Source organism: Cytobacillus firmus, assembly GCF_023657595.1.
Lineage (GTDB): Bacteria > Bacillota > Bacilli > Bacillales > Cytobacillaceae > Cytobacillus > Cytobacillus firmus_B.
Genome location: NZ_CP098323.1, coordinates 1,433,946 through 1,491,616, shown reverse-complemented (window position 1 = coordinate 1,491,616; position 57,671 = coordinate 1,433,946). Strand labels below are relative to the sequence as shown.

At 41.1% G+C, this 57,671-nt stretch carries 54 protein-coding genes, 1 pseudogene and 1 riboswitch (2 of these 56 cut by a window edge); of the genes and pseudogenes, 21 read left to right on the top strand and 34 right to left on the bottom strand.

Annotation, left to right across the window (positions count from 1 at the left end; genetic code table 11):
- Window positions 1-1,181, top strand: the 3' portion of a protein-coding gene (locus tag NAF01_RS07770) for a (Fe-S)-binding protein (protein WP_250802072.1). It extends 145 nt beyond the left edge of the window; 1,181 of the gene's 1,326 nt are visible here — the last part of the coding sequence; the start codon falls outside the window, past its left edge; its stop codon occupies window positions 1,179-1,181.
- Window positions 1,182-1,292: 111 nt separating this feature from the next.
- Window positions 1,293-1,493 carry an alpha/beta-type small acid-soluble spore protein gene (locus NAF01_RS07765; protein WP_048011658.1) on the top strand — a complete coding sequence of 67 codons (201 nt, stop codon included), beginning with the start codon at window positions 1,293-1,295 and terminating at the stop codon, window positions 1,491-1,493.
- A 52-nt stretch (window positions 1,494-1,545) separates the two neighbouring features.
- Here the strand turns inward: NAF01_RS07765 and NAF01_RS07760 are convergent, their stop codons facing one another.
- The 7 genes from NAF01_RS07760 to NAF01_RS07730 form a co-directional block, all read right to left on the bottom strand.
- Window positions 1,546-2,697: an anti-sigma-I factor RsgI family protein gene (locus NAF01_RS07760; protein ID WP_250802071.1), complete on the bottom strand. Its 1,152-nt coding sequence runs from the start codon at window positions 2,695-2,697 to the stop codon at window positions 1,546-1,548.
- Window positions 2,694-3,440 carry an RNA polymerase sigma factor SigI gene (gene sigI / locus NAF01_RS07755; RefSeq protein WP_048011656.1) on the bottom strand — a complete coding sequence of 249 codons (747 nt, stop codon included), beginning with the start codon at window positions 3,438-3,440 and terminating at the stop codon, window positions 2,694-2,696. Before sigI ends, NAF01_RS07760 begins: the two co-directional genes overlap by 4 nt.
- A 117-nt stretch (window positions 3,441-3,557) precedes the next feature.
- Complete coding sequence (locus tag NAF01_RS07750; protein ID WP_250802070.1) at window positions 3,558-4,850, bottom strand: DUF5667 domain-containing protein; 1,293 nt, start codon at window positions 4,848-4,850, stop codon at window positions 3,558-3,560.
- Between the two features lie 196 nt (window positions 4,851-5,046).
- Window positions 5,047-5,523, bottom strand: coding sequence for a hypothetical protein (locus NAF01_RS07745; RefSeq protein ID WP_250802069.1), 477 nt, complete (start codon window positions 5,521-5,523; stop codon window positions 5,047-5,049).
- Between the two features lie 155 nt (window positions 5,524-5,678).
- Window positions 5,679-8,963: an efflux RND transporter permease subunit gene (locus NAF01_RS07740; RefSeq protein WP_250802068.1), complete on the bottom strand. Its 3,285-nt coding sequence runs from the start codon at window positions 8,961-8,963 to the stop codon at window positions 5,679-5,681.
- A 186-nt stretch (window positions 8,964-9,149) separates the two neighbouring features.
- Window positions 9,150-10,529 (bottom strand): Na+/H+ antiporter NhaC, encoded by a 1,380-nt coding sequence (gene nhaC / locus NAF01_RS07735; RefSeq protein WP_250802067.1) that lies wholly within the window; start codon window positions 10,527-10,529, stop codon window positions 9,150-9,152.
- Between the two features lie 394 nt (window positions 10,530-10,923).
- Window positions 10,924-12,501, bottom strand: a complete 1,578-nt coding sequence (locus NAF01_RS07730; protein ID WP_250802066.1) for a peptide chain release factor 3 — start codon at window positions 12,499-12,501, stop codon at window positions 10,924-10,926.
- Between the two features lie 189 nt (window positions 12,502-12,690).
- Between NAF01_RS07730 and NAF01_RS07725 the strand changes: the two genes are divergently transcribed.
- Both NAF01_RS07725 and NAF01_RS07720 read left to right on the top strand, forming a co-directional pair.
- Complete coding sequence (locus NAF01_RS07725) at window positions 12,691-13,566, top strand: metal-dependent hydrolase (protein ID WP_250802065.1); 876 nt, start codon at window positions 12,691-12,693, stop codon at window positions 13,564-13,566.
- A 181-nt stretch (window positions 13,567-13,747) separates the two neighbouring features.
- Window positions 13,748-14,965 carry a NupC/NupG family nucleoside CNT transporter gene (locus tag NAF01_RS07720; protein ID WP_250802064.1) on the top strand — a complete coding sequence of 406 codons (1,218 nt, stop codon included), beginning with the start codon at window positions 13,748-13,750 and terminating at the stop codon, window positions 14,963-14,965.
- A gap of 144 nt (window positions 14,966-15,109) precedes the next feature.
- Here NAF01_RS07720 and NAF01_RS07715 read toward each other — a convergent pair whose 3' ends face one another.
- The 6 genes and pseudogenes from NAF01_RS07715 to NAF01_RS07690 form a co-directional block, all read right to left on the bottom strand.
- Entirely contained in the window at window positions 15,110-15,247 is a 138-nt protein-coding gene (locus tag NAF01_RS07715; protein ID WP_250802063.1) for a transposase, read from the bottom strand.
- Between the two features lie 303 nt (window positions 15,248-15,550).
- Window positions 15,551-17,240, bottom strand: a pseudogene (gene treC, locus NAF01_RS07710) (alpha,alpha-phosphotrehalase).
- A 323-nt stretch (window positions 17,241-17,563) separates the two neighbouring features.
- A complete protein-coding gene (locus tag NAF01_RS07705; protein WP_250802062.1) occupies window positions 17,564-19,240 on the bottom strand; it encodes a glycoside hydrolase family 13 protein in 1,677 nt (558 codons plus the stop codon).
- 90 nt (window positions 19,241-19,330) lie between these two features.
- Window positions 19,331-20,734 carry a PTS system trehalose-specific EIIBC component gene (gene treP, locus NAF01_RS07700; RefSeq protein ID WP_048011647.1) on the bottom strand — a complete coding sequence of 468 codons (1,404 nt, stop codon included), beginning with the start codon at window positions 20,732-20,734 and terminating at the stop codon, window positions 19,331-19,333.
- Between the two features lie 541 nt (window positions 20,735-21,275).
- Window positions 21,276-21,449: a twin-arginine translocase TatA/TatE family subunit gene (gene tatA, locus NAF01_RS07695; protein ID WP_035327434.1), complete on the bottom strand. Its 174-nt coding sequence runs from the start codon at window positions 21,447-21,449 to the stop codon at window positions 21,276-21,278.
- A gap of 91 nt (window positions 21,450-21,540) precedes the next feature.
- The gene (locus NAF01_RS07690) at window positions 21,541-22,275 is read right to left on the bottom strand and encodes an NAD-dependent deacylase (RefSeq protein WP_250802061.1); all 735 of its coding nucleotides are present in this window, start codon (window positions 22,273-22,275) and stop codon (window positions 21,541-21,543) included.
- Between the two features lie 147 nt (window positions 22,276-22,422).
- On the opposite strand from NAF01_RS07690, the gene NAF01_RS07685 reads away from it, so the two are divergent.
- From NAF01_RS07685 to NAF01_RS07655, 7 genes are all read left to right on the top strand, one after another.
- Window positions 22,423-22,836, top strand: a complete 414-nt coding sequence (locus tag NAF01_RS07685) for a YkvA family protein (protein ID WP_163142747.1) — start codon at window positions 22,423-22,425, stop codon at window positions 22,834-22,836.
- A 79-nt stretch (window positions 22,837-22,915) separates the two neighbouring features.
- Window positions 22,916-23,024: riboswitch (TPP riboswitch) on the top strand.
- A 111-nt stretch (window positions 23,025-23,135) separates the two neighbouring features.
- Entirely contained in the window at window positions 23,136-24,140 is a 1,005-nt protein-coding gene (locus tag NAF01_RS07680) for an ABC transporter substrate-binding protein (RefSeq protein ID WP_250802060.1), read from the top strand.
- A gap of 14 nt (window positions 24,141-24,154) precedes the next feature.
- Complete coding sequence (locus tag NAF01_RS07675) at window positions 24,155-24,448, top strand: thiamine-binding protein (protein WP_048009122.1); 294 nt, start codon at window positions 24,155-24,157, stop codon at window positions 24,446-24,448.
- A complete protein-coding gene (locus NAF01_RS07670) occupies window positions 24,445-25,212 on the top strand; it encodes an ABC transporter permease (RefSeq protein WP_048009121.1) in 768 nt (255 codons plus the stop codon). The genes NAF01_RS07675 and NAF01_RS07670 overlap by 4 nt, the downstream gene beginning before the upstream one ends.
- Complete coding sequence (locus NAF01_RS07665; protein ID WP_250802059.1) at window positions 25,209-25,943, top strand: ABC transporter ATP-binding protein; 735 nt, start codon at window positions 25,209-25,211, stop codon at window positions 25,941-25,943. The genes NAF01_RS07670 and NAF01_RS07665 overlap by 4 nt, the downstream gene beginning before the upstream one ends.
- A gap of 11 nt (window positions 25,944-25,954) precedes the next feature.
- A complete protein-coding gene (locus tag NAF01_RS07660) occupies window positions 25,955-26,719 on the top strand; it encodes a TatD family hydrolase (RefSeq protein ID WP_048009119.1) in 765 nt (254 codons plus the stop codon).
- 150 nt (window positions 26,720-26,869) lie between these two features.
- On the top strand, window positions 26,870-27,610 hold the full coding sequence (locus tag NAF01_RS07655; protein ID WP_048009118.1) for a hypothetical protein: 741 nt from the start codon (window positions 26,870-26,872) through the stop codon (window positions 27,608-27,610).
- A gap of 35 nt (window positions 27,611-27,645) precedes the next feature.
- On the opposite strand, the gene NAF01_RS07650 is transcribed toward NAF01_RS07655, so the two are convergent.
- The 6 genes from NAF01_RS07650 to NAF01_RS07625 form a co-directional block, all read right to left on the bottom strand.
- Window positions 27,646-28,515, bottom strand: coding sequence for a carbohydrate ABC transporter permease (locus NAF01_RS07650; protein WP_048009117.1), 870 nt, complete (start codon window positions 28,513-28,515; stop codon window positions 27,646-27,648).
- Window positions 28,512-29,492: a carbohydrate ABC transporter permease gene (locus NAF01_RS07645; protein WP_283914206.1), complete on the bottom strand. Its 981-nt coding sequence runs from the start codon at window positions 29,490-29,492 to the stop codon at window positions 28,512-28,514. The genes NAF01_RS07650 and NAF01_RS07645 overlap by 4 nt, the downstream gene beginning before the upstream one ends.
- Window positions 29,493-29,553: 61 nt before the next feature.
- Entirely contained in the window at window positions 29,554-30,846 is a 1,293-nt protein-coding gene (locus tag NAF01_RS07640; RefSeq protein ID WP_250802058.1) for an ABC transporter substrate-binding protein, read from the bottom strand.
- Window positions 30,847-31,051: 205 nt separating this feature from the next.
- The gene (locus tag NAF01_RS07635) at window positions 31,052-31,660 is read right to left on the bottom strand and encodes a hypothetical protein (protein ID WP_250802057.1); all 609 of its coding nucleotides are present in this window, start codon (window positions 31,658-31,660) and stop codon (window positions 31,052-31,054) included.
- Complete coding sequence (locus NAF01_RS07630; RefSeq protein ID WP_250802056.1) at window positions 31,635-32,171, bottom strand: RNA polymerase sigma factor; 537 nt, start codon at window positions 32,169-32,171, stop codon at window positions 31,635-31,637. Before NAF01_RS07630 ends, NAF01_RS07635 begins: the two co-directional genes overlap by 26 nt.
- 112 nt (window positions 32,172-32,283) lie before the next feature.
- On the bottom strand, window positions 32,284-32,649 hold the full coding sequence (locus NAF01_RS07625; RefSeq protein ID WP_250802055.1) for a hypothetical protein: 366 nt from the start codon (window positions 32,647-32,649) through the stop codon (window positions 32,284-32,286).
- Window positions 32,650-32,858: 209 nt separating this feature from the next.
- Between NAF01_RS07625 and NAF01_RS07620 the strand changes: the two genes are divergently transcribed.
- Window positions 32,859-37,157 carry a S8 family peptidase gene (locus tag NAF01_RS07620; protein WP_250802433.1) on the top strand — a complete coding sequence of 1,433 codons (4,299 nt, stop codon included), beginning with the start codon at window positions 32,859-32,861 and terminating at the stop codon, window positions 37,155-37,157.
- A gap of 51 nt (window positions 37,158-37,208) precedes the next feature.
- Here the strand turns inward: NAF01_RS07620 and abc-f are convergent, their stop codons facing one another.
- The 6 genes from abc-f to NAF01_RS07590 form a co-directional block, all read right to left on the bottom strand.
- Complete coding sequence (abc-f, locus tag NAF01_RS07615; protein ID WP_250802054.1) at window positions 37,209-38,981, bottom strand: ribosomal protection-like ABC-F family protein; 1,773 nt, start codon at window positions 38,979-38,981, stop codon at window positions 37,209-37,211.
- A gap of 336 nt (window positions 38,982-39,317) precedes the next feature.
- Entirely contained in the window at window positions 39,318-39,518 is a 201-nt protein-coding gene (locus NAF01_RS07610; protein WP_197207574.1) for a hypothetical protein, read from the bottom strand.
- 118 nt (window positions 39,519-39,636) lie between these two features.
- Complete coding sequence (locus NAF01_RS07605) at window positions 39,637-39,774, bottom strand: YjcZ family sporulation protein (RefSeq protein ID WP_082138950.1); 138 nt, start codon at window positions 39,772-39,774, stop codon at window positions 39,637-39,639.
- Between the two features lie 45 nt (window positions 39,775-39,819).
- Window positions 39,820-39,924, bottom strand: coding sequence for a YjcZ family sporulation protein (locus NAF01_RS07600; protein WP_082138949.1), 105 nt, complete (start codon window positions 39,922-39,924; stop codon window positions 39,820-39,822).
- 176 nt (window positions 39,925-40,100) lie between these two features.
- Window positions 40,101-41,657, bottom strand: coding sequence for a flotillin lipid rafts scaffold protein FloT (locus NAF01_RS07595; protein ID WP_250802053.1), 1,557 nt, complete (start codon window positions 41,655-41,657; stop codon window positions 40,101-40,103).
- Between the two features lie 15 nt (window positions 41,658-41,672).
- A complete protein-coding gene (locus tag NAF01_RS07590; protein WP_250802052.1) occupies window positions 41,673-42,194 on the bottom strand; it encodes an NfeD family protein in 522 nt (173 codons plus the stop codon).
- A gap of 292 nt (window positions 42,195-42,486) precedes the next feature.
- On the opposite strand from NAF01_RS07590, the gene NAF01_RS07585 reads away from it, so the two are divergent.
- Both NAF01_RS07585 and NAF01_RS07580 read left to right on the top strand, forming a co-directional pair.
- The gene (locus NAF01_RS07585; RefSeq protein WP_048009108.1) at window positions 42,487-42,789 is read left to right on the top strand and encodes a hypothetical protein; all 303 of its coding nucleotides are present in this window, start codon (window positions 42,487-42,489) and stop codon (window positions 42,787-42,789) included.
- An 82-nt stretch (window positions 42,790-42,871) separates the two neighbouring features.
- The gene (locus NAF01_RS07580) at window positions 42,872-43,678 is read left to right on the top strand and encodes a glycerophosphodiester phosphodiesterase (protein WP_250802051.1); all 807 of its coding nucleotides are present in this window, start codon (window positions 42,872-42,874) and stop codon (window positions 43,676-43,678) included.
- A 40-nt stretch (window positions 43,679-43,718) separates the two neighbouring features.
- Here the strand turns inward: NAF01_RS07580 and NAF01_RS07575 are convergent, their stop codons facing one another.
- Window positions 43,719-45,179, bottom strand: a complete 1,461-nt coding sequence (locus tag NAF01_RS07575; RefSeq protein WP_250802050.1) for a UDP-N-acetylmuramoyl-L-alanyl-D-glutamate--2,6-diaminopimelate ligase — start codon at window positions 45,177-45,179, stop codon at window positions 43,719-43,721.
- Window positions 45,180-45,403: 224 nt separating this feature from the next.
- The gene (locus NAF01_RS07570) at window positions 45,404-46,144 is read right to left on the bottom strand and encodes a protein-glutamine gamma-glutamyltransferase (RefSeq protein WP_163142700.1); all 741 of its coding nucleotides are present in this window, start codon (window positions 46,142-46,144) and stop codon (window positions 45,404-45,406) included.
- A 228-nt stretch (window positions 46,145-46,372) separates the two neighbouring features.
- On the opposite strand from NAF01_RS07570, the gene NAF01_RS07565 reads away from it, so the two are divergent.
- From NAF01_RS07565 to NAF01_RS07555, 3 genes are all read left to right on the top strand, one after another.
- Window positions 46,373-47,809: a carbon starvation CstA family protein gene (locus NAF01_RS07565; protein WP_250802049.1), complete on the top strand. Its 1,437-nt coding sequence runs from the start codon at window positions 46,373-46,375 to the stop codon at window positions 47,807-47,809.
- A gap of 169 nt (window positions 47,810-47,978) precedes the next feature.
- Window positions 47,979-48,101 carry a hypothetical protein gene (locus tag NAF01_RS07560; RefSeq protein ID WP_048009103.1) on the top strand — a complete coding sequence of 41 codons (123 nt, stop codon included), beginning with the start codon at window positions 47,979-47,981 and terminating at the stop codon, window positions 48,099-48,101.
- 15 nt (window positions 48,102-48,116) lie between these two features.
- Entirely contained in the window at window positions 48,117-48,383 is a 267-nt protein-coding gene (locus NAF01_RS07555) for a hypothetical protein (RefSeq protein WP_350457428.1), read from the top strand.
- Between the two features lie 90 nt (window positions 48,384-48,473).
- On the opposite strand, the gene NAF01_RS07550 is transcribed toward NAF01_RS07555, so the two are convergent.
- A complete protein-coding gene (locus NAF01_RS07550) occupies window positions 48,474-49,043 on the bottom strand; it encodes an HAD-IA family hydrolase (protein WP_250802048.1) in 570 nt (189 codons plus the stop codon).
- Window positions 49,044-49,233: 190 nt separating this feature from the next.
- Here NAF01_RS07550 and NAF01_RS07545 point away from each other — a divergent pair, with 190 nt between their 5' ends.
- Both NAF01_RS07545 and NAF01_RS07540 read left to right on the top strand, forming a co-directional pair.
- Complete coding sequence (locus tag NAF01_RS07545) at window positions 49,234-49,467, top strand: helix-turn-helix domain-containing protein (protein WP_076256850.1); 234 nt, start codon at window positions 49,234-49,236, stop codon at window positions 49,465-49,467.
- Between the two features lie 153 nt (window positions 49,468-49,620).
- Window positions 49,621-49,953: a hypothetical protein gene (locus NAF01_RS07540; RefSeq protein WP_048009100.1), complete on the top strand. Its 333-nt coding sequence runs from the start codon at window positions 49,621-49,623 to the stop codon at window positions 49,951-49,953.
- A 105-nt stretch (window positions 49,954-50,058) separates the two neighbouring features.
- Here NAF01_RS07540 and NAF01_RS07535 read toward each other — a convergent pair.
- From NAF01_RS07535 to NAF01_RS07520, 4 genes are all read right to left on the bottom strand, one after another.
- Window positions 50,059-51,602, bottom strand: a protein-coding gene (locus NAF01_RS07535) for an IS3 family transposase (RefSeq protein ID WP_250802047.1) whose coding sequence is annotated in 2 segments (ribosomal slippage) — window positions 50,059-50,963 and window positions 50,963-51,602 — 1,545 coding nt in all. Because the reading frame shifts where the segments join, the coding sequence is not laid out codon by codon here.
- Window positions 51,603-51,857: 255 nt separating this feature from the next.
- Window positions 51,858-52,586: an exonuclease domain-containing protein gene (locus tag NAF01_RS07530; protein ID WP_250802046.1), complete on the bottom strand. Its 729-nt coding sequence runs from the start codon at window positions 52,584-52,586 to the stop codon at window positions 51,858-51,860.
- Window positions 52,586-53,569: a DUF294 nucleotidyltransferase-like domain-containing protein gene (locus tag NAF01_RS07525; RefSeq protein WP_250802045.1), complete on the bottom strand. Its 984-nt coding sequence runs from the start codon at window positions 53,567-53,569 to the stop codon at window positions 52,586-52,588. The genes NAF01_RS07530 and NAF01_RS07525 overlap by 1 nt, the downstream gene beginning before the upstream one ends.
- A 35-nt stretch (window positions 53,570-53,604) precedes the next feature.
- Window positions 53,605-54,873: an ammonium transporter gene (locus tag NAF01_RS07520; protein ID WP_250802044.1), complete on the bottom strand. Its 1,269-nt coding sequence runs from the start codon at window positions 54,871-54,873 to the stop codon at window positions 53,605-53,607.
- 268 nt (window positions 54,874-55,141) lie between these two features.
- Between NAF01_RS07520 and NAF01_RS07515 the strand changes: the two genes are divergently transcribed.
- Both NAF01_RS07515 and NAF01_RS24955 read left to right on the top strand, forming a co-directional pair.
- Window positions 55,142-55,336 (top strand): alpha/beta-type small acid-soluble spore protein, encoded by a 195-nt coding sequence (locus NAF01_RS07515; RefSeq protein WP_250802043.1) that lies wholly within the window; start codon window positions 55,142-55,144, stop codon window positions 55,334-55,336.
- A gap of 81 nt (window positions 55,337-55,417) precedes the next feature.
- Window positions 55,418-55,543 (top strand): hypothetical protein, encoded by a 126-nt coding sequence (locus tag NAF01_RS24955; RefSeq protein ID WP_268891682.1) that lies wholly within the window; start codon window positions 55,418-55,420, stop codon window positions 55,541-55,543.
- A gap of 50 nt (window positions 55,544-55,593) precedes the next feature.
- Here NAF01_RS24955 and NAF01_RS07510 read toward each other — a convergent pair whose 3' ends face one another.
- Together NAF01_RS07510 and menC are read right to left on the bottom strand one after the other, a co-directional pair.
- Complete coding sequence (locus NAF01_RS07510; protein WP_434964681.1) at window positions 55,594-56,511, bottom strand: COX15/CtaA family protein; 918 nt, start codon at window positions 56,509-56,511, stop codon at window positions 55,594-55,596.
- Window positions 56,512-56,715: 204 nt separating this feature from the next.
- On the bottom strand, window positions 56,716-57,671 hold the 3' portion of the coding sequence (gene menC / locus NAF01_RS07505; protein ID WP_250802041.1) for an o-succinylbenzoate synthase. It continues 154 nt past the right edge of the window; only the last 956 of its 1,110 coding nucleotides appear in the window; its start codon lies beyond the right edge, outside the window — the gene reads right to left on this strand; it ends in the stop codon at window positions 56,716-56,718.

Below are 57,671 nucleotides of genomic sequence, written 5' to 3'. Positions count from 1 at the left end.
CTCCAAGGGGACGGATTGCATTAATGAAAGCTGTTGCTGACGGATTGATTGAACCGGATGAAGATGTTGAGAGATCTCTTGATCTTTGCCTGGGCTGCCGGGCATGCGAACCTGTATGTCCTTCTGGGGTAAAATATGGACACTTGCTGGAAGAAGCGAGGGATATTATTAACCAGAATAAGAAACACTCACTTCCGGTCAGAGCGGTTCGCAATTTGGTCTTTAATGGGCTTTTCCCCCATCAGAACAGAATGAGGGCAGCTGCAGGGCTATTGGGCTTTTATCAGCGTTCAGGCCTGCAATCGGCCGCCAGAAAAACAGGGATGCTGAATTGGCTTCCAAAAAACTTCGGTGCAATGGAAAAGGTACTTCCTCAAGTACCAAAATTAAAAGAAATGAAAAATAGACCATCCTATTTCCCAGCAGAAAAGCCAGTAAAGAAAGCCGCTTTTTTTACCGGGTGTTTAATGGACACGATGTTCCTTGAAACCAATAATGCAACAATAAAGCTTCTCCAGCTTGCCGGATGTGAAATTCATATTCCTCAAAATCAGGCTTGCTGCGGTGCTCTTCACGGTCATAGCGGTGAAAAGCAGACAGCTAAAGATCTGGCAAAGCGGAACATAGAAGCTTTTGAAAAACTGGACGCAGACTATATCATCACAAATGCAGGAGGATGCGGTGCATTCCTTATTGACTATGGCCACCTGCTTAAAGATGACCGGGAATGGCATGAAAGAGCTGTAAAGTTTTCGGAAAAACTCAAAGATATCAGCCAAATTCTATATGAACTTGAATTTCATAAAAAAGTTCACCTTAAGCTTCCTGGGCAGGTCGTAACCTATCAGGATTCCTGCCATTTGCGCAATGTCATGAAAACCTCCATAGCACCTCGTACGCTTCTGAATTCAATCAGGGGAATTGAATTCAGGGAAATGAAAGATGCGGACAGATGCTGCGGTTCTGCCGGTATTTATAATATTGTTGAATCTGAAATGTCTATGCAAATACTTGATCATAAAATGATTCAGGCCAAGTCAGCAAATGCTGCAGTGATCGTGACCTCTAATCCAGGCTGTCTTCTGCAGATGAAGCTGGGGATCGAACGGGAAGGTTTGCAGCATAAGATTAAAGCAGTTCACATCGCAGACATCCTATTAGAGGCTGCCTGTGCAAAATAGCCATACTGCTTATGCCGAAATATTACCACTTATGAAAACTCCTTTTTAATTCATACTACAAATACAGAGGGATGGTAACTCTGTAAGACCAATAAAAAGGAGTTGAATACAATGGCAAGAAGCAGCAATAAGCTTTTAGTTCCTGGCATTGAACAATACATGGACCAGGTTAAATATGAAATTGCCCAGGAATTTGGTGTTCAATTAGGCTCTGATACAGTATCCCGGGCTAACGGATCTGTAGGCGGAGAAATTACTAAGCGGCTTGTCCAGCAAGCTCAAGCCCAAATGTCCGGCCAGAATAAACAATAACAACTTCATATAAATGGAAAAAGTCCGGAGCCTGCTCCGGACTTTGATTTTATCATTTTCCTCTATCATCATGCTTCCCTTGATTGTTTCCGCTGCCTTTATTGGAATTGCCACTATTCTTCTGGTTTTTCTCATGACCTTTCCAGCCTCTGTTATTCCCATTATCATGTTCTTTGGAACTTCGCTCAGGATTATTTTTATTTTCAATACCCTTGTTATTTTTTTTTTCGCTTGGATGATTCGGATGTTCTTGGACTTTTATCTTATTTCCCTGATCTTTCTTTCCATCATGATCGTGTCTTTTTTCATGATTATTTCCATTGTATTTCCCGCTGTTATTCTGCTGTTTTTGCTGGTTCTCAGATTTCTTTAATTGCCCCGGAACAGCAGGTTCTTCTTTATTAACTCCTTTATTCCCCTGCTTTTTTAATTGGCTTTGGGTATTTTCTGCAGGTTTTGGAGGAGATTGTGTTTCTTTATCTGCCTGTTTATTGGGATTTACAGGTTCAGAATATTCCTTCCTGTCATCGTCAGCCTTTAATTTACTTTCTTTATATATCCCGGCTGACAGTCCTTTTTCAATAGCGGCTTCTCTTTCCTCTTCACTTGCTTCCAGTAAAGTTACTTCAAGCTGCTCTTTTTGTGCAGCTTGTTTTATATCTGCTAACTCTTTCTGAATGTGCTCATCCGCTTCTTTAATCTGTTCTGTATAAACGGCTGCAATGACTATTTCGTTATTTTCCTTTAAATAGCCCTGCTTCTTTATCTGAAGGAGAATTTTGTCAGCCACTTCATGAATGCTGTTCTTTTTCCAGTTCTTGATGTTCTGGATAATAAGTTTTCCTTCTTCATTATAAGGAATGAGTTCTACTACCTGATATTCCTGATTGACCCCTAATTCAATACTCGGATTGACGTCTATTGACATATAAGCGTACACTTCGTCGTTTTGCAAAAACGGCAGAAAAGACACGATTGCGAGCATCAACGCAAATGCTGCTGCCATTAATCCTTTTCCTCTGGACAATCTAAAAATTAATAGAGGACGCGACAACTTTCCGTCTTTCAGTTCTATTGGGAAGAAGGCAATTTCCTGGCCTATTGCGTATGCCCGATCTTGTTTTCGAGCACGCAGAAATTCTCCTTCCGGGGTTAATAGTGTTAAAAAACGTTCGTTTATTTCCATGATTATACCTGTTTTCACGTTTCCAACACCCCTTTGATATAATCCTTTAAAAAGACATAATCGCCAGTTAATATCAGTGATATGGCAATTATATATTTTCTATTTCTCTCTATTGTTTTTCTGCTTAAAGATACATAACCCTCCAGCTGCTTTATTGGCAGCTTTTTTTTGTCAAAAAGAATACTTTTGAGTTCTTCATTTTCAACCAGAATTTTGGCTACAGTCATCGCATTTTTTCGTGCATCCGCATGTTTTGGGGATTGTTCGATCAGATCGCTGAAGGTAAGGCCGAATTCCTGAAGAATCTGTGTAAACTGGAAAATTTCTTCTTTCCTCAGTTCTTCATCTGTTTTTTTTCTGTAGTCTTCAATGGACAATTCGTCTTCTATTGCCGAGCTGGCCGTATCATCATCTTCCAGTTTAGAGACTCCATTAAAGCTGAGATTCTGAAATTTGGATTGCTTACGGATATAATCAATAACCCGCCTTTTAATAAGTACTTCCGAAAAACTGATCAATGAACTACCCTTATCAGGACTGTACTTTTGAATAGCTTCATTAAAGGCTATGAGGCCAATGCTAAATTCATCATCAGATTCATGAATATATCTCTTGCAGACTGATGATACTGTTTTAGCAATAAACGGCTTATATGACTCTATTAGCTCATTATTTAATGCTGTATCTCCCTGCTGTATTAACTCTACCGTTTCTTCGAGCGATTTCTTCCGCTTCTTCGCCATAAACAATAAGCTTAGCAATAGCCCCACCTCTTTTCAAAACACATTATACCATACGGTGTCCAGATTATTTTTTTTTGGGTGGTTTTATTGGCTAAGGAAAAGAAAGCCTTGCAGTGCTTTCCTTTCCAGATAAAATTAGTTGCCTTTATTCTCTTTCCCTTGACCTTTTGCCTGTTCAGCTCTCTCTTTTCCCTTGCTGGCATGGCTTTTTGCCTCAGTCTGCTTTTCTTCAACTTTCTTTGCCTGCTGTTCTTTTGCTGCTTTTCTAGCTGCCTCGCGTGCTTCTCTTTCAGCTTCTTTAGCTGCTTCGCGTGCTTCTTTTGCTGCTTTTCTAGCTTCTTCACGTGCAGCCTTTGCTTCCGCTCTCTTATTGGCTTCTAAAACTTTTGCTTCTTCATGTGCCTTTTTCTTCTCAGCCTTGGCTGCATTTTTTGATTCTTTAGACACCTTCACGGGAGCTGCACGTGTCACAGCTTCTTCTTCAGAAGCTGATTCATCAATTTCTTTCGCTGAATCGTCTGCTGATTCCATTTCTGAAAAAGCTTCTTCAGATTTAACTGGTTCAGGCTCTTCTGCAGCCTGCCCATCCTGGTCATTTCCAGCATATCCTTTTTCCAGGCCGATCAATTGGTCCGACCATTTTTCAGAGAACTTAGCAATGTTCTTTTGCATCGCTAAAATAGCAGGATGATTTTCATCGAACCTATCTGAAAACTTAGCCAGATTTGCCTTTAGGGTAATGATATTTTGAGCAAGGATTTCTTTTACTTCTTCTTCCGTTTCCTTGTCCACTGTGTCATTATCAGAATCAAGCTCATCATCGACATCATCCTCAGCCTGAACATCCTCTTCAGATGCCTCATCCTCAGCTGATTCGTCTTCGCTAATTAGATCACTGCTGTTCTCATCATCTGATTTAGACTGTTCAGAGTCTTCATTAGCTTCTTCAACAATGTTTTCAGCATTTTCCATTTGTTCTAATGCTTTTTCTATTGCTGCTAATGCTTCTTCTTCCTTTCCTTCAGCAAAAAGGGCTTCTGCTTCAGCCATACGCTCTGCAGCATAACCGGCAAGCAATTTTGCCTCTTTAACATCATCAAAAGTTAGAGCAAGCTTTACTTTTTCCAAAGCCAGCTTCGCAAAGTAGAAAAAGCTTCCAGGCAATAAAGATGGTGTTTCTGATTCAATCTCATCAAGCTTTTCTTTAGAATCGTCAATGGATTCTGCTTCATCATTATTTGTTTCAGCTATCGCTTTGGCTGATTGGTCATTTTTTAATTCAACTGTTTCAAAATCTGCTTCTTCGCTATTTCCACTTGCAAAGGCTGCTGTTCCTGAGAATGTGAATGCTCCTGCAATCACTACTGCCAATGTACTCTTTGCCATTTTATTCATTTCTTTGCCGGATAAAAATTTCAATGATTTCACCTCATGATTTAATCACAAGCGGCCGCTTTGTTCATTACAACTGTACGGATTCATGGAAGAGATTTTTGGGGGTTCTAGAAAATTATTTATTTAAAAAAGAAAAAAAGCTTTAACAAACACTAAATTGATTAGTGTGCTAAAGCTTTTTTAATTAAGGAGTCAAATGGTTACCGTCTTTATATAGGAATGTGCCGCCTTAACTTTGTACCTGATGCCTTCTCCATTTCAAAATGACCCACCTGATCAAAAGACCGGTTACTACACCTGGAATAACAAAGATCATAGGCAGAAAGACCGGCCCAAAAAAAACCCCAAACAATTTGAGTTTTGTTGAGTACATTAGACCTACTGTGACAAAATAGGCACTGAAAACAAAAGGAAGGAATGATAATTCTTCCTTTTCCGGCATAGCACTGCGGTATGCATCCCACATTGCAAACATGTAAAGACAAGGATAAAACATGAGCCACTGATAATTAAGGACATGAACAGCTTTATCAATTTCGCCCATAAAACTGTACATGATGGCCGAATTAAAATGGCTGTAAACATTAATGATAAATTCAAGGCCGACAAACAATGTCCCCTTCCACAGCTGCCCCGCCAATAATTGGCTAAAACCCGGCAATGCAATACTCCAAAAAACCGCTTCTAGTTTACTGAGTTTTTTCATTTCATTACCACCAGCTACAAGTCGATGCTTTTATTGTGCTCTGAAAATTGGTCAATTATCAATTTATTTTCCAGATATTTTCCTGAAACACCATCTAAAAATTAGACTTCAGTGCAAAAATTAGACCCCTTCATTAGAAGGAGCCTTTATCTGATCTAGAAATTATCATCCCGTTTCTGTTTTTTCTTATCATCGTCATCTCTTTTTACAATTTTTAATAATTCCTCCAGCATGGCTGCCATATCATCTCTGCTGTAGGATTTAGCATCAGAGGATTGAAGCTGTTTTTTATCTTCGTCATTATCGTGATTCCATTTTTTGTCCACTCTTTCTTCAAGCAGGTAAGCTGGTACTAAGTGCCCATCTGGTGTTGCATACATTTTATTTAATCGCCATGTATCCTTGTCAAAAAAGCTATATACAACTGGTATGACAAATAGTGTCAGGAACGTACTGCTGATCAGCCCGCCAATAAGAGTAATTCCCATGGGCTGGTTAATTTCTGTTCCTTCTCCAATGCCAAGTGCTAAAGGCACTAAGCCAAGTATAGTAGTTAAGGCTGTCATGAATATTGGCCTTGCACGGTCCTTAACTGAAATAATTATGGCATCGTAGCTCTTCAGACCCTGCTCTTTCTTTTGGTTAATATAATCGACAATGACTATTGCATTATTAACTACAATTCCTGCAAGCACAATAATCCCGATTATGGCTGTTAAACTAATAGGTGTTTGGGTTGCTGTAAGAGCAATTGCCACGCCTATCACCATGAGCGGCACAGTAAACATGATAACCAGCGGATACTTAAGCGACTCAAATTGGCCTGCCATGACAAGATAAATAAACACGATTGCCAGTACAAATGCCAGAACCAGGTCATCAATGGATGATTCCAGCAATTCTCTGTCACCGCTAAAAACGATTTCTGTTTCATCCGGCAATTTCAGATCGGCAATTTCTTTATCCACTTCATTAGACATGGCACCCATGTTTGTAGAAGATTTGTACTTTAATGTAAATTGGACAGCATCCTGCTGATTAATGCGCTGAATATTTACCGGTCCTTCTCCTCGCTCAATATTGGCTACATCACTCAGAGCGGCATAATTGCCATCAGGTTTTTTAATAAGCAATTTCTTCAAATTCTCTATATCCTGTGTGACTTCCCGATCGTACTCAACAAAAACGCCATAAATATTGGATTCATCATCTATTATTTGTGTAGCACGATTGCCCCGGGTTACATCATTTACTGCCATGGCTACCTGGGCGGGAGCCAGACCCTCTTCAAGAGCCTTTTCACGGTCCACAGTAATTTGAATTTCTTCAACGGTATCCATGAGATCAGTCGACAATTCGGTTACATCCTCAATGTCTTTCAATGCATTATAGATTTTATCAACATTTTCCTTTAAACGGCTGGGATCTGTGTCCCTCACACTGAAGGTCAGTGTATTCGGTGATGTACCTGCTGTAGACTGTGTATTAAATGAGAGTTCTGCAGTTTCATTAACCTTTGAGGCAGCACTTTCCAGATCCTTTTTCACCTCATCAACAAATTCAAAAGTAGACCTTTCCCGCTGGTCCAGCTCTTTCATTTTGATATACAATTCAGCAATATTGGCATTTTTCGAGCCACGGAAGGACCCTTCCTGTGTAGTTCCGATTAGACTGACAAAGGTATCAACTTCTTCTTCATCCTTTAATTCATCCTCTAAAGCTGATACAGCCTTTTCTGTTTCTGAAAGTGCAGTGCCGTTCTCAAGCTCCATACGCACCGTAAAAAAGCCCTCATCTGCATTTGGCAAGAATTGTGTGCCTACTGTGGTCAATCCAAAGCTGCCTGCTGCCAATAACAGCATGGTTATAGCTATTACCGCTGCACGATTCCGCAAAGACCACTTGATCGATTTTTCAAGTGATCGCATTAAGCCTGTTTCCTGCCTTTTTGCCTCCGTGTTTGTTCTTGGAGACTTCAGGAGCCTGCTCGCAAGCATTGGCACTATTGTCAAGGCAACAACCAGAGATGCAAATAAGCTAAAAGAAATGGTCAGGGCAAACTCCTTAAACAATTCACCTATTATTCCAGTTATAAATACCACTGGGAGGAATACTGCAACTGTTGTCAGGGTGGAAGCCGTAATTGCACTTCCTACTTCTTTTGCCCCAACACTTGCCGCCGTTTTCGGATCCTTCCCCATTGATAAATGGCGGTATATATTCTCAATAACCACGATGGAATTATCCACCAGCATGCCTATTCCAAGCGCCAATCCGCCAAGAGTCATAATATTTAAGGTGAAATCAGAAAAATACATTAACACAAACGTGAATATAACTGAATAAGGAATAGAGATTCCGATGATGAGTGGACTTTTGACATTTTTCAAAAAGAAAAACAGCACAATCATAGCAAAAATACCGCCGAGAATCAGTGAATTGGAGATATTTCCTATAGCAAGACTTATGTAATCCCCCTGGTCGAAAAGAATATCTGATTCAATATTTTCAAACTGTTCCTTTTCAAGAAGATTATCCAATTGCTTTATAAATTGGTCTGAAACCTCTGCCGTATTAGCATCGGACTGCTGCAGGACACTCAGTAAGACAGATGGAGCCTGGTTTGTGCGCGTGATGGTGCGATCATCCTGGCTGGCCAGCTGAACCTCTGATATATCTTCCAGGCTTACTTTATTCCCTGTTGCGGGGTCTGCTGTTACCGTAAGTTTTTTAAGTGTATCGAGTGAATCAATGGAGCTGATAATTCTGGTTGTCAGCTCTTTTCCCTCAGTCAAAACAGGATCACCCGGCATTGATATATTATTGGATTCAATTACATCCACAACATCAGCCTGGCTAAGTTTGAAATCTCTCAGCTTTTCCTGGTCCAGCTCCACTCTTACTTCCTTAATCGCAGTTCCAGAGAGATTTACGCTTGCTACTCCTTCAACTTTAGACAGCTCGAGGTTCAGTTCTTCAGCAAGCCTTCTTAATGCTTCAGGCTCCTCATCTGCACTAAGAGATAATTGGATAATCGGAAACTGAGCAGGATCGAACTTCATAAATCGCGGTTTATCAGCTTCATCCGGAAGTTGTGTCTGATCCAGTCTTTGAATGACCTCACTTTGTATTTCATCAATATCTGTCGTCCAGGAAAATTGCATCAAAATGAAGTTTGCGCTCTCCTGTGAGGTAGAGGTCAAGGTTTTAATCCCCGGCAATGTTGCCAGATTTTCTTCAAGCGGCTTTGTTACTTTTTCCATCACTTCATCGGGACTTGCTCCAGGATACGAAGTGACTACTACTCCTACAGGAGGATTAAGATCTGGTATGAGTTTTAATGGAATATTTAAGAGGGAGACTACTCCTAAAATAAGCACTAAGAACATCGTAACCAATGTAAAAATTGGCCTTTTGATTGAAAAATCGCTTATTCGCACACATTCTGCTCCTTTCAATGACTGGATGAGGTAATCTTGGGATCGATAGATGTAGAAATTAACACATTTTAACTATATTAAAGCAGCTATTGCGATGCAAGCAATCAGTGTGCTGTCAATTATAATATGAAAAATCACAGCAGCTCCTAATCCACAGAAAAAAGCAGCCTAAGCAGCTGCTTTCCTCTATAATTTTTCGATTTTTAAACCGGTAAATCCATAGATTAAGGTGATTATAGGACTGAGCAGACAGAATAATGCAAATGGCATATAAGCTGTTGTTTCTACACCTAAAACACCTGTTAGAAATACTCCGCAGACACTCCACGGAACTAATGGGTTTACTACCGTGCCTGCATCTTCAAGGATTCTGGAAAGATTCTTTGGGTGCAGCCCGGCTTTTTCAAAAGGCTCTCTGAAAGCATTTCCTGTTAGAAGAATAGACAGGTACTGTTCGCCGAGGAGGAAATTAATCCCAATAGCTGTTCCTGCTGCTGCCGCCACTAGAGCTGATATCCGATTCAAAAAGCCTTTGACCCCTTCCAGAAGAGCTGGAAGGATCCCAAGCTTAAAGAATAAACCGCCCATAGAAAGTGCGAGCAATACCAAAGAAATCGAAAACATCATACTCTCCATGCCGCCTCTTGATAGAAGGGCGTCAATTTCTTCTGAACCGCTATTTGAAGCATATCCTGAAAACAGCAATGTCAAAACTTTTTCCAAGCTGAAGCTGCTTTGAACGATAACGGCAAAGATTAATGCAGATACGATGCCGGCAGATAACGTGATAATTGCTGATACTCTTTTAATGGCCATTATAGTCAAAATGGCAAATGGAATGAGGGAGTACCAATGCACCAGTCCCTCATCCAGCAAAGTTTTTTTCAGCTGGGCAATCTTTGAGAAATCAGAAGCTGCCTCCGATGGCGACAGGAAAGCAAAGATTGCAAGTGAAATGATAAATGAAGGAATCGTTGTCCAGGCCATCGTCTTGATATGCTCAAACAAATCCACTTTTACTGTCGATGATGCCAGGTTCGTTGTATCGGATAGGGGCGACATCTTATCTCCAAAAAATGCGCCGGAAATAACTGCACCGGCCGTAATTGCATCCGAGAGCCCCAAAGCAGAACTGACTCCCATAAACGCTACTCCCAATGTAGCAGCTGTTGTAAGTGAGCTTCCTATACTCATGCCGATCACTGATGCTACCACAAATACAATGGCATAAAAGAACTTTCCATTAACAGCTTCCAAAGCCATGTAAATAAATGTAGGAATCGTGCCGCTCGCCATCCAGCTGCTTATCAGCATCCCGATTAAAAAGAAGATAAAAATAGCCCCTAATCCGGACTGGGCACCTTCAATAAGCCCCTTTTCCAGCTGTGTTATAGATACTTTTCTTATTAAACCATAAGCTATTAACCCCATTATCGCAAAAACAACCGGAATATGGGGAACTGCCCCGGCAAAAATAATCGAGTAGCTGATTCCGCCTAAAATGATGAAAGTGACAATGAGTGCCTCCAGGGGCTTTAAATTTAATGCTGACTGATCATGATGCATAATGTATTCCTCCTAAATTTGCCTGTAATTTTATACAAACAAAAAGAGCCCTCTCGCCTATAGGGACGAAGGAGCTCCGCGGTACCACCCTAATTGATAAGCTAATGCTGCTTACCCACTTAAAAAGTATTGTCCATATTGGATGCAGTTGTATTTCGACCATTGCTGCCTGGATTTTCATCAGCCATCCAGTTTCTATTTGCTGCCGGCAATTACTCTACTTATGCTGCGGACATGATCTTTAATTGAGATTACACTTTCTGCTTTCTAACTTAAACGCTTTTTAGCGCTAAAGTGTATGTGTTAATACTATATTATCAATTGATAGATATGTCAATAGTAATGAGAAAGGAATAAATGGAAAGCTAAAACGGCCCATAAAGGGCCGCCAGCTTTATTCCGAGTCCATCGGATTATATAATTTTACATCAGGATTCTTTTCCTGGAACCATCTGAGTGCAAAGTCATTTTCAAATAGAAAGACATTTTTGCCGTAACGGTCTTTAACCAGGAGGCTTCTTCCGCTGGAAAGGTTTTCGTTGACCTCATCGCCTTCTACCCAGCGTGCGATCTTGGAGCCCTGTCTTTCCATATATACTTCTGTGTTATACTCATTTTTCATGCGGTGTTCAAAAACTTCAAACTGCAGCTGCCCCACTGCACCCAGGAGGTATTCTTCCATTTTGACTGTCTTAAACAGCTGGATGGCACCTTCCTGAACCAGCTGCTGAATGCCCTTATGAAAATGTTTTTGCTTCATGACATTTTTTGCTGTTACTTTAACAAAAAGCTCAGGTGTAAATTGAGGAAGACGCTCATATTGGAAGTTATTTTTTCCGGCTGTTAATGTATCGCCTATTTGATAAGTTCCCGGATCATAAATTCCGATGATATCTCCGCTGACTGCAGAATCAACTGTACTTCTATCATCAGCCATGAATTGAGTGGACTGCGCAAGCTTAATAGACTTGCCGATTCTTGGTATGTTCACAGCCATGCCCCGCTCAAATTGGCCTGAACAAATTCTTAAGAATGCAATCCGGTCGCGATGTGCAGGGTTCATATTGGCCTGAATTTTAAATATAAAGCCAGAAAATTCTTCTGACAGCGGATCTATTTCCCCTGCAGTCGAATTTCTCGGCTGCGGCGGCGGTGCAAATTGCAGATAAGACTCCAGGAAAGTCTGTACACCAAAGTTGGTCAGCGCGCTTCCAAAAAACACAGGAGTCAGTTCCCCATTTGCTATTCTCTCTCTTGAAAACTCATTGCCAGCTTCATTTAACAGCATGATCTCTTCAAGCGTCTGATCATATAGGCCAGAATCCTTAATAGAATGGTTCCCCTCTATTTCACCTTCCTGATTTAAGGAAATAAAGCGGTCCTCTTCCTCTACTCTAAATTGCTCAATTCGATTATTAAACCGATCATAGATCCCAAGGAATTCTTTTCCCATCCCAATTGGCCAGTTCATTGGGTAAGATTCAATTCCCATAACTTCTTCTAATTCAGCAAGGAGCTCAAGGGGTGCTTTCCCCTGACGGTCAAGCTTATTCATAAAAGTAAATATCGGAATTCCTCTCATGCGGCAGACCTTGAATAATTTAAGTGTCTGCTCCTCAATACCTTTAGCTGAGTCGATGATCATAACGGCACTGTCAACGGCTGTCAGCGTGCGATATGTATCTTCACTGAAATCCTGGTGACCAGGCGTATCAAGAATATTAACACGCGCTCCCTCATATTCAAATTGCATCACACTGGAGGTTACTGAAATTCCGCGCTGCTTCTCAATCTCCATCCAGTCACTTGTCGCATATTTGCCTGTCTTCTTCCCTTTAACTGTACCTGCATCACGAATGGCACCACCGAACAATAGGAGCTTTTCGGTAAGCGTCGTTTTACCGGCATCCGGATGGGAAATAATCGCAAACGTGCGGCGGGATAAAACTTCTTCTTTAAAATTTTTGGGCATAGTAGTTCCTCACTTACTTATATGAAAATTTGTTGATTAAGCAATCAATGCGTCACTTAATTATTGCAATACCTTCAATTTTATCGCTCTCAAGTCAAGTTTGCAACGCATTTAAGATTGCATATTTCTTTTTATTAATCTTTTTGAGGCTTATAATAGGGAAACTAAACGTAAAAAGGGAGGTTAAAAATGGACACAATTACTCATACTTTATTTGGCTTGAGCCTATATGGTGCAGTTGATAAACAGAGGATGGATAAGAACTCCAGGAAAGCGTATCTGCTTACCGCTGTAGGGGCAAGTCAAATTCCCGATATTGATGTCATCTCGCGCTTCTGGGATACAGAAGGACTTTATCAGATGTGGCACAGGGGGATTACCCATTCTGTTTTCCTGACTCCGGTGTGGGCTCTGCTTTTTTTGCTGCTGTCCTTCCTGCTTTTCAGAGTCAAGGATAAGAAGCTTTTCTTGCTGGGATGGCTTGCAGTTTTCATACATAATACAAGTGATTTATTCAATGCATGGGGCACAGGTTATTTGGAGCCCTTTTCAAATATGAGAGTTACTTTTGGTACCATACCAATTGTTGATTTAGTGTTTTGGATCATAATGGGAGCAGCCTTTTTCTTTACAAAAAGGAATAAATCAAAATCTCCCTATTATTTTAAAATGGCTTGGGCTTTTATGCTTCTTCACGTGGTAATCCAAAGCACTCAGGGTTACCTCATTTATAAGCAGTACGATGAAAAATATGAACAAGTTGCCCTATCGGCAGAGTTTATACCATGGACTTATTCGGTTATTACAAAGAAAGATGATGAAGTGACCATATTCACTGATACTCTTTTCACCGAAAAGACAACCCAGTATGTGCTTCAATCAAAAGAAGCTGCAGATTTGGACAAATTGTTTTCTGAGCGTCCTGAAGCTAAAACCCTTTATGAATGGTCTCCATTTGTCGTTCTTGTTGATGATGATGAAAGGCTTGGACTCTATGATCCCCGTTTTTACAGAAACGGCCAGTCATTTTTATTTGAATATATTGAAAAAAATACGGAAAGATGAGCCCAGTGCTCATCTTTTTCCGTTTATCCCCATTACTTTCTTCATGCATAGTATTTTCATGAATTTATTCCTTTTGCACATAATACAACTATTGGGCTTTACAAGCAGTTTCACAAGGGAATAGGATTACTGCTGCTGATTTTTGCCGGAAAAAACTACTACATAGTGAAGAGGTGTAAACATGAATTTTATTTGGGGGATATTCGGTATTATTGTCGTTTTAGGGATAGCCTTCCTGCTTTCAAGCAATAAAAGGGCAATAAGTGTAAGAACAGTTGCGGGAGGTCTTGCCATTCAGCTGATTTTCGCCTTTCTCGTTTTAAAGTGGGAAGGCGGAAGAAAGGGACTGGAATGGCTCACAATGAAGGTAAACGACATAATTAATTACGCCAATCAGGGTATAAATTTTTTATTTGGCGGCCTTTTTACAGATGAATCGGGCATTGCATTCGTTTTCGCATTTCAGGTTTTGCCTGTTGTAATCTTTTTTTCATCACTGATTTCCGTCCTCTATTACTTAAGGATTATGCAGTTTTTCATTAAGATCCTCGGCGGGGGACTGGCTAAGCTTCTCGGGACCAGAAAAGCTGAATCCATGTCGGCAGCAGCCAATATATTCGTGGGACAAACGGAGGCACCGCTAGTGGTCCGCCCATATATCGCAAATATGACCAGATCCGAGTTATTTGCGGTCATGACCGGAGGCCTTGCTTCTGTAGCAGGATCTGTTTTGATTGGATATTCCTTACTGGGAGTGCCTCTCGAATATCTTCTGGCTGCAAGCTTTATGGCTGCACCCGCTGGATTGATCCTGGCCAAAATAATGCTTCCTGAAACGGAAGATAAAGAAGAGCCTAAGGAATTTGATATGGAAGTCGATAGCGATTCTGCAAATGTCATTGATGCAGCCGCAAAAGGAGCAAGTGTCGGACTGGAGCTCGCTTTAAATATTGGCGCGATGCTGCTGGCCTTTATTGCTTTAGTTGCTTTAATTAACGGGCTTCTTGGATGGGTTGGAGGGTTATTTGGGTTAGAAGGGTTGACACTCGAAATCATACTTGGATATGTGTTTTCTCCACTCGCGTTTGCGATAGGAGTTCCATGGTCAGAAGCCGTACAGGCAGGAAATTATATTGGCCAGAAGCTAATTTTGAATGAGTTTGTTGCTTATTCTGCTTTTGCGCCGGATATCCCGACTTTATCTGATAAAACAGTGGCGATCGTAAGCTTTGCCCTTTGCGGATTTGCCAATATTTCTTCATTGGGTATTTTACTGGGAGGACTTGGCGGATTGGCCCCGAACCGCAGGCAGGACATTGCACGGCTAGGCTTGAAGGCAGTTGCTGCAGGTGCCCTGGCATCTATGCTAAGTGCCGCCATAGCCGGAATGCTGTTTTAATGACCTATGGAATATTGAAAACCCTCCCGTATACCGGGAGAATTCAGTTTGTCGACAAAAGGGCTTCGGAATGGTCTCATTCCGAAGCCCTTTTGTGATTTTCACTCATTTTCCTTTATATACCGATTTTCCTCTGGCTTCCTTCTAGACCATTTTAGGCTCCGTCCATGTCCAGCTGGCCATCTTTTTTAAATTGATGGTAGCGAAAGTAAGCATCGCCTGTGCCGACAATTTTTTAAGCCCTCTCAGGGCTGTCCAGCGCATGACATGCTTTGAAAGCATCTTCTTACCTCAAGCAATTGATATTCCTATTCTATCAAGACTTGGAGAACATGCGATACAAAATTCAGAAAGCCTGTTGATTGGAGTGGAAGGCGCGAAGACTCCCGCGGGAGTGCTGGACAGGTGAGACCCCGCAGGCGCGAACGCGCCGAGGAGGCTCAGCGCCGGCCCGCAGGAAAGCGAAGCGCCTGGAACGGAAATCAACAGCCTCGATTACACGCTAAATAAAAAAACTGCAGACAAGCTCGTTTTTCATCGAGTTTGTCCACAGTCTGAACCCTCCCGTATACCGGGAGGATTTTTCTATTTCTTTAAATAATAGATAACGGATTCATATGGCCTTAACTGGATGGTCTTCGCAGCAGAAGGTGACTGCTTGTAATTGGCAAGTAAGATTTCTTCTTTATATTCATCTGCTTGAATGTGTTCAGGAAGTGGAAATGACGTTTCTTTCCCATAAAAATTATTTACGACCAACAGTTTTTCATTATCACCATTTCGAACATAAGCAAATACATCAGGATGATCATGAGAAATCAGTTCATAATCACCATAGGTAATTATATCGTACTGCTTTCGAAGCTGAATCAGCTTTTTATAATGATAGAAAATAGAATTCTCGTCCTTCAATGCGTTTTCGGCATTGATTTCCCTGTAATTGGATGCGACAGGAATCCATGGGGTTCCATCGGAGAATCCGGCATTTTCAGTACTATTCCACTGAACAGGCGTCCGGGAATTATCGCGAGATTTGCTTTTGAGAATGTTAATTATTTCTTCCTCTGCCATTCCCTTTTCCTTAAGAATAGAATAAACATTCAGTGATTCTACATCTCTGTAGTCTTCAATCCTGTCAAAGCCGGGGTTTGTCATGCCAAACTCTTCACCCTGATAAATATACGGAGTTCCCTGCATCATATGAATGGCTGTCGCCAACATTTTAGCCGATTCATGATGATAGAGTTTGTCATCTCCATATCTTGAAACAACCCGGGGCTGATCATGATTGCACCAGAATAATGCATTCCAGCCTCCCCCATTGTGCATTTCAGTTTGCCATTTTGATAAAATTTGTTTTAATGCCGTAAAATCAAAATCAGCGAGTGCCCATTTCTCTCCATTAGGGTAGTCCACCTTTAAATGATGAAAGTTGAAAGTCATGCTTAATTCTTCCCGTTCGGGATTGGAATACTTTATACAATGATCAATTGTAGTGGATGACATTTCCCCAACTGTCATACTATCGTATTTTGAGAATACTTTATCATTCATTTCACGCATAAATTCGTGTACACGAGGGCCGTCGGTATAGAATTTTCTGCCGTCGCCCGGAGGTACAGAGCCGTCATCATCCGGGAAATCCTGATCTTTGGAAATCAGATTGATTACATCAAGTCTAAAGCCATCTACACCTTTTTTAAACCAGAATTCCATCATGTCATACACTTTGCGGCGAAGGTCTTCATTTTCCCAATTTAGATCAGCCTGTGTAACATCAAAAAGATGAAGATAGTATTGGCCTGTTGCTTCATCATATTGCCTTGCATGCATTTCCGCCGAATTTGGATTCCCAGTTTGTCGGCTCGCTTCCATCTTCCTTCGGATCTTTCCAAATATAAAAATCCCGGTATGGATTGTCTTTTGATTTTTTTGCTTCCTGGAACCATTGATGTTCGGTGGAAGTATGGTTAACAACGATATCCATAATAATTTTCATATCCCGATTATGGGCTTCTTCAAGTAGCTTATCAAAGTCTGCCATCGTTCCATATTCCTCATGGATGCTGAAATAGTCGCTAATGTCATATCCGTTATCCCGCTGTGGCGATCTATAAATGGGTGTCAGCCAGACGACGTCCACACCTAATTCTTTTAAGTAATCAAGCTTGGCAATAATTCCAGGAATGTCTCCGACTCCATTTCCTGTCGTGTCGTTAAAGCTCTTCGGATAAATCTGATATACTACTGCTTTTTTCCACCACGGTTGTTTCATTTAGAATCACCCTGTTTAAGTATTTTTAGATGTTTTTTTAGAAGCTGTTGGCATATAAATTAAGCACACATGCTTGCAATTCTGACCGTTGATTTCCGCTTCAGGCACTCAGCAAACCCGCGGGGCGGGCGGTGAGCCTCCTCGACGCTTTGCGTCTGCGGGATCTCACCTGTCCCGCTGCTCCCGCAGGACACTGGATAAGCTCCTTAGGATGTGCACCGCACAAAGAAAATGCGACAGCATTTTCGAGGATCTCGCGCCTTCCGCTCCTATCAACTCAGTAAAGTATTTAAATATGGGTAGCGTTTTACAAAACTCACATTTTAACCGTTAAAGAGAAGCACCTGAGTTTCGTATGGACGAAGTTTAATTGTTCTGCTGATTTGTATATCTTTATAATTCCCAATCAGCAGTTCGAATTTTTCCCCCTGGAGCTTTGCAGGGAGTTCTGCTTCAGTGTTTCCGCCATAGAAGTTGCACATGACAAGAAGAGTCTGATTGCCCAGTGTTCTTGTATAGGCGTAGACTTCAGAATGATGATCAAGTATAAGGTTATATTTTCCGTAAATAATAATTTCATTTTTCTTCCTAAGTTCAATAAGCTTTTTATAATAATGAAAGACAGAGTCAGGGTTTTCAATGGCCTTTTCGATATTAATGTCTTTATAGTTAGGATTCACTTTTATCCATGGGGTTCCTTTCGTAAATCCTCCGTGCCTGGAAGAATTCCATTGCATTGGCGTTCTTGCATTGTCACGCCCTTTTGCATAGATGGCCTTCAGTGCCTTTTCCTCTGTCCAGCCATCGTTAAGGGCTTCTTTGTAAAAGTTAAGTGTTTCTATATCTCTGTATTCATCAATGCTTGAGTAACGGACATTCGTCATTCCTATTTCTTCGCCCTGATAAATATATGGAGTTCCCTTCATCATATGCAGCAATGTTGCCAGCATCTTTGCTGACTTATCCCAATACTCTCCATCATTCCCGAATCTGGAAACAGAGCGCGGCTGATCATGATTATTAAAGTAAAGGCTGTTCCAGCCAACCTCATCCAGTTCATTTTGCCATTTGGTCAGATTTGTTTTTAAGTCAAATAGATCGAGGGGTTTGAGGTCCCATTTGCCATTTGGCCCGTTATCGAGGCTAACATGTTCAAATTGGAAGACCATATTCAGCTCATTGCGTGATTCCCCCGTATACTGCCGAGCCCACTCCGGATTTACACCCGGCATTTCGCCGACAGTCATCACATCATACTTCGATAACGCCTTTTCATTCATCTCCTGCAGGTATTCATGAATTTTCGGGCCGTTTCGATAATACTTGCTTCCAGAAGCATATTTCTTACCGGGCTTTGGTTCATCATCAGGCAGACCCTCCACTTTGGAGATAAAGTTGACTACATCCATTCTGAACCCGTCAATCCCTTTTTCAAGCCACCAGGTCATCATGTCGTATATTTCTTTTCTCAGTTTCGGATTCTCCCAGTTTAAATCAGGTTGCTTTTTTGAAAACAGATGCAAATAATATTCTCCTGTACTTTCGTCAAACTCCCAGGCAGATCCCCCGAAATTACTGCCCCAGTTATTCGGCTCCTTTCCATTCTTTCCTTCACACCATATATAGTAGTCCCTGTATGGATTATCTTTCGATTTCCTTGCTTCTGAAAACCAGATATGCTCGTCTGAACTATGGTTCACCACCAGATCCATAATGAGTTTGATGTCTCTTTTATGCAGCTCTCCAAGAAGCTGTTCCCAATCCTTCATAGTACCAAACTCACGCATAATATCCTGATAATCACTGATATCATAGCCATTATCATCATTTGGTGATTTATAAACTGGAGAAAGCCAGACCACATCAATTCCAAGCTCTTTCAAGTAATCAAGCCTTGAGATAATTCCCTGTAGATCTCCTATTCCATCTCCATTGCTGTCCATGAAGCTTCGAGGGTAGATTTGGTAAACTACACTCTCTTTCCACCATTGCTTCTTCATAATGAAACCTCCGGTATAATAAAATATTGAGCAAGCCTAAAAATGGCGATACCATGGAATCATAGAACTCCATGGCATCAATCATTTTATTTAGGCTTTTTTAAATTTCGAGAAAGCTAGAGTTAATACAAACGGAACTACAAGTGCTATTCCCATTCCAATAAAGAAAGCACCCCAGTTTTCCGCAAAGATGGAGAAGAATGCCGGCAAGCCGCCTACTCCAATTGACGGTGCCTTAACTCCATTAATAGTGATGAAAATGCCTGCTGCAGCTGATCCAATAATCGCTGCAAAGAACGGATACTTAAATCGAAGGTTAACCCCAAACATCGCCGGTTCCGTTACACCCAGCCACGCTGAAATGGAAGAAGTGAGCGCAAGCCCTTTCAGCTTTTCGTTCCCTTTGCTTAACAGCATCATGGCAAAAGCGGCTGAACCCTGTGCAATATTGGATAGTGCCACCATCGGCCACAAAAACGTGCCGCCAATGCTGCCGATTAGCTGAAGATCGACTGCCAGGAATGTATGATGCATGCCAGTGATAACAAGAGGTGCATATAATCCTCCGTAAATCAAACCTCCAAGGGCCGGAACAGCATCAAAGATTCCGACAACTCCATTTGTAATCCAGCTGCCGATCGTGAATGTAATTGGTCCGATGGCAATAAAAGAAAGAAATCCAGTAATAAGCAAAGCGATTGGCGCGACAGTCAGAAGCTGAAACGCATCAGGAATTCTTTTTCGCAGAAATACTTCTATCTTAGCCAACACATATGAAGCAAATAATACAGGCAACACCTGGCCCTGGTAACCTACTTTTTCAATTTCAAAACCAAATAAATTCCACTTCGGAACTTCCTCTGCTGCACCATAGCCCCATGCATTTAAAAGATCCGGGTGCACCAGCATCAAACCAAGTACCATACCAAGAAGCGGACTGCCGCCAAACCGGTTTACAGCACTCCATCCAATCAGGCCTGGAAGAAATACGAAAGCAGTATTGGCAATCAGGTTAATGATGCTCGCCAGATCAGCCCAGTTTGTATAAACTTCAACAAACGACTTATCATCGAAGAAAATATCCGGCGCTGTCATAATGTTGTTGATTCCCATCAGCAAACCAGCTGTTACGATAGCCGGGAGGATTGGAATAAAAATATCAGCCAGTGTTTTAATTCCACGCTGCAGAGGATTTAAGTTTTCGGCAGCTGCACTTTTGGTTTCTTCTTTTGACGATTCGCCAATACCGGTTGCATCTGTCATTTCTTTATATACTTTATCAACGAGGCCTTGTCCAATTACAACCTGGAATTGTCCATTGGTAGAAAATGAACCTTTTACAATATCAATATCTTCGAGCTTTTCTTTATTGACTTTTCCTTCATCTTTTAATGCAAAACGCAGCCTTGTTACACAATGAGTGGCCGCAGCGATATTATCCCTGCCCCCGATAGCTTCTACGATTTGCTCTGCTGACTCTTTATTTGTGGCCATTCTACACTCTCCTCCTGTTACCGTTTTCATATTAAAGAAAAAAACAGTTATAAGGTTCTTATTATCGTTCTCGATTTTTATACATCTATCCATTACACACAAACTAACTTGTATATACATGAACTGTTTACGCTTTCATTTTATCTTGTATATACATGTTAGTCAACTTTTTTTTCTTTTCCTTCTTTTCTATACCCTTTCACTCGGTTCGAAAGCCATAAAGTGAAACTTCAATCAGTGGGGGTTTTCCTTATCCCCCACTGATTGTTAGTCGCGTTCTAGTGTCGCTAAGATCTCCGCTAGCGCTTCGATCAATCGACACTACGAACCCGATTGGTTCAACTAAGCCTCTGCTTGCGCGTCGGCAAGTTTCACTGTATCTCACCAATCGGGCCTTTACGGGCAGTTTGACCCCCACTTATCCTCCTTTGGTTCCTCTGAGTCTTGAAGTGGGAGTCTTACTGCCCGTTAGACTGCGATAAAATAGAAAAACCGGCTTCGAAGACTAATCGTCTGCAAAGCCGGTTTCTAAACCATTAGGCTATTTTCTTTTATCATCATCATCATCTTTAGTGAGATCACGGGTAGATTTCTTAAATTCTTTTAAGGTCTCCCCGAATGCTCTCCCTATTTCAGGAAGTTTTTTAGGACCAAAAATAATAAGAGCAAGAACCAGGATGAGAATTAAGCCTGGAATACCGATGTTTGATAACATGCTGAACACTCCTTATATATCATATCGCTTGAAACAGCAGTAATCATGTTCATTGTCCATTATAGGGGATTGGCTCAAAAAATCATAGTTTTTATAATTTCTGATTCTCCCACTGCACTAAGGCACGATCAAGTTCTTCGAGAACTTCACCAATTTTGCGCTCATGGATCACTTCATCAGCATAAAAGTCAAAATCAGTGGGTTCCATATTAATAATAACCAGTTTTGCTCCGTTTTGTTTTGCTATCAGCGGAAACTGATTGGCTGGTGTCACAGTCAGGGATGACCCCAGAACAATAAATAGTTCTGCCTTTTCTGATTCTTCCGCTGCAAAATCTAAAGCCTGCTCAGGCAGCATCTCCCCAAACAGAACTACTGAAGGACGAAGCAGCCCCCCGCAATTACATTGAACGTGTCCATGCAAATATCCCTCGCCCGGGAACTCTTTTTTGCATTGCTGGCAATGGAGTGTCTGCAGATTCCCATGAAGCTCTGATACATTTTCACTCCCTGCCAGCCGATGAAATCCATCCACATTCTGGGTGATAATACTCTTTAAAACGCCTCTCTTTTCCCAATCAGCAAGAATATAGTGGCCTTTATGAGGGCTGCACTCCTTGAGCCCGATTACCCGGTGCCGATAAAATTCTATAAACTCTTTCACATTTTCATTCAATGCCTCAGTACTGGCAATTTTCCCAGGATCTTTCCCGTTCCATAAACCATTATTGGCTGACCTGAAATCAGGCAGCCCGCTTTCAGTTGACATACCTGCTCCAGGTAGTATTACTGTATAATTTGATTCCTTCAGCCATTTCTCAAGCATAAATACCAGCTCCCACTAAAATATTTTCACAGGTTTGAAGGGTATTTCCATTTTTTTCTCCTGGTTAAATGTTTATGTCATGTCAGGTATGCGGTAAATAATAGATTATAACTGTTTTTACGAATTATCAATATAGGAGTGATGGCTATGCCTGAAATAGAAACGAAAGATTATAAGGACGGCTATAAAAAATTTTCTTCCAGGGCACAACGCTATGCGGATGATCCCGAAAAAACAAAAGGACTTCTAAAAAAGGCTACACTTAAAGCTGAGAAAAACAAATCTTCGTTAAGTGATATATGGGAAAAGTTTCAGCTGCTGATCGATTTAGTTAAGGCATGGTCAAAAGGCGATTACCGGCATATCTCCAAAAAATCAATTATCTTTATTATTGCATCCATCCTATACTTTGTCTCTCCTATCGACCTGGTTCCAGACTTTCTAATTGGAATGGGTATCCTCGATGATGCAGCAGTACTTGGTTTTGCCGTCAGCCAGATTACAGGTGAAATTGAGAAATTCAAAACCTGGAAAGAGAGCCGGACTATTGAAATGAAATAACTTTCAAAAGGGTGTCCATTTTGATATTGTCTGCTATAATAAATAATGGAAAGTATTCATGCCTGTTAAAATTAAATAGCAAGAAATGTAGGGGAACCGGTGTGCCGGTTGAGACTTCATCCTTAAGATGCTGACCCTTTGAACCTGATCTGGCTAATACCGGCGTAGGGAACATATTCTTAAACATAATAAAATGTTTTTTATATGCGTCCCGGTATTATGCCGGGGCGTTTTTTATTTTTCAGGGCAGACTAATATCAACTTTCCTTATTACATAAAAGCTTTTGGGAGGTTTCTCTATGAAAAAATGTATTGCGGTTATTACTGCGCTTCTGTTGCTATCCGGCTGTGCCGGCAGCGGCCAGGATGCTAAGACTGGAAATGAAGATGCAGGCAGCAAACAAGAATTGAAGGAAGTTACTGTCGTACTGGATTGGACGCCAAATACCAATCATACTGGCTTATATGCGGCAAAAGAAAAAGGCTATTTTAAAGAAGAAGGGCTCGATGTCGAAATTATCATGCCAGGTGAAGCAGGCGCAGATCAATTGACGGCATCAGGCAAGGCTGATTTCGGTGTCAGCTATCAGGAAAGCATTACGGAAGCACGTGTTCAGGGTGTGCCTCTGGTATCGATAGCAGCTGTTATTCAGCACAATACATCCGGTTTTGCATCCCCTGCTGAAAAAAACATTAAATCACCGAAAGACTTTGAAGGAAAAACGTATGGCGGGTGGGGAGCTCCTGTAGAAAAATCAGTAATTGACTCCCTAATGAAGAAGGAAAATGCCGATGCTGATAAGGTGTCAATTGTGAACATGGGAGATGCAGACTTTTTTACGGCGGTTAAAAGAGATATAGACTTCGCATGGATTTATTACGGATGGACAGGTGTAGAAGCTGAGCTTCGGGGGGAAAAGATTAATATGGTCTACCTCACAGACTACTCAGAAAAACTGGATTACTACACGCCTGTTCTGGCTACGAGTGAAAAAATGATTGAAGATGATCCGGAAACTGTCAAAGCATTTGTAAATGCTGCAGCCAAAGGATATGAATTTGCAATCGACCAGCCCGAGGAAGCAGCTGATATCTTGTTAAAGAATGCTCCTGACCTGGACAGCGAATTGGTCAAAAAGAGCCAGGAGTGGCTATCCCCGCGCTATCAGGATGATGCTGCCAGATGGGGAGAACAAAAGCTTGAGGTCTGGGAAAACTATGCAGACTGGATGCATGAAAATGGTCTATTAGATAAAGAATTAGATGCCGGCAAAGCATTTACAAACGACTTCCTGCCGGAATAAGGAGAGTTTATTAAATGGCAAACGCACTTGTAAGCATTCAAATCATACCAAAAACAAAAGATGGGGAAAATGTTATACCATACGTTGATGAAGCGATCAGTATTATTCAGCAATCCGGTGTTAAGTACGAAGTGCATCCCCTTGAAACAACGATGGAAGGCGATTTAGAACACTTATTGAAAATCATTGCTGACATGAACAGAAAAATGATTGAAAAAGGCAGCAGCAACGTAATCTCACAGGTTAAGATTCTCTATCAGCCCGCTGGAATTGAAATGAGTGATTTAACGGAGAAATACCGTCCATGATCAATGTATTCAGAAAAGGGTGGAGGCCGGCTGCGGTTCTCCTCCTTTTATTCATTCTCTGGGAGATGGCGGTAAATCTGGCAGAAGTCCCTGCTTGGCTCCTGCCTCCCCCGACAGATATCATTCAGGAGGCAGTTTTGGGCTGGGAGGGCTTCCGCCCGCATCTTCAATCGACAGTCCTGCTTTCACTATGTGGATTTGCCATTGGCACTGCCATCGGATTGCTTACAGCTGTTATATTGCACTTATTGCCTTTTATAAGAGAGTCTGTTTACCCGCTTCTCATCCTTTCACAGAATGTGCCAATAATTGTTCTGGCTCCTTTACTGGTTGTATGGTTTGGATTTGGCATACTTCCAAAACTTATTGTCATTACGCTGGTATGCTTCTTCCCCATTACTGTTGCAGCATTGGATGGTTTTCGGCAAACTCCAGGAGATCTCAGGCATTATATGCTGATGGCTGGAGCCGGCAGAGGACAGCTGTTTTGGAAGCTGGAGCTTCCCCATTCCCTTCCATCTTTATTTTCCGGGCTAAAGATCTCTGCGACCTATAGTGTGATGGGTGCTGTAATATCTGAATGGCTCGGAGCCAAAGCCGGAATAGGGGTTTATATGACTCTAGCCTCTTCTTCCTTTCGGACAGACCGTGTTTTTGTAGCCATACTTGCGATTATGCTGTTAAGTTTGCTGCTTTTTGGAGGTATATTACTTTCAGAACGTTTGCTTATTAAATGGAAGTCCAGGGAGAGTGGGAGGAAATGATACAATTATCGGTTAATTCTCTAACGAAAAATTTTGATTCAAATCAAGTTTTAAGCAATTTGAGTTTTCAAGTAAATGAAGGAGAGTTTGTTTCGATTTTAGGTCCATCAGGCAGCGGAAAGAGCACTATCTTTAACCTGATTGGCGGGATGCTCCTGCCTGAGGAAGGGTCCATAATGCTAGGGAATGCCGAAATCAGCGGCAAACGCGGTTCAATTAGCTATATGCCCCAGACACCTTCCCTGATGCCTTGGAGAACTATCCTTCAGAATGTTCTGCTTGGCCAGGAAATTATGGGGAAACCCGATCCGGAAACAGCCAGAAAAATGCTTCAAAAAGCCGGACTCGGTGACTATGAAAATGCTTTTCCGCATGAATTATCAGGAGGCATGAAGCAAAGGACCGCCTTTATCCGGGCACTATTAAGCCCGCAGCCAATCATACTGCTGGATGAACCTTTTTCAGCTTTGGATGAGCTTACCCGTCTTGATATGCAAAAATGGCTTCTCGATATTTGGAATGAACATAAGCCGACGATTCTGTTTGTCACTCACAATATCGAAGAAGCCATTTACCTCTCTGATCGAATATTAATACTCGGCAGCAAGCCTGCTAAAGTGGTTCAAGAATATAAAGTGCCTTTTGGGCGGCCGCGAATGGAGGAAATTTTTCTGGATGAAAATTTCCTTGAATGCAAAAGAAGCATTCATCATGCGCTGAAAAATCATTAGGAGGCAGCAGCATGGATAATTATATTGATGCCCATATTCATCTTGATAAGTACAGCGATATTGATTTAGAAAAAATGTTTCATGAATTGCCGTTTAAGCTTTCACTTGTTACAGTTTCAAGCGATTTAAAATCCTGCAAAAGAAACCTTGCTCTTGCAGAAATCTATCCCTTTGTTAAACCTGCCTTTGGTTTTCACCCTGAACAGGTACTGCCCAATGATCATGATATTTCAGAGCTTTTCAGCTGGATAAAGATTCACACAGAGCAGATGGCTGCTGTTGGCGAGGTTGGCCTTCCATACTATTTGAGACCTAAGGGGAGCAAGATCCCAGGCGGATATATTGAACTTCTCGAAGAATTCATAAAGCTTGCAAAAAAACAGGATAAACCCATTGTCCTCCATGCAATTTATGATGATGCACAGATTGTGTGCAATTTATTGGAAAAGCATTCGATTAAAAAGGCTCATTTCCACTGGTTTAAAGGTGACACTGCAGCAGCAAGCAGGCTGATTTCCAATGGCTATTACATATCCTTTACTCCAGATATCATGTATGAAAAAGAAATACAGGGCCTCGTACGGGATTACCCGCTGGATAAATTGATGGCAGAAACAGACGGCCCATGGGAATTCGAGGGCCCTTTTAAAAACAAACCTACCCATCCTTCCATGATGGCCCATTCCATCAGTGCCCTTGCTGAACTAAAAGAAATATCTTTCACCAGCGCCCTTAAGAAGCTTTATGATAACACAAAAAGCTTCTATAATATTTGATTAATCTGCATTAAATAGGCTTTTACCATAAGGCAGTTTTTTATTTAGATTAGATAAAATATACTAGATAAATATAATCACATCGCACCATTCCTAATTATGGAAATATAGGTTAATCTTATATTGGACAATACTTTTAGGAGGTATGTGATGAAAAAGTATATTTTCTTATTATTGACTATTTTACTAGTTTTCTCAGGCAATGTTTCTGCACAGCCCAAAAGTAATTCGGCAGGTTTGACTGAGAAAGATTTCATGAAAGCCGTGTTAAAATCTGATGAGTTTAAGCAATTCAAAGCTTCTATATTAAAAGATGCCTCCATCCAGCCAAAAGCTCTTATTGATGAAAAAGGAAAACAATATGGCTGGACAGTGCAATATGAAATTGAATACAACGAAAAAAACATTTCCTTAGATGAAAAAGCTCTCGTAAATTTCTCGTCCCTTTTATCTTTCTCATTTGAGTCCGGGAAGGAATTAAAAGTGCGGCTGGTTGATTTCAGCAGGCTTATTGAGGATAAAGCTTTTTATGTAAAAGACCTGAAATCTGAAGAAGAGACCAAAATAGATATCTCAAAAGACAGCACCTTTACTGATTATTTAACAGAAGTAGAATTGAAAAAAACACAGCTGATTAAAGAAGCGGCTAAAAGTAATGCAGTCTCTTCCGATAAAGCCACAGCATCCGGCCAGCTATGCTACTACTGTACAAAGTATGAATGGCGCGGCGGGTATCCCTGCTCATCCGCTAACACTGAGTCCGAAGCTTCAGTATCATCCCAGCTTGAAGAAAACGGGCTGAATCCGGATTCTGTGATCATTGAATGCTATGTTCCCCGCCATAAGGTGTGTGTTGACGGGGAATGGAGAACCTATTGCCCTATACAATGAAAAGAACGGCTAAGCGAATGGCTTAGCCGTTTTTGTTATCCTTTCGTGCCTGATGCGATATTCGAACCTTCTATAAAGTGCTTCTGGAAGAAGAAAAATAACAGCACTACTGGCAATAATACCATGACTGACATGGCCATCAGGTAATGCCATTGTGTCTGTACAGTTCCCTTGAAGGTTTGAAGACCGATTTGAAGGGTGTAGAGACTTTCATCATTTAAATATAATAACGGGCCAAGAAGATCATTCCATGCGCCATTAAATGAGAAAATGGCTACAGTAATAAGCGCCGGCTTCGTCAATGGCAGCATGATATGCCACCATATCTGAATATGATTAGCACCGTCCAGTACAGCTGCTTCAATAAGTTCATTCGGAATGGTCATCATAAACTGGCGAAGCAGGAAGATGAAAAAGGCACTCCCCAAAAAGGCCGGAACAACCAGCGGCAGATACGTATTTACCCAGCCAAGCTTGGAGAATAAAATGTACTGAGGCACCATGGTGACAAACCCTGGGATCAGCATGGTTGATAACACAACTATAAACAGAGCATTTCTTCCTTTAAAACGGATCTTCGCAAATGCATAAGCAACCAGCGAATTGACAATAACGCTTCCCGCCATTCCGCAAAAGGCAATAAAGAATGTATTCATAGCCCAGCGGGTAAACGGTGCTGTTTTCCAGGCGTCAACATAATTGGAAAAATGGAATTCTTTTGGCATAAAGGTCGGCGGATATTGAGCTATCTCTGCAGGGGATTTCAGAGAAGTCGAAATCATCCACCAAAGCGGAGATATTACCAGTACACTTCCTGCTAATAAAACGATGAAAACAATCGCCTGCTTTACTTTATCTTTGAATTTTTTCGTCTCATAAAACTTCGGTGCTGCAGCAGATCTCATTTATCATCTCCTCCCTCATAATGAACCCATTTTTTACCGATTTTCATATTAATGATTGTCAGTATCATAACGACAATAAACAACAGCCAGGCCATTGCAGAGGCATAGCCCATGTCAAACACCTCAAACGCATTATTCCACATATGAAGATTATAGAACAGAAGTGAATTTCCAGGTCCGCCGCTTCCATTCTCCGTCATGACATAAGCCTCCTGGAAAATTTGAAATGAACCGATCGTACTTGTCAGCACATCAAAGAAAATGATCGGCGAAATCATTGGCAATGTGATGTAAAAAAATTTCTGCATTACACCGGCCCCATCCAGATCCGCTGCTTCATAAAGGGAATTTGACACCCCCTGCAGACTTGCCAGATATAGAAGCATTCCTCCCCCGACACTCCACATTTTCATCAAAAGCAAAGCAGGCTTTGTCCATTCAGGGTCAAACAGCCAGGCTGGCCCCTCAATTCCAAACCATGCAAGGAACGTATTAACCAGACCTGTTGACGGACTCAGCAGCTGCATCCATAAAAAGTAAACTGCAACACCTGAGAGGATAGCAGGCAGATAATAAAGTGTGCGGAAAAATTTCATGCCTTTTACTTTCTGATTTAGAAGAACCGACAGAAAAATCGCCCCTGCTGTGGTCAGCGGGACAGAGAATAAAACGTAATATAACGTGTTCCATAGTGACGTTTTAAATAGGTCATCAATCGTAAACATGCGTTTGAAATTATCAAGGCCGATAAAATTCATTTTTGAAGTGATATTATAGTCTGTAAAACTGGCAAATAAGGAAAATAATAACGGGCCAAGTGTCAGTCCCAGAAATCCGATTATCCACGGGCTGATAAATAGATAGCCAAAGATATTTTCTCTTGTTTGGCGTGACAGCCGTCTGTGTGATGATGCCTTCCCTTTTTTTCCTGCAAAATCTGCTCCCCGGCGCTCAATCGTTGTCTCATATGATTTCAACCCTTACACCTTCTTTTTATAGTATTTATAAAGAGAGAAGGATTACCCTTCTCTCTTTGTTCTAATTTTTCTTTATTTTTTCAACATCTTCTTCTGCTTTTTCGAGCGCTTTTTCTGGCTTGGTTTTACCTAGCAGAACATTGTCTACGTGAGGATTAATGCGATTCTGGTAATCGGGATACTGTGTCGGGACAGGGAATAATTGCGTCTGATCCAGGTTTTTCACAGTCGCTTCATATACATATTGATCATCGCCTTTAAGTTCCTTTACCACGGCCTCTGCAGCTTCTTTATTTGCGACATTATCATAATTTTTCATAGCCCAATATTTTTGTGCTTCTGGACCTGTAAGATACTCGATAAACTTCATAGCTTCCTCAGGGTGTTTGGCTCCTTTCGGAATTTCAGCTACGAACCCACCTCCATCACTCCAGTTCCCGGAACCTTCTTCATATGCAGGAATCGGGGCAACCCCAAAATTCATATCATTGCCATAATCACGAATTTGTGTGTAAAATGTACCGATATCCACCCACATTGCCACTTTGCCGGCAATGAACGGATTTGACTGTTCACTTCCAAATTCAGCTTCAAAAGACTGAACTGTTTTCTCGCCGAGACGCTCCTTCCATCCCAGCAGCCATTGAAGCGCTTCCTGCTTCTTAGGAGTATTGATATAAAGTTTGCCATCTTGAATGAATCCTTTTCCGCCATCAGCGCTTGTCATCCAGCTTGCTGCGCCGATACTGCCCCAAAGCGGGTAAAAGCCAACCCGCTCATAGCGATCTCCATTTTTAACATCCAGCTTCTGAGCATACTCCTCCAGTTCAGCCCATGTAGCAGGCGGCTTTTCCGGGTCAAGGCCCGCTTCTTTGAAAGCATCTTTATTGTAAAATAGCAATCTGGTATCTGTATTAAATGGAACTGCATAAGCCTTGTCCTCGTACATTACCGTTTCCCATAAATGCGGGTAAAACTGGTCTTTAAACGAATCATCGATATACTTGCTCAAATCTTCAGATTGTCCATTTTCTGCCCGCTGGCCGACCGAATTAATATCGTTAATAATAACATCAGCAGGATTACCGGCAGCAACGGATGCCAGATTCTTTGTCCAAATATCTCCCCAAGGCAAATATGTATGCTTAACAAAAACCTCATCCTGTGATTTGTTAAAATCATCTATGATTTTTTCAATAATTGGCCTTCTTGTTTCTGAACCCCAAAAACTCCAAAAATCAACAACGACCTTTCCATCCTTCGTCTTTTCTGCCTGAGCACTTTCCCCGGAACAGCCTGTTAATGTTCCAATAAGCAGGAATGCGGAAATAATAAAAAGAAGTCCTTTTTTCATGATGCTCCCCCTAATATTTATAATTTTCAGCTTTAATGTTCTGCCTATTCCCTGCCTGCAGGAATCAAGCGAATAAAAATTTTTATTAACTAAGTAAGTACTACCCTTTTAATCTGGGATAAAACATTTATTTGAAAAAATTCTCGATATTTGTCAAAATCCAGCCCTTTCTGCCTAAAAAAAATGACCCCTTACAGGAGTCAAATCAAGGAGTATTTTGAATGCTTTGCGCGATTGCCTCTATATATTCAATAAATAGAGAGCCCTCTGCAGCAGGAACTGAATAAATTTCTTCACTATCAATTAGCTTAAAGTAAACTTCGCCTTGCTCGTTCCAGACTTTCATCTTTACCGGTTCTTTTCCCTTTAAATTAAATTGGATATCATAGGTTGGTTTGGCATCAATGACTGTCTCTGATGGGATGGCCGAATTTATGGCATTTCTTGCCGTGTTTTCCCACTTTGGATCTTTTACAGTCGCGATTTCAGCTGAATACTTTCCATCGGCAGAGAAGGATTTCTCGGTTTCTGATATAGCAATGGTTGTTTGGCTTATAAAGCTATTCCCAAGCATCTCTGAACTGCTCCTGCCTCTGGTCATAGAATCCTCAGAAAATATAATGAAAGCGAACATGACACAAGCAGCCATTACAGCGGCAGCAGATAAAAATCTCGGGAAAATAGCTTTCTTTCTTTCAGGTTTTTCCTCTATGCTCCTCAATATTTTTTGCAGACTCTCCTGCTTTTGCTTTTGAGAACGCGGAATTCGTCCCAATTCTCGAAAGGAATTATCGGATCCGAATGAGCTCTTCATGGATTTCCCCCCTTTTCTGCAATTCTTTTTTTAGCGCTGCGAGTGCCCTGGAAGTGGTGATTTTCACTTTATTTTCAGACCAATTCAAGATTTCAGCCGTTTCCTTAATGGAAAACTCCTTTATTTTTCTCAAAATCAGCACTTCTTGATAGCTTAATTTCAAATGGCGGATTGCTTCATATAAGAGTGTAACTTTTTCACCCTTAATCATTATCTCTGTAGGAGTATCTTCATCTGATTGGAGTTGGAATTTTTCTATTGAGAAAAATTTGAATCTGCTTTTTTTGCGCAAATAATCAATGGCTACATTTCTGGATATCCGGACAAGCCACGTAAAGATCTGGGAATCCCCATTAAATTGATTCAGATATTTGTAGGCTTTGATAAAGGTGTCTTGTGTCAGATCTTCCGCCACTTCTTTATCATTTACGAGAAGAAATATGTATCCATAAATTCGATCGCTGTACTCGCTGTATATATCTTCAAACGCTTCTGCCGTTATTCTCTCCATTGTGGCGCCCCCTCGCATATTATTAGACGAATAAAAATCAGAAAAGAAACACTTTTTCATTGTTTATGTAAAACTTGTGGTAAAACCATAATTTATAACCTGTTCATTTATCCTATAATGTAAAACAATCTGATTCCTTAGCATCAAATTTGAGAAAAATCCGAGAAAGCGCCTTTTTAACCGTAACTTTTTTCAATCTCTTTTCACCTGTAAAAAGATGAATAAAGTTACACCCCAGACTACCCATCTTCGATTTCATTTTTTGCAATTTTGAGTAAAGGATTCCTTTAAGTTCTCCACCCTTTTTATTTATTTTATCATTCTGTGAAAATACTGCCTCCCTCCTTTTCCTTATTTTTTCCAAGATCCATTTGAATATATGGAAAAATAATACTTTTACTCTATAAATAACCGTAAAAAGTTCATTCTTTAAGCCTGTAACCCTTAATGACCTATGAAGCATTATAGCCATTTTCATAAAAGCACTGCAAAAAACTTTATTTTTCGACAATCTCCAGCCTTTAATTTAGCTAAAGTACAGGGTAACGGCAGGGTTTTCCATTTTTGGATACCCATAGGAGGTGGTTGAGTTCTTCATTGCAAACTAGCAATTTAAATGAATTAACAAAACAAGGAGGGAATTTTTTGAAAAGAAAAAGAAAATCATTGAATCGCATTCTTTATGTGATGCTGACAGCTTTTCTGATTTTGCCGCTGATGTTCCCAGGCATGGGCTCGGCAGAAAGCAAGAGCTCTCCGCATACTTCAGTTAAGAAAGCTTCTCCTCAGACAGCAAAAAGCAAAATTAACAGCTCACTGCTTAAACAATTTGATAAAGAAGATAAAGTAACATTCCTGATTAAATTCAAAGAACAGGCCGATACTTCCGCAGCAGTCAAGAAGGCTGAAAAAGCGGCTGCATCACAAAAACTGACACCCTCTAAATCAAAATACATGAAACGCTCTGCAGTCCTATCCTCACTAAGATCTACAGCTATTGAAACTCAAGGCCATGTCGCCGATTTCCTTCAAAAACAGGAAAAAGACGGCAAGGCAAAAGATGTTCAATCCTTCTACATCGTCAATGCAATTGCAGTAACAGCTACAAAAAACGTTATGGAGCAAATCGCAGTATTCCCTGAAGTAGAAAAGATTCTTCCAAATGAAACAAGACAGCTTCATAAACCTGTTAAAGAGGCTGAAAAATCTCTTAAAACACAAGCAGAAACCAGCTCGATCGAATGGAACATTGACCGCGTAGGAGCTCCTGCTGTATGGGAAATGGGAATTGACGGATCCGGTACAGTCGTTGCATCCATTGATACAGGTGTTCAGTGGAATCACCCGGCATTAAAAGAAAAGTACCGGGGCTATAACCCTGCACAGCCTGATTCTCCAGTACATGAATTCAGCTGGTTTGATGCCACTGCAGGCCAGACAGTTCCATACGATGATCAGGGTCACGGAACCCACGTAACTGGAACTATGGTTGGTGCCGAGCCGAATGGAGGCAATCAGATCGGTGTTGCACCTGGTGCGAAATGGATCGCAGTAAAAGCCTTTACTGCAAACGGCGGAACTGATGTAGATCTTCTTGAAGCCGGTGAATGGATCCTGGCTCCAAAGGATGCTGAAGGAAATCCCCATCCTGAGAAAGCGCCTGATGTTGTCAATAATTCTTGGGGAGGCGGACCTGGACTGGATGAATGGTATCGTCCAATGGTGCAGGCATGGCGTGCCGCTGAAATTTTCCCGGAATTCTCTGCAGGAAACACTACTTTGTTTAATCCAGGCGGACCTGGGTCAGTTGCAACCCCTGCAAACTACCCGGAATCATTTGCTACTGGTGCGACTGATATTAACAATGGCTTAGCAAGCTTTTCACTGCAAGGGCCATCTCCATATCAGGAAGTTAAGCCTGATGTATCTGCACCAGGCGTTAACATACGTTCCTCAGTTCCCGGAAGCGGATATGAAGGCGGCTGGAACGGAACCTCCATGGCTGGGCCGCATGTTTCTGCGGTTGCCGCGCTGCTCCGCCAGGTTGACTCAAGTCTGACTGTTGAAGAGATGGAGGAAATTCTGCTGACCACCTCTACTCCTTTGACAAATGGTACTTATCCTGAGACACCAAATAATGGATTTGGCTACGGACTCGTAAATGCCTTCGATGCGGTTTCTTCCGTACTGACCGGTCTTGGAAAAATCAAAGGCCAGGTTGCAAAAGAAGGAGATGACTCCGAAGCTCCTGAAGCCAATCATGAAGCACCTCAGGAAACATATGCAGGAATGGATCTAGCACTTGAATTGACTGCATCAGATAATGTAAGCGTCACAAGAGTGGATCTTGAATACTTAAAAGCTGACGGCAGCTGGGCCGCTATTGAGGCCGAAAGAACATCAGGCAACTATAAAGATGGTACTTATGAGGCAGTTATTCCTGGAGAAGACATCGCCGAACCTTCTGTAACTTATAAATGGAAGGTCAATGATTTTGGCGGGAATTTAACTGAAACAGACTCCTATGAAGTGGCAGTAAGACCAGGAATCAGCATTGGCTATTCTCAGGACTTCGAATCACAGCCGGCCGGCTGGACTTCGTATGGACCGGAAAATAGCTGGGAATGGGGAGTTCCATCTTCAGGTCCTGGCAATGCAGCATCCGGGGAAAAAGTATATGCAACTAAACTTGACGGCAACTATGCAAATAGAGCAAACATGAATCTCCAGATGCCTCCTATCGACCTGCCGGAAGGAAATGCCTACCTTCAATTCAAGCAATGGCACGAGCTTGAAAACCGTTATGATTATGGTCACGTTTTTGTATCAACAGATATGGAAAACTGGGAACAGGCTCTTCGCGTAAACGGCAATACAACAGGCTGGGTTAATGGAGAAGTAGATTTAAGTGCGTATGCTGGACAGAGAATTTATGTAGCCTTCAATGTGACTACCGATGGCTCTGTTCAGAAGCAAGGCTGGTATATTGATGATGTAAGGTTATCTGATACTCCAGCAGAACCTGCAGGCAAAGCACAGCTTGGTCTCAGTAAGGATAAACCTTCTGCAGAATTAAAGAAGGAAAAGGTAAATCCTGATAAAATTGTTCCTAAAAAGGATAGTCTTGCAAAAGATGATGAGAAACAGCAGCAGCCGGCCCCAGTGCTTCTTCCGCTTACTGCCGAAGTAAGTGTGCTGGAATCAGGCAGGTCCGTATTTACTAATCCTCAAAACGGATCTTTTGAGATGACACATGCTTCAGGTGATTTCACTGTAAAAGCGGAAGCTTACGGCTATCGTTCTCAAACACAAAATGTAAATATACCGCAGGATGGAGAAGCGACTGCAAATTTCGTCCTTGAGGAAATACCAAAAGGCACTGTCACAGGTGTTGTGACAAATGAAGCAACTGGAGAGCCTGTTGCAAATACTACGCTTCTTTTAATTGAAGATGCGGCAGTACAGCCAGTAACAACAAATGAAAACGGTGAATATACACTCACAGCCTACGAAGGCACATACACTTTAAAAGCAATGGCACCTTCCTACTACAGCAAAGAGCAGAGCATCACGATCGAAGGCGGCTCAACTCTTGAGCAAAACATTGAGCTTAAGCCATTTATCGGTTATCCGGGTGAAATCGGATATGACGATGGTACAGCTGAAAATGCACGTGCATTCTACGATGCCGGCAATGGCTGGGCAGTTAAGATGTCCCTTGCATCCGGCCATGACAGCGCAATGGTTACCGGCGGATTATTCCGCTTCTGGGATACAAGCTGGCCGACTCCGGGCGGTACAGACTTCAAAGTGGAAGTATACGATGCAAGCGGACCGGATGGAGCCCCAGGCAAGAAACTTGCAGGCCCATTTGAAGCGACAGCATTAAGAAACGGCGAATGGACACATGTAGATCTAAGTGACGAAGGAATCGTTACAAATGGAGACTTCTATATGGTCTATATCCAATCATCACCAAATCCTAATGCCCCTGGTCTTGGCACAGATGAGGATGGGGAGAATGCAGGACGCAGCTGGCAGCTTGTAGGCGGAGCATGGTCACCGTCGCCTGAAGATGAAGGAAACTATATGATCCGCGCGACAGTAAACTATGAAGTTACAGCACCTGTCATTACTTCTCCTTCGGATGGAACATTTACGAATCAGGGTAAAGTGACAATTGAAGGTACTTCCGCTCCTACCACAACTGTAAAAGTATTTAATAATGGAGAAGAAGTCGCATCGGCTGCTAGTACAGACGAAGGCACTTTCTCAGCAGAGATTTCACTTACTGAAGGGGAAAACACACTTACTGCCAAAGCATCAACAGAGTCAGGGTCCACAGATGCTTCTGAACCTGTAAAAGTAATATATGATAAAACAAAACCGGAACTGTCCATTACAAGCCCTGCAGATAAATCCAAAACAAATAAAGAAACAGTCACTGTTAAAGGAACCGTTTCTGACGATAACCTTGATTGGGTAAAAGTAAACGGCCAGACAGCAAAGGTTACAGACGGTGAATACTCCCTTCGCATCCTGCTGGATGAAGGTGAAAACACCATTACGGTAATAGCACAGGATAAAGCGAAAAATAGCGAAGAGAAAACAATCACAGTCGATGCTAAATATTCCGCTCCTTCCATAGAAAATCTTCTCCCTGCAGAAGACAAGGAGCTTAAAAAAGGCGAATCGGTAAAAATCCAATTTGATAGTGAACCAGGGTTAAAAGCGACCTTTGCCATCAGAATGCCTTTAACAAATGCTGGCGGCCAGCTGAATAACGCAACTGAGCTTCCAATGATGGAAACTTCCCCGGGCCATTATGTCGGCTACTATACTGCCACTTCAAATGTAAAAGCACCTGGTGCCGAAATTGAAGTGAAAGTGATGGATGACTACGGCAATGAAGCCCGCAAGACAGCAGATGGCAAACTGTGGATTAATGCAAAAAAGAAGAATAATAACAGCACTAAAAAGCAGTAAAATCAGATGTAAAGGCAGGCCCATTATTATTAGGGGCCTGCCTTTTTGCACTTATTGATTTAACAATGTTCTTTTTTGATTTACTAAGCCATTAAACTCCTTATCCAACTGGGCATATTTGCTGTCACCCGGAACAAGCAGACTGAGTTCTCCAAGTATCGCATTGATGCGGTTATCAATCACCATGATCTGGTCTTTTGTGGAATCATGGGCTTTTTCCTGGTGGGACCTTCTGGATTTCATACGATATTCCTTCAGATTCATATCAAATCTGGTGATTTTATTTTTTTCAAATACAAGCAATCTTGTGCTTAACTTCTCCAAAAAATATAAGTCATGCGAAATAATGATGAGTGTTCCTGAAAATTCCCTGAGCGTTTTTTCAAATTGCTCCCTGCTCGGCAAATCCAAATGATTAGTCGGTTCATCTAATATTAAGACGTCGTATTCCTTTAAAAGCATGTCTGTAAGCTTAACCCTGATTCGCTCTCCCATGCTCAGCTGTCCAATCGGCCGCTTTAACTTCGCTTCCTTCATACCCAGGTTTGCTAATAGGGTCCTTGCCCTGTAAATCTGCTCCCGTTCGCTGAGATCAAGTGCTTCAAGGGCGTTTTTTGTTAACGGCAGATCATTAATATCCTGGTTTAAATAGGCAATCTTTAAAGTGCTGCTAATCCAAAGTTCCCCATCAGAAGGGGAAGTCTCTTCCAGCAGCATACGGATAAAAGTGGTCTTGCCAGTCCCGTTGGGTCCAAGAATCCCAATTTTTTCGCCATGCTTTATATAAAACTGGCTATCCTTGAAAAGAGTCCGGTCTCCAAAGCTTTTTGAGAGGTTTTTAGCTTCAATGATCCTTTTTCCCCGTTTGCCTGATGAATCGAATTGAAAGTGCACTTTTCCCTCTTCTGCCGGCTTCTCAATTTTATTCTTATCCAGTTCCTGCTGAAGCCTTTTCATTTTTGACTTCACCTGCTGATCCATCTTTTTGGCTTTCACTCTGTGGTATTCTTTAAAGCCCATCTGCCTATTCTCAGAAGGACTTCCGCCTTTAGTTGATTCCCTGTGAGCTTTTTCAGACCATTTTTTTAAATTGGCCATCTGATTTTCGATCCTATCAATTTCTCTTTGCTGAACATTAAATTGATGAAGCTGATCGTCATAATTTTTCTGTTTTTGCTCCCTGTAGGCTGTGTAATTCCCGTCATATATGGTTAAAGTACCCTCCTGCAGCTCAAAAATCCTGCGGACAGCCTGATCAAGGAAGTGACGGTCATGGGAAATGATCATGACAGGACCGCTGAATTGGCCAATCTCCCTAATAAGCCACTCGATTCCCTGTAAATCCAAATGATTGGTGGGTTCATCCAAAATCAGCATATCCGGTTTTGAGGACCAAACCTTGGCTAAGGAGAGCTTCAATCTTTCTCCCCCGCTTAAAGAATCAAGCCTTTCCGGTTTCCATTCATGGAGTTTTGAGAGTCCTAATCTGCTTGCCTGATGGAAAATTTCTTCTTCCGGGCTTTGGTCAGGAGCATGAATATCACTCACAGAATAATCTGCTGACTGGTGCAGATAGGCGATTCTATATGGCTCCTTCATCCGCTCGATTGTCCCTTTATCCGCCTGGATACTGCCGAATAAAATATTGGCCAATGTAGTTTTACCCGTGCCATTTAAGCCAACAAGACCAATTCGATCCTGCTGATAAATATCGAATTCCAAATTAGAAAAAACCCTTTTATCTCCGAATGACTTTTGAAGATCCCTGGCCATGATAACCGGTATACTGTTATTGTGGTGATTGCTGATTTTATTTGCACACATAAAAAAACCTCCCCATACCCGGAGAGGACTGTGCACCCATCATTGGAAATGGTGCAAATACATAAAAAACGCGCGCCTAAATAAAATCTAATCCGCTTAAAGACAAATAAGCAGACATCACTTCCGATAAGGAATGACTAAAAAAGGGCACACTAATCCTATGTTCTCCGGGTTAAACTTTTTAAATATAAAAAGATACCAGAAAAAATAAGATTATAACTTCATGCCCCTAAATCATCCTTTCAACCTGTTTGATTGTAGTATATAAGCTTCTGGCTTTTATTGTCAATAGGCTCATGTTCAGCAATCGAATACATGCATCTGCCCCGGATATCCTTAATCAATTCGGATATGCTTATTGGTAAGCTCCTTGAGCATATTTAATATCGTAGCTCTTTCCTCCAGATTAAAACCGCTTACCCATTCCGAAACAAGCTTGTACTCCTTTTGATGCATTTCCCGCTGAAGTCCGCCCTCCAATATGGAGTAAATTTCCCTCATTGTGTTTTCCTGATCCTGTGTTTTTAGTTCATCCATTTTGCAACCCTCCCTATTTCTTTTATGCTGCTTCTTTTCCCCATTTGGCATCTTTGGAAACACTGTTATGTATGCATACAAAAGAAAAGCAGGTGCCCCCTGCTTTTCTTTTAATCTATTACCACTTAAAGCAAGAAGCACCTACGATGATCAACAGGATGAACAGAACAACGATTAGCGCAAAACCGCCGCCGTATCCACAGCCGCCGTATCCAGCTCCACCGTATCCACAGCCGCCATATCCGTAGCCATACATTATAGAATCCCCTCCCTTACTAATAAACTCTGTCTCCATGTTTTATTAGCAGCATCCACCGAATCCCCAAGAAGCACCGATAATAATCAGTAAAATAAACAATACAACTAAAAGGGCGAAACCGCCGCCGTGTCCGAAACCGTCTGACATAGTCAATTACCTCCTTTGTTTGATTCAATATATCCTATTCAATTCACCCAGATTGTGCGATAGACAAATACACAGTTTTCTGCGCAAAAAAGAAGCCTTCGGTTTGAAGGCTTCGGATTTTTGTTGATATAACGGTATTTCCAGGTTATCTCCCCAGATAAAAATAGGCAATTTCATTATTTCTTATCAGCAGGAGCGGCCTGGATACCTATAGAAGGCTGCACGGGTTCTTTTTCTTTTATTTCCTCAGTAAGCTGCTCCAGGCTTTGGCGGACGTTTCCTTTGCCTGAAAAGTTTTGGAGAAGCTCCTTCACATCAATGCCGGATGAAGCCTTCAGGCTTTCCTGCATCGTGGACATAAGGTTGGTGGCATAGCCGGTTACTTTATTGGCACCTCCATTAGTGCTGTCACTCCCTGTATCAACCACTGTAATCTTATCAATATTCGATAACGGGCTTGCAAGCTGTTTCGCATATTCCGGAAGCATGTTAATGACCATATCCATCATAGCTGCCTGGCCATACTGTTCAAATGCCTCGGCGATTTTTCTCTTTGCCTCTGCTTCTGCCAGACCTTTTAGGCGAATGATTTCGGCTTCAGATTCACCTTGGGCGCGCTGTGAATCAGCCTTGGCCATCCCATCTGCCCTAACCCTTTCAGCTTCTGCACGGGCCTGTGATTCAATCCTATATTGGTTTGCATCCGCTTCGGCAATTTGCTTTTTCTTTTCTGCCTCTGCCGCCTGCTCAACAGCATATCTGTCTGCATCTGCTTTTTTCTTCACTTCGGAATCATATTGGCGTTCTCTTCTTAAGATTTCTTTTTCTTCAAGCTCAATTTGCTTTTGGCGTTCTATAATCCTGATTTGCATTTCATGCTCGGTAACTTCCTGCTTTGCTCTGGCTGTCTCAAGGTCATATGCCTGGTCAGCCCGTGCTTTGGCAATATCCTGTTCCCTTCTGTAGTCAGCCATTTTCATTTGATTTTCTTTCTCGGCTTCAGCTATTTCAGTTGCCCTTTCAAGTTCTGCTTTTTGGGCATCCTTTGCTGCTTCTGCCCGTTTAATCCGGGTTTCCTTTTCAGCTTCAGCCGTGGCAATATCCGCATCCCTTTTAACCTGGGCTATTCTTGGCCTTCCCAGTGAATCAAGATATCCATTTTTGTCACGGACATCTTTGATTGTAAAAGAAACAATGATCAAACCCATTTTGGCCAGATCCTGTGACGCTACCCTTTGAACCTCCTGGGAAAATTTATCCCTGTTTTTATATATTTCTTCGACCGTCATCGATCCCAGAATTGACCGCAAATGTCCTTCAAGAACTTCTTTCGCTTCATTTTCCCGATCTTCCTTAGATTTACCAAGGAACTGTTCTGCAGCAGTAGCAATTTCCCCAATACTCCCGCCGATTTTAATAATTGCAGTTCCATCTGCCATGACAGGAACTCCCTGTTCGGTATATACTTCCGGAGTGGTAACCTCCAGTTTGCTTGACAGGAGGCTCAATGGCTCTGCCTGTTGAAAGACAGGAAGTACAAATGTTCCTCCGCCTCTTATTATTTTTATCTTATTTCCTGATTCGTCAACATGGACATTTTTACTTCCCAAGTAACTGCCTGTTACAATTAACGCTTCATCCGGCCCCGCAGTCCGATATTTTGTAATGAACACACCTAGCAGAGCAATCAGCAAAAATGCTGCGATTCCAATTACAACCCAAACCATTAACATATTGTGTCCCCCTGTCTATAATTCTTTGTAATCAATCACTTTAATAACTCCATTTGCGACTTCAACAATCAGCACTTTGCTTCCTTCTGCTATGACCGTATTTTCATAGCTTGAAGCAGGCTTGGATATTCTCCCGCTTATATTTTCAATTAAAACCTCACCGAAACCATTCTCCGGTATAGGAATTAATACCGTACCTACTCTCCCCCTTAAGGATTCATCTGTGTAAACGAGAGATTCTTCAGCAGAAGCTAATGGTATAAGAACAAAGATATCCAGCAATATATCCAGCAAAACCGCAATAACAGCCGCTATCAAAAGAATGACTGCGCTATTTAGAGTGGTTGTCATTTCAAAGATATAGCCTGCAGCGGAGAGAAAAGTAATAAATGCCAGAATCAGTACTGGATTTAGAAAGCTGCCCTCCCCAATTCCGTCTGCCATATCTCCAAAAAACACATACAAAATAATTAAGATACCAGAAAAAATAAGTGTGCTGAGATAAATTGTCTGAATAGGTAAACCAAATAATTCCATAAAATGCACCCTATCCATTTTTATAGTCAGGCTATCTATCCCGTGCCTCCTTCCTTTTTACTATTAAAGCTTAAATTATATACGGACAAAGACCAGGAATTGTTTCATTTTTCTTAACTTTTTCCAAATTAATACTGCTGCTTCTTCAGCTTGTCTAACTTTCACCCTGTTATAGTCATTTTCATTACTATTCCTGCATACCATATTTGAGGATTTAAAATCCTATTTAGGATTAAATGGTGAAAAATGGTGGAATAGACCAATATATCTGGTTAGCGGAGGGAGAGGAATCATGACAAGGTCTGAATTGCATATGGAGAAGCCTAAGAGCAAATTTATGCTGGTGTCAATCGTCCTATTGGGATGTTTAGCTGCTATCTTTACAGCATTATATTTTTATTCTCAAAGCCTCATTACTATAGAAGCCCCCAAAAAAGAACTGGGTGAGAAAATCATCATCCAGCTTCCTTCCGGAAAGAGTGTATTTACATATGAAAACCTTATAGTTGAAGAAGAAGGAAAACTTTTTTATAAAGGCGAAAGAAATACCCTGGATTTGACTGGCGGTACAATTGTTTATGAGGATTGGGAATGAACAGGGATCAAAACTCGGTAATCCTCTGCAGTTGACAAAATGTTTTCACATCCTTTAAGATGAGCAAAAATGGCGAGGAGAAATGACTTTGAAGGTAATGAAAAATGTGATTTTTACAGCTTTAGCTACAGTTATTTCATTTTTCGGCATTAAGAAAATAGCAAATAATTCACATAAGATAAAAAGAATTGGCCATCGGGGAGTTGCCGGCTACTGCCCGGAAAATACTTTTCCCTCATATGACCGTGCAATCGAAATGGGAGCAGATTATCTGGAAATTGATGTTCAATTAAGCAAGGATGGAAGGCTGGTCGTGATTCACGATTCCCTTGTAGACCGCACAACCGACCAAAAAGGAAAAGTCTCTGACTTTACCTTTGATGAGCTAAGAAAAATGGATGCCGGCAGCTGGTTTTCTACAAAATTCAGCGGTGCCTGTATCCCTTCATTTGAAGAAGTCTTGGACATATATGCGGATCGTGTCGGGCTTTTAATTGAGCTAAAAAAACCGTCCCTATATCCGGGCATTGAAAAGATGATCGCCGAGGAACTAAAAAAAAGAAAACTTGATTCAAAGGGTAAAGACCATATTATTGTACAGTCATTTGAAACAGCTTCAATGAGATTATTTCATGAACTGATGCCGGAAATACCTGTCGCCATCTTAATCAACTATCCTCCTGACAAAATGGAGATAAAAAATATTGCCGAATATGCAAGCTACCTGAATCCTAAGTGGACAGTGGTTAATAAGCGCGTGATCGATCTAATTCATGCGAATGGCATGAAAGCAATTGCCTGGACTGTGCGTTCAAAGAAAGAAGCAGATAAATTAAAGCATTATCCACTGGAAGGAATTGTAGCTGATTATTTAGACCTTATTGAATAGACAAAAAGGGTGCAGTCCGAGTCATGGTCTGCACCTTTTTTTATAAGACTGCCTGTTTTCTTCCGGTTTTCAGCAGCTTTAAGGTTTCCAAATCATTATCTGCCGGCAAAGCAAATGACTGTTGATAAGCTTCAGGCCCCTTTCCGGTAATAAAGATCCAATCATTCTCTTTTGCTTCAGCCCAAGCTTTCCGGATAGCCAATGTCCGGTCGGGGATCACTTCACCCTTACCGTCTCCATATTCTTTATTCAGAGAAATTAATTGGCTTAACATTTCATTTTCACATTCATCGTTGAGGTCATCAGCGGTCAAATAAAATTCATGGCAGTATTTTGCCGAAACTTTAATCATATCCACACGTTTTGATTGATCTCTTCCGCCCCGGAATCCATAAATTTGAAAGATTCTTTCAGCCCCCTGCTGCTTCGCTGTTTCCAGACAATATTCAAACGCATCCACTGTATGAGCATAATCCACGACAAATTTAGCTCCTGATGGATGAATAATCATTTCAAAACGGCCAGGTATACCCGGAAATGAAGCCAAAGCTTTAATCATATCTTTCGGGTCTATCCCCAAATCAATACCTGTCAAAAAAGCCATTGCTGCATTATAAACGTTATGGTGGCCCGGAAGAGGAAATTCAATTTCAAACGATTTCCCTCTCACCTCGAGAATAAAAACAGTCTTCCCATTTATAGCAGTGTCTTTTATTGAACAGCACTTCTCATCACCCAGCATAATCAAAGGAATTTTTTCATTTTGCAGATGCTCTGCCATTTTTTCTCCCCATGAGTTATAAAGATTGACAACTCCTTTACCGTCTTCTTTTAACAAGGTAAAGATCTTCTTTTTATCATAAAAATACTGATCCATACTGTCATGATAATCCAGATGGTCATGAGCCAGATTAGTAAATAGTCCATAGTCTAATTCCAGACCTTCAGTTCTTGACTGTTCCAGCGCATGAGAAGAAATCTCCATAACTACAAACTCATCATGGCTTTTACTCAGCATTTTTTGAATCTGCAGGGCATCCGGTGTGGTGTTGCAGGTCTTATATTCCTTGTTATTAATAATGTTTGATACAGTACCCAAGAGGGAGCAGGTCCTGCCTGCAGTCTCCAGTATATGCTTTAAAATATAGGCAGTGGTCGTTTTCCCATTAGTTCCTGTAATACCTATTATTTTATGCTTTCTTGATGGGCGATCATAGAAGCAGTTCGCCAGTTTCCCCAGACTGGTTCTGCTATCCGTTACTTTTATGTAAGGCACATTTAACTCAATTGCTTCCTCACCCACTACGGCAGCCGCACCATTTTCAACAGCTTGTCCAATGAAATCATGTCCGTCTGCCTGAAAACCTTTAATTGCAACAAAAAGGCTTCCTTTCCCCACTTTGCGTGAATCCATTTCGATCCCTGTAATATCAGGATCGCCTGTAAGTACACCCATCTCCCCGCTATCCTTTAGGCAATTAATAACCTGGGATAATTTCATATTTCTGTCTCCTTTAATGTTTAAACATCAAGTAATTTGGTGTATATATCTATAATCATTATCTTTTGTTTTCCCACATTCACAGGAAATATGCCTTCTTAAGGATACAAATATCGGGGTATGCAGAAAATCGTCTTAATATACTAGAATTGAGGATAAATTTGGGTGAATGGCTTCTGAAAAATAAGCGATTCACCCTATTGATATGTCAGATTAATTGCGTTTTACACTATAGACAATGGCCGCTTGGCAAACTGGGATAGATACTTCACATTCAATCGGCTATGCTGTGAAATAAGATAAGCATCTCTTGTAGCACCTGGCTTTCTAAGCGTGTTAAGAGCTCGTATCATCCCTGCTTCGCTTTCCATTCCTACCCCATGCCCAAAGAACATGCCCCCGCCCAAATAAACGGAATTCTCACCTGTCCAAACTGGATGATCATAATCAGGATTGTAAAAATAAACGACGTCTCCAGGTATGAAATTCCGGCCTCTTTTTGTAACAATCGACAGGTCATGATCATAATTCCAGTCCCAAACAAGAAGTCCCTGAAATAATGTATTGAAGCGGCTGACAGAAATGGAGTCCAATACAGCTTTATAAAAAATCAGCACAATGGCTGTTGTACATTCAAAAGCATATTCCCAGCTGTTCGTGAACACATCCATGATTGCATCTGACGGTAAAACAGATGGATCAAGCAGGTATCCATATTTTGTCCTTCTCCATATGCGCGGATTGAAGCGTGATGTGTTAAAGGGTGCAAACTCCACACGGCTCCCATGAAGCTGCCTGGCTGCTTTAATAATATTCTCTCTCAAAAGGATATCAAATAGCAGTTCATGCATTGAATCGTATTGATGAGTTTCAGGACTGCTCTCCAGCGCCAGATATATTTCACGCTGAACTCCAAAAAAGCTGGAAGCCCCCGGTTTATTCTGATTATTCGAAAGGATAATCATTGTCTTCCCCCCTTCAAATGAACTTATAGTAGCTTATGGTTTCATTTGCAGGAGGGTTCCTTCATTATTTGACCCTTCACGGTATCCAATCCGAGTTATTTATTATCGGAAAATATCTTTTTTTCTGAAATAAGCTTGCTTTTAATTCCAGTTTCCCTGTACAATATTCAACATATTCTTAAGTTTCAGACTATACTTGTATTTATTTTACAACAGGGGGATTTTTTCATGGCGACTTTTCTAGGTTCAATTGTTTTGCTGATTGCAGGTTATGCCATTTATTCCAAGGTAGTCGAGCGTATATTTGGTATAAATGACAGCAGCCCTACACCTGCTTATACGGAAAAAGACGGAATGGACTTTATTCCGATGAGCTGGTGGAAAGGCAGCTTGATTCAGCTTTTGAATATTGCAGGTTTAGGTCCCATTTTCGGTGCAATTATGGGCGCATTATACGGGCCTGCAGCTTTTATCTGGATTGTTGCCGGTTCCATTTTTGCCGGGGCGGTTCATGATTATTTTTCAGGAATGCTTTCTCTAAGGCATAAAGGAGAGCAATTTCCAAGCATTGTCGGAAGATATTTAGGAAAACCAGCCAAAACGTTCATTAATTTATTTTCAATACTCTTAATGGTTTTAGTTGCCGCTGCATTTACTGCCGGTCCGGCACAGCTGATTTCAAGCATAACTCCATTAAGTTTTATGGCATCCTTGCTCATTATTTTTGCTTACTTTATCCTGGCAGCAGTTTTGCCTGTAAACCGTATAATCGGTAAGATTTATCCTCTATTTGGAGCAATATTAATCTTTATGGCAGTTTCCATTGCAGTCGCACTGCTTTTCAGCGAAAAATCCATACCGAATGTGACACTGTCTAATCTTCATCCCGGTGAACTTCCAATCTGGCCACTACTGATGGTCACCATTTCATGCGGAGCGATCTCAGGTTTCCATTCAACACAAAGTCCGATTGTCTCACGGACATTAAAAAAGGAAAGTGATGGAAGAAAGGTTTTCTATGGCGCCATGATTGCCGAAGGGATTATTGCCTTAATCTGGGCAGCAGCGGGCATGACCTTTTTCGGTGGAACAGGAGGGCTTCAAGATGCATTAGCGGCTGGTGGTCCAGCGGGAGTGGTTAATGAAATTTCCGGAAGCCTCCTTGGTACGCTGGGAGGAATCCTTGCTATACTAGGTGTAATCATCTTGCCGATTACTACTGGAGATACCGCCCTTCGTTCTTCAAGAATGATGCTGGCAGAATCACTTTCATCTATAATAAAAATGGATGGGAAATGGAAGGCTGTCATCACCACTTTACCTGTGGCTCTCCCTACTTTATATCTGGCAACAATCGATTACTCATTCCTTTGGCGATATGTCGGATGGACAAATCAAGTTACAGCGGCGGTCATGCTTTGGACAGCCACTATGTATCTTTTGAAAAATAACAAATTCCATTGGATCAGCGGTGTTCCTGCATTGTTTATGACCGGTGTAGTATCCACCTATATCTTCTATGCCCCTGAAGGCTTTCAAATGGATTATCAACTGTCAATGATGATCGGATCAGTCATAACACTCTTAATTACAGGCTGGTATGTTTATCAAATCGTTAAACAAAAGCAGCTGCGCAAGAATAACCCCAACCTAAAAGCTGCTTAAAGCGTTAAAAAATGCACCTCACATAATAGTGAAGGTGCATTTTTTTTGTGGCCATACAGAGCAAATTTTCATATTTCAGTTAAACCGTTAAACTCTTGCAATCCGTCATTTAGGTTTTGCTCCACTGTCAGAGGGTAATGAATACTAACAGTTAAAGGAGGGTTTAACTATGGCGGATAATAACAATTCAGAAAAAAATAATTCGATAGAACAAAATAAAAAGAAAGAAAACGATAGAGATATCGAACCCCAAAGAGAACCTGAGAAACCTCAGGAAGAAAACAGGAAATAAGGAGGAGGAATAATAGTGGCTGACAAAAACATTCAGGATGGAAAGATGGATAATCCTGAACAATATAAAACCGAGAAGGAAAGTTTATTTGATAAGTATGAGAGCGAAAGAAATGTTGATCCTTTACCAATGGAAGACTTAAAACAGGAGAAGGAAGAAGAAAAAAATGGATCAAAAATAAAGAGCAGTTCTTCAACAGAGGAAAAGTACAAAGCAGACTTTGAAACAATAAAAAAGAAAAAGCTGTTTGGCGATAAATATGACGATGGAACAAGAACATAAAAAAATTCATGATACTATTAAGGACAAAATAAGTGTTAAAAGAAATATGCAAATTAAACTCCTGGCACCCAAAAGTGCCAGGTTTCTTTTCTAATATGGCTTTATTGTCTTATTAAAATCCCTATAGTGGTTCAGATAGTAATCTGCTCCCGGGGTTTCATTCTGAAAAAGACAAGTCCTGATGCCAAGTTTCTTTGCCGGCAGAATGTCTATTTTCCTGTCCCCTATTGCTAAATTCACCTTATGCTTTTCATGCAGGAATTCATAAGAAGCTGTGTGTGGCTTGCGCGGATATCCATCGTCTCCTGCTACCATATCGGTAAAGTATCCATCTAATTTATGAAAGGTTAATATAGAAAGAACATCATCTCTTTCCTTGTGAGTCATGATCACATTCTTATCAGCCTGCTTTAATACCTGCTCCACATCAGGAAAAGGCTTTAGATCATTTGGACGCAGCTGTCTCGCCCTCATCCTGATTGTTTTTATTTGTTCTTCATTTAACTTGAAATGTTGAAAAGCATCGCTGAAAGAAACCTTTAGCTGACAAAAAATCTCATCATCGGAAACCTTTTTATCACTCATAACCTCTCTGACGATTTCCGTATAAGCTGGATATGTATCAAATAAAGTGCCATCAAAATCCCAAAGTATATTCAACAGGCAAAGCTCCCTTCTATTTTCTTTTATCCCCTTACATTAGTTATTATACCTTCAGCCAATCTATTAAACTGCTTTTCCATTGTCATTAAATTACTTTGACAAACCTATAGTACAATGCTAATTTAATAGCTATAAGACAAAAACATACCCCTGAGAAAATGGGTGAATTGTTAAAGGATGAATAAGAATGAACAAAGAAATTATTAAGTTAATCAGAAAGAGCTACAACATGACACAACGCGATTTCGCAAGAGTTGTCAGCTGCAGCTTCTCTTTAATAGCTCTGGTTGAGGTGGGCAAGAGAAGAGTAACAGCTGATCTGGAAAACAAGATTAAAATTGCTTTTGACCTCGATGACCAGCAGATGCAGTCACTTGCTTCTCTTGTTTCAGAAATCAGCAAAGTTCCCCCTTTTATGTAAACAGAGGCAGCCGTTTTAAGACCTTACCTTCTAAGCTAAATCGACCACAAAGTAGCAGCCCGCCATTAAAATAGGCATTTGCCGTGTCTCTCCGCCCATTTATGCATAGATTATAAAGAGTTTTAGGATTTTTGCATAAAAGGAGAGTGCCCAATGTATCCATATGGCTATTATCAAGGTTATCTTCCTCAGCCAGCAGCCCACTTCACCCCAGAATATGAAATTCAGCAGTTTGAACAATATGATACTGACAGACAGCCCCCGCAGCTCGAAAGAAGAGTTACCGCTTTGGAAAGGCAAAATCAGGAGCAATCCAGAGAGATTACCCGCCTTAACAGGCAGCTGGTCAATTTAACTGACCAGGTCAGAATGCTAAATCAGACCGTTGACCGCCATACACGAAGGCTGAACCGGCTAAACCAAAGACTAAGAGCAGTTGAGAATAGACTTAACATTCCTTTTACTCCATTTGACGGGGAATTCTAAGGGAGATTTTTTGTACTTTTTGCCCCGGGATTTAGGATACCAAATTTGCCCCAATCTTATTGAACTGCCCCCTGTCAAGTAGACAGTAGAAATAATAAAAATGATTTAAGCGGCTTTAGTTCTATATTCCATAGGGCTAAGGCCGTTTAATCTTTTTTGATATCTTTCATGATTATAAAAATGGATGTACTCATCCATCGCAGTAGTAAGTTCCTCAAATGTCTTATATTTATGTAAATAATACTTCTCACATTTCAGTGTCCCAAAAAAAGACTCCATTGGCCCATTATCAATACACCGACCCACTCGTGACATGCTATGTGTCATCTCCGCCGCATCTATTTTACGTTTGAACCCTTTAGAGGTGTATTGAAATCCACGGTCACTATGGATAAGAGGGTGTTCTCCATTCAATAGTGCTGTGGCTTGATCAAGTGTCTTGAATACAAGTTGGTTATTATTGGAGTGTCCTAGAACATAACTTATAATGGATCCACGAATCACACTTAAATAGGCCTTTTTTGATTGGCCATACTTAAGTTCTGTAACGTCCGTTACCCACTTTTCATTTGGTTTTTCAGCTGTAAATTCACGATTTAATATATTGTCTGCCACATGTTGAGGTGTAGAGCGTTTATATTGCTTCTTCTTGACACGAATGACAGAACGTAATCCAGCCACTTTCATCAACCGATCGATTCTTTTATGATTAAGTTTCTCCTCAAACTTTCTATTCATGTGAAGGGTCATCTGACGATAACCGAATATGCCGTCAACTTTTTCATGGAGAATTTTCATCTCTTTGATGATTTCTTTATTCAATATTTCTCTGGATGAAGGAGTACGATTTAGCCACTTATAGTATGCAGATCGTGCAATACCAGCAATTTCACAAAGTAAACTAATACTTAAACTTTCATTCAGGTGAAGCTCTTGAATAGCGACATACTTATCCTCAAATCGGATTTGGCTTATTTTCGCCTCCTTTCGATCTCCTCTAACTTTTTTAAAAATAAATTCTCTGCACGTAACCGTTCATTTTCTCTTTCTAATTTTTTCATTTGAAGGTTCATTTTCTCTTCTGGAGTCAAGCTAGTTTCTTCTTTCTTATTACCACGTTTATCTTTTAGCGCTTCATCTCCTCCATCTTCATACTTCTTAACCCATTGATAGACTTGTTGGTAAGAAACATTATTAGCATTAGCTGCTTCTTGATAATTTTTTCCGTTCCCCAAGCAATCAATTACAATTTGTATTCGTTCTTTCCAAGTCGTTTTTCTTCCTTTAGTCATAGAGCTCGCCCTTCCTGGTGACGTATCTTTTAAATCTCTATGACTATTATACTTCTTTATCCAACCTCTAAGGACAGAAGCATCTGATATTTCATACAATCTAGCAACCTCACGTATAGAATACTCCCCAGACAGACAATCTCTAATGGCAGCTAGCTTCAATTCCTTGGAATACTTTTTCCAAGTGGAAGACTCTTTTAGACCTTCAAAACCACACTTATCATACTTGTGTTTCCACTCCAAAATCGTTGAAGGGTGTACGTTATATTTTGACTCAAGTTTATATGTTGAATAATGCTCGTCTAATTCCTTTAATATCTCGTATTTTTCTTCTGCAGAGTAAGATCTTTTAGACATAATAAATACTCCCCCATAAGCAGCCAGATTTTTATTTTTTAATCTGTCTACCTAAAGGGGAGCATATCATATCGTGATTGGGGCATTGATTTTGATTAAATGGAAGGGTTTTTATGACTGCCAGGACCTGGGTTCGGACTCAAACTACCTTCTGTCCGAAGTTCCTCCTGCTTCAGACTCAAACTTCCTTTAACCTTGATTTGTGTCCGAAGTCACTCAGCTGGCTTCATCTTCTCCCGTCCAACCTTCCTTGTGTTACCTTAACCTGGCCAGGCGCTCGTAAACCTCTTTTAAATTTGAGCACCCTGATTTATGAACTTCCACGATTAAGCGGCACCACAGGAAAGCTGTCAGTTTTGCATCTTCCAGAGCATGATGGCGGCCCTTAACAGGGATGCCATAAAATTCACAGAGGTCTTCTAATTTTCTTAATGGTTTATTAGGATCGGCTATTCTATAAAGGAAGGAAGTATCTAATATCCTAAGCTTAAATGGCGTGCGAAAAAGCTTCCAGCTGCTATACTGCATAAAGCTTTTCTCGTGGTTCGCATGATGGGCAACCAGCGGCATTTCCTTTACAAATTCAAGAAAGCTAATCAATACCTCCGAGAGGGGAGGAGCTTTTTCTAAATCAGCCTCAGATAGACCTGTCAGCTCCTTTATTTCACTTGAAAGAGGCTTATCAAAATGAACAAGTGAATAAAAACTGTCTTCACTGACTTTCCCGCTAATAATTTTAACCGCACCAATCGAAATAATTTGATCCCCTTTATCCGGGTAAAATCCAGTTGTCTCAATATCAAAGACAGCCACATTCAAATTCCCTAAGGAGATAGACATTAAATCAGCATTCTGCAGCTCCCTCTGCATTTGTCTAATAAATGCTAAATGATGCGGATTATGACCATTCATTCCACCTAACATGTTAGTCTGAAGTTTGCCCTGAATACCTCTGACAAATTGGACAAAAGGATGTAACTTCATTAACCTGCACCCTTTTGAATGGTCCTGACCACAAATTGATGAAGCTTTTTGGCATCCTTTAAAATATCTTTCAGTTCATTTCGCTCTGATATTGATAAGGTTTTAAGCTGAATGTAGTGAGTATCATCATAGGCATCTGTTTGCCTGTATGACTGAAGCCTCCATTTTAACAAGACAGCAAAATTATTTCGATATTTACCCAATCCCCCATAGCCATTTATGTTCATAATCTTATTCATTCGGGCAATAGTAGATGTGTCCAGGATTCCTTCCTTCACAGCAAGAATTCTTACCGCATTTACATAAGGTATAAATGCAGCGTATTTTAGATCCAGCTCCCCTTGATGGCTTCCCTTTTCCTCTGCCAAAAGCTGGCCAAATGGACCTACTGATTTTTTCAAATGCATGCTGGTCTCCACCATTCTGGTCAGCAGATGCGGGCTTTTTTGGAGATTCACGTGAATAAAGGATTTCAATTCTGCTATATACTCTTCCTCTCCTGCCAGCACTCTGCTGTCATAGAAAATATGGAGATTCCTGATCGTCTGCAGACTCTCCTCCTGCATCCATGCATGGATTTGTTCTTTCCATTCAGAAAGTGATTTGCACCATAGCGGATTAGAGCTCATCACATTTCCTTCGCAAAATGGATAGCCAACAGCCTGTAAACCTTTTGAAACTTCCTCCCCCAGCTCTAAAAAATACTTTTCCGCTTCAGCAGCCCCTGATTCAAACACCAATCCGTGATCCTGGTCACTCAGAAAGCCCTGCTCCCTTCTCCCCGAGCTTCCCATTGTGAACCAGGCAAATTTCCATGAGGATGGCCTTTCAATTTTTTTGGTTCTTTCCAACGCCATACGAATAACGGCTTTCATGATAATGTCGTGAAAATCATTCAGAGCGCTGACATCTGAGCGGTATTTTAAGATCTGTTCCTCTTTCCACTTTTTTAGGGATTGATAAGAGTTAAATGTTGATTCCATCCAGGCACTCCCTTTAAAAGAAGCTTCAGTCTTGCTTACGAGCTTAACTTTTTGTTTTCATCAGCCATAAAGACTTCGGGATATCCATAGCTTCCATGTTCACTTAAATCCAATCCCATAATTTCTTCTTCCTCTGTTACCCGAAGTCCATTCAATACCTTCTTGGCAGCTGCCAAAATTATGAAGGATACAGCAAAAGCATAAAGGCCGGAAACAGCGACACCCATAAACTGTACTCCCAGCTGTTCAAAACCTCCCCCATAAAACAGCCCAGGTTTACCGACTGATGCCAATTCAGGTGTAGCAAAGAATCCAGTTGATAATGTTCCCCATACCCCGGCAGCACCATGAACAGATAGAGCAAAGATTGGATCATCGATTTTTCGCTTTTCAAAGAAACGCACACTGTAGAATACAAGGATTCCTGATACAAACCCTATAACGACAGCCGCCCATGTATCAACAAAAGCACAGGAAGCTGTAATTGCGACCAGACCTGCCAGGGCACCGTTAAGCATTGTCGGAACATCGGATTTACCCATAACCATCCATGAAATAATCAGTGCAGCAACTGCTCCTGCTCCGGCAGCAAGATTTGTGTTAAGAGCTACAAATCCAAAAAAACCATCTTCCACAGTCAAGGTACTGCCTGCGTTAAACCCAAACCAGCCAACCCACAGAATTAGCACACCCAAGGCTGTATATACCTGGTTATGGCCATAGATATTGTTAGCGGAACCATCTTTATTAAATTTTCCGATTCGGGGCTTAAGTAAAATCGTAGCTGCCAACGCTGCCATAGCACCCGTTAAGTGGACAACTGTTGAACCAGCAAAGTCCTGCTTACCGTGTTCAGCAAGCCAGCCTCCTCCCCAAATCCAATGTGCGACGACAGGATAAACAATAGCAGAAAACAGTACGGTAAAAATGAGGTAAACGGAAAGTTTTGCACGTTCAGCAAATCCGCCTAATGCAATCGTAATGGAAATACCAGCAAATGCCATCTGAAATACGAAGAATACAGAAGAAGATAAGCTCATTCCCTCAAGCTCAGCACCAGAGTAAAAAAAATTTGATAACCCAACCAATATATTTGCATGGTCGCCGAAAATGAAACCAAAGCCAATGGCCCAAAATACCAATGATGATAAACCAAAGGTAAAAATCGTTTTACCGGCAATATGCCCCGCATTTTTCATCCTGGTCGAACCGGCTTCGAGCATAACGAAACCGCCAAGCATAAAAATGACTAAAATGGCTCCCAGCATTACCCAAAGACTATTCAATAAAAATGTGGCATCCAAATGTAATTCCTCCCTTTTCCGATTAATGTAAGGGTAATAATTAAATTCATGTTATATTTCCTTACATAATTCAAATTTAATCCTTATTTTACTCTTTTTTACACCGATGTCAATAAGTTTTTTGAAGATTTATAATTTTTATGTTATAAAACCTTACATGATTAAATTATTTGGATTGGCAATTTTATAGTTGCATCTGCTGTTCTTTAATCGGTTAAGTTAAAAACGAGCATTTATTTGCTCAAATCATCGTCGGGAGTGATGTATCATGGCAAGAAACAAACTTTTGGTACCCGGTGCAGGAACTGTATTGGATCAAATGAAACAGGAAATTGCCAATGAGTTTGGAGTTCAGCTTGGTGCTGATACAACCGCACGAGCAAACGGTTCTGTCGGCGGGGAAATGACAAAGCGCCTTGTCGCGTTGGCAGAGCAGCAGCTTAAAAACCAGCAAAATCAGTAAGATTGCTTGCTGGGTACCGGCCCTGCCTTAGGGGCCGGTTTTTCACTCACTTAAAAGCACATTACCAATGGAGGCAGACCTATGACCAACAAAAATGACAACCGTGAAAGAAAAAACAAATATCCAAATAATAAAAAGCAGGATGCAGAGTTCTCAAGAGATGCAGATATCCGAAGCGAAATTACTAAAAAAGATCTGCAAAAATAACAAAAAACAAAAAAGGCATGTCACCTGACTGCCTTTTTTAAATATTGCTATTATCCGTAATAAGGATTACTGCTCTTCTCACCTACCCTCCTGCTCCTGCTGGAGTATGAGACAAATACTCCAGCCTCACTAACAATTGCAAATAATGCTGTTCCAAAAGCAAGATGAAGAACTCCCCAGGATACTTCAATATAGCTTATAATTGCGAGAATACCTATTATGATTTGACCTAAAACCAGCAGAGAGGCAGCCATAAGCCGATTCTGTAATCCAGCCTCCCAACTGTTTTTAAATGAAAGATATGTAAGATAAAATATGTAAAAGGCCAAAACTCCCGCCAAAAGCCTATGTCCGGTCTGGATCATTTCCGGAAAAGATACTGGCATAAAGCCATTTGTACATACAAGCCAGCTGCAGGCCAATCCGAATGATTCATGCTTTATATAAGCACCTAGAAATAAAGTAACAAGCAGCAGTAACAAAACTGCTTTAAATTTGTTTTGAACACTCTGGCCTCCTCTTGTTTTGATCCATGATGACTGTTCATCAGCACGTCGCCAGATCCAGATCAGCGCAGCAAGGAAAGCCATCGCCACCATCAGGTGGACAGACACTATTATAGCGGGCAAGTCCATCCAAACCACAGCTGCCCCCAGTAAAATTTGAACTAATAAAAGCAGAATCAGCACCTTAGAAGCCTTATCAAGTTCCCGCACCTGATTTGATTTTTGAATTCTAAAGTACAATACAGCTGTCATTATTCCAAGAACTGCACCAATAATTCTGTGAGTAAATTCAATTAAGGTATCTCCTTCCAATACCGGGATCACCTGCCCATTGCATAATGGCCACTCCGGACCGCATCCCATGCCAGATTCCGAAGATGCGACATACCCGCCAAATACAATTAAAATATAAGTAAGGATAATGGTTAATAACGCCTGCCGTTTTACCTTCAAACTGCACACTCCTTATATTGCAAAATTCTAAATTTTGCAATCAGTTTATCAGAACCCTGACAAACTTTCGGTGATATGCATCACAATACAAAAAATATAGGGAGCGAGTTTCAATTCACACAGTAAAACGCCAGAGTTTCTCTCTGGCGCTGAATGGTATTTTATCGCAGTCTAACGGGCAGTACCACCCACACTGGTTGAAGTTTCACTTTATTATTTTGTAAAAGTCCGGCTATAAAGAGTTACATCCTCTATTTTAGAGCGATTAGGCTCATAGCCTATTCCTGGGCCCTGAGGCACGAATATAAACCCATCTTCCATAGTGACTTCAGGATCGATGATATCTTTTTTCCAATAATGGGAAGACGGGGCTGTATCACCAGGAAGTGTAAAATTGGATAGAGAAGTTATGGCTATATTATGTGCACGTCCTATTCCAGCTTCAAGCATTCCTCCGCACCACATCGGAATGTTATGATCTCTGCAAAGGTCATGAATTTTTCTTGACTCTGTAAGCCCGCCAACCCGGCCAATTTTTAAGTTCATGATTCTGCAGCTTCCAAGCTCGATCGCCTTTCTGGCATCCTCAAAGGTATGTATACTTTCATCCAGGCAAATTGGTGTTTTCAAATGGCTTTGAAGCTTGGCATGGTCAATAATATCATCATGATCCAAAGGCTGCTCAATCATCATTAGATTATACTCTTCCATCCTTTGAAGGTGACCAATATCATTAAGTGTATAGGCGCAATTAGCATCAGCCATAAGCTTAATATCAGGAAACTGGGCTCGGATGGCTTTTAAGATCTGCACATCCCAGCCAGGTTTAATTTTCACTTTGATCCGCTGGTAGCCTTCATTTACATATCCTTCAATTTGTTTAAGCATCTTTATTTCTGACTCCTGAATGCCGACACTGACGCCCACTTCTATTTTTTCCTTTTCTCCGCCCAGAGCTTTTGAGAGCGAGACCCCTCTCTCCCTTGCATAAAGGTCCCAGACAGCCCCCTCCAGCGCTGCTTTGGCATTAAAATTTCCCCTGATTGGCCTGAAAGCCTCTGAAACATCATCAGGGTGACGAATCTCTGATGCAAAAAGGATCGGTATTAAATGATCACTCATAATATGCCAATTTGTTTTAACTGTTTCTTCATTGTAGATTGGCTCCA

What these genes read in the sequence shown, in the direction of transcription:
- NAF01_RS07765 (WP_048011658.1), top strand. Translation starts at nt 1,293, where the DNA reads ATGGCAAGAAGCAGCAATAAGCTTTTAGTTCCTGGCATTGAACAATAC.
- NAF01_RS07745 (WP_250802069.1), bottom strand. Translation starts at nt 5,523, where the DNA reads ATGAAAAAACTCAGTAAACTAGAAGCGGTTTTTTGGAGTATTGCATTG.
- nhaC (WP_250802067.1), bottom strand. Translation starts at nt 10,529, where the DNA reads ATGCATCATGATCAGTCAGCATTAAATTTAAAGCCCCTGGAGGCACTC.
- NAF01_RS07730 (WP_250802066.1), bottom strand. Translation starts at nt 12,501, where the DNA reads ATGCCCAAAAATTTTAAAGAAGAAGTTTTATCCCGCCGCACGTTTGCG.
- NAF01_RS07725 (WP_250802065.1), top strand. Translation starts at nt 12,691, where the DNA reads ATGGACACAATTACTCATACTTTATTTGGCTTGAGCCTATATGGTGCA.
- NAF01_RS07720 (WP_250802064.1), top strand. Translation starts at nt 13,748, where the DNA reads ATGAATTTTATTTGGGGGATATTCGGTATTATTGTCGTTTTAGGGATA.
- NAF01_RS07715 (WP_250802063.1), bottom strand. Translation starts at nt 15,247, where the DNA reads ATGCTTTCAAAGCATGTCATGCGCTGGACAGCCCTGAGAGGGCTTAAA.
- NAF01_RS07705 (WP_250802062.1), bottom strand. Translation starts at nt 19,240, where the DNA reads ATGAAGAAGCAATGGTGGAAAGAGAGTGTAGTTTACCAAATCTACCCT.
- treP (WP_048011647.1), bottom strand. Translation starts at nt 20,734, where the DNA reads ATGGCCACAAATAAAGAGTCAGCAGAGCAAATCGTAGAAGCTATCGGG.
- tatA (WP_035327434.1), bottom strand. Translation starts at nt 21,449, where the DNA reads ATGTTATCAAACATCGGTATTCCAGGCTTAATTCTCATCCTGGTTCTT.
- NAF01_RS07690 (WP_250802061.1), bottom strand. Translation starts at nt 22,275, where the DNA reads ATGCTTGAGAAATGGCTGAAGGAATCAAATTATACAGTAATACTACCT.
- NAF01_RS07685 (WP_163142747.1), top strand. Translation starts at nt 22,423, where the DNA reads ATGCCTGAAATAGAAACGAAAGATTATAAGGACGGCTATAAAAAATTT.
- NAF01_RS07680 (WP_250802060.1), top strand. Translation starts at nt 23,136, where the DNA reads ATGAAAAAATGTATTGCGGTTATTACTGCGCTTCTGTTGCTATCCGGC.
- NAF01_RS07675 (WP_048009122.1), top strand. Translation starts at nt 24,155, where the DNA reads ATGGCAAACGCACTTGTAAGCATTCAAATCATACCAAAAACAAAAGAT.
- NAF01_RS07670 (WP_048009121.1), top strand. Translation starts at nt 24,445, where the DNA reads ATGATCAATGTATTCAGAAAAGGGTGGAGGCCGGCTGCGGTTCTCCTC.
- NAF01_RS07665 (WP_250802059.1), top strand. Translation starts at nt 25,209, where the DNA reads ATGATACAATTATCGGTTAATTCTCTAACGAAAAATTTTGATTCAAAT.
- NAF01_RS07660 (WP_048009119.1), top strand. Translation starts at nt 25,955, where the DNA reads ATGGATAATTATATTGATGCCCATATTCATCTTGATAAGTACAGCGAT.
- NAF01_RS07655 (WP_048009118.1), top strand. Translation starts at nt 26,870, where the DNA reads ATGAAAAAGTATATTTTCTTATTATTGACTATTTTACTAGTTTTCTCA.
- NAF01_RS07650 (WP_048009117.1), bottom strand. Translation starts at nt 28,515, where the DNA reads ATGAGATCTGCTGCAGCACCGAAGTTTTATGAGACGAAAAAATTCAAA.
- NAF01_RS07640 (WP_250802058.1), bottom strand. Translation starts at nt 30,846, where the DNA reads ATGAAAAAAGGACTTCTTTTTATTATTTCCGCATTCCTGCTTATTGGA.
- NAF01_RS07635 (WP_250802057.1), bottom strand. Translation starts at nt 31,660, where the DNA reads ATGAAGAGCTCATTCGGATCCGATAATTCCTTTCGAGAATTGGGACGA.
- NAF01_RS07630 (WP_250802056.1), bottom strand. Translation starts at nt 32,171, where the DNA reads ATGGAGAGAATAACGGCAGAAGCGTTTGAAGATATATACAGCGAGTAC.
- NAF01_RS07625 (WP_250802055.1), bottom strand. Translation starts at nt 32,649, where the DNA reads ATGAAAATGGCTATAATGCTTCATAGGTCATTAAGGGTTACAGGCTTA.
- NAF01_RS07620 (WP_250802433.1), top strand. Translation starts at nt 32,859, where the DNA reads ATGCTGACAGCTTTTCTGATTTTGCCGCTGATGTTCCCAGGCATGGGC.
- abc-f (WP_250802054.1), bottom strand. Translation starts at nt 38,981, where the DNA reads ATGTGTGCAAATAAAATCAGCAATCACCACAATAACAGTATACCGGTT.
- NAF01_RS07610 (WP_197207574.1), bottom strand. Translation starts at nt 39,518, where the DNA reads ATGGATGAACTAAAAACACAGGATCAGGAAAACACAATGAGGGAAATT.
- NAF01_RS07605 (WP_082138950.1), bottom strand. Translation starts at nt 39,774, where the DNA reads ATGTATGGCTACGGATATGGCGGCTGTGGATACGGTGGAGCTGGATAC.
- NAF01_RS07600 (WP_082138949.1), bottom strand. Translation starts at nt 39,924, where the DNA reads ATGTCAGACGGTTTCGGACACGGCGGCGGTTTCGCCCTTTTAGTTGTA.
- NAF01_RS07595 (WP_250802053.1), bottom strand. Translation starts at nt 41,657, where the DNA reads ATGTTAATGGTTTGGGTTGTAATTGGAATCGCAGCATTTTTGCTGATT.
- NAF01_RS07590 (WP_250802052.1), bottom strand. Translation starts at nt 42,194, where the DNA reads ATGGAATTATTTGGTTTACCTATTCAGACAATTTATCTCAGCACACTT.
- NAF01_RS07585 (WP_048009108.1), top strand. Translation starts at nt 42,487, where the DNA reads ATGACAAGGTCTGAATTGCATATGGAGAAGCCTAAGAGCAAATTTATG.
- NAF01_RS07580 (WP_250802051.1), top strand. Translation starts at nt 42,872, where the DNA reads ATGACTTTGAAGGTAATGAAAAATGTGATTTTTACAGCTTTAGCTACA.
- NAF01_RS07575 (WP_250802050.1), bottom strand. Translation starts at nt 45,179, where the DNA reads ATGAAATTATCCCAGGTTATTAATTGCCTAAAGGATAGCGGGGAGATG.
- NAF01_RS07570 (WP_163142700.1), bottom strand. Translation starts at nt 46,144, where the DNA reads ATGATTATCCTTTCGAATAATCAGAATAAACCGGGGGCTTCCAGCTTT.
- NAF01_RS07565 (WP_250802049.1), top strand. Translation starts at nt 46,373, where the DNA reads ATGGCGACTTTTCTAGGTTCAATTGTTTTGCTGATTGCAGGTTATGCC.
- NAF01_RS07560 (WP_048009103.1), top strand. Translation starts at nt 47,979, where the DNA reads ATGGCGGATAATAACAATTCAGAAAAAAATAATTCGATAGAACAAAAT.
- NAF01_RS07545 (WP_076256850.1), top strand. Translation starts at nt 49,234, where the DNA reads ATGAACAAAGAAATTATTAAGTTAATCAGAAAGAGCTACAACATGACA.
- NAF01_RS07540 (WP_048009100.1), top strand. Translation starts at nt 49,621, where the DNA reads ATGTATCCATATGGCTATTATCAAGGTTATCTTCCTCAGCCAGCAGCC.
- NAF01_RS07530 (WP_250802046.1), bottom strand. Translation starts at nt 52,586, where the DNA reads ATGAAGTTACATCCTTTTGTCCAATTTGTCAGAGGTATTCAGGGCAAA.
- NAF01_RS07525 (WP_250802045.1), bottom strand. Translation starts at nt 53,569, where the DNA reads ATGGAATCAACATTTAACTCTTATCAATCCCTAAAAAAGTGGAAAGAG.
- NAF01_RS07515 (WP_250802043.1), top strand. Translation starts at nt 55,142, where the DNA reads ATGGCAAGAAACAAACTTTTGGTACCCGGTGCAGGAACTGTATTGGAT.
- NAF01_RS24955 (WP_268891682.1), top strand. Translation starts at nt 55,418, where the DNA reads ATGACCAACAAAAATGACAACCGTGAAAGAAAAAACAAATATCCAAAT.